Origin of the sequence: Streptomyces sp. NPDC005302, assembly GCF_040607345.1 — a bacterium.
Taxonomy (GTDB): Bacteria; Actinomycetota; Actinomycetes; order Streptomycetales; family Streptomycetaceae; genus Streptomyces.
In genome coordinates this window covers 114,902-172,026 of the sequence record NZ_JBEXGN010000015.1, presented here as the reverse complement: position 1 = coordinate 172,026, position 57,125 = coordinate 114,902, and the positions used below count along the sequence as shown (strand labels likewise).

Annotated in this window: 51 protein-coding genes, 1 pseudogene and 1 riboswitch (1 of these 53 cut by a window edge); of the genes and pseudogenes, 22 read left to right on the top strand and 30 right to left on the bottom strand. The window is 70.5% G+C overall.

The genetic code is table 11. The features are described 5' to 3' along the window. Positions 1-104 precede the first annotated feature (104 nt). The 6 genes and pseudogenes from ABZT74_RS22795 (at position 105) to ABZT74_RS22770 (ending at position 5,630) form a co-directional block, all read left to right on the top strand. Positions 105-758: a hypothetical protein gene (locus tag ABZT74_RS22795; protein WP_356437581.1), complete on the top strand. Its 654-nt coding sequence runs from the start codon at positions 105-107 to the stop codon at positions 756-758. Beyond that, positions 758-1,834, top strand: coding sequence for a hypothetical protein (locus ABZT74_RS22790; RefSeq protein WP_356437578.1), 1,077 nt, complete (start codon positions 758-760; stop codon positions 1,832-1,834). The genes ABZT74_RS22795 and ABZT74_RS22790 overlap by 1 nt, the downstream gene beginning before the upstream one ends. Positions 1,835-1,892: 58 nt before the next feature. Further along, positions 1,893-2,666, top strand: coding sequence for a hypothetical protein (locus ABZT74_RS22785; protein WP_356437574.1), 774 nt, complete (start codon positions 1,893-1,895; stop codon positions 2,664-2,666). Positions 2,667-2,835: 169 nt separating this feature from the next. Next, a pseudogene (locus ABZT74_RS22780) lies at positions 2,836-3,071 on the top strand (hypothetical protein). A gap of 247 nt (positions 3,072-3,318) precedes the next feature. Then, positions 3,319-5,211 carry a DUF2075 domain-containing protein gene (locus tag ABZT74_RS22775; protein WP_356437571.1) on the top strand — a complete coding sequence of 631 codons (1,893 nt, stop codon included), beginning with the start codon at positions 3,319-3,321 and terminating at the stop codon, positions 5,209-5,211. 254 nt (positions 5,212-5,465) lie between these two features. Continuing rightward, positions 5,466-5,630 (top strand): hypothetical protein, encoded by a 165-nt coding sequence (locus ABZT74_RS22770; protein ID WP_356437568.1) that lies wholly within the window; start codon positions 5,466-5,468, stop codon positions 5,628-5,630. A gap of 201 nt (positions 5,631-5,831) precedes the next feature. Here ABZT74_RS22770 and ABZT74_RS22765 read toward each other — a convergent pair whose 3' ends face one another. Then, positions 5,832-7,160 carry a class I SAM-dependent RNA methyltransferase gene (locus ABZT74_RS22765; protein WP_356164825.1) on the bottom strand — a complete coding sequence of 443 codons (1,329 nt, stop codon included), beginning with the start codon at positions 7,158-7,160 and terminating at the stop codon, positions 5,832-5,834. 233 nt (positions 7,161-7,393) lie between these two features. Then, on the bottom strand, positions 7,394-9,442 hold the full coding sequence (locus tag ABZT74_RS22760; protein ID WP_355871255.1) for an APC family permease: 2,049 nt from the start codon (positions 9,440-9,442) through the stop codon (positions 7,394-7,396). Between the two features lie 424 nt (positions 9,443-9,866). Here ABZT74_RS22760 and ABZT74_RS22755 point away from each other — a divergent pair, with 424 nt between their 5' ends. After that, on the top strand, positions 9,867-10,538 hold the full coding sequence (locus tag ABZT74_RS22755; protein WP_355871257.1) for a TrkA family potassium uptake protein: 672 nt from the start codon (positions 9,867-9,869) through the stop codon (positions 10,536-10,538). Continuing rightward, a complete protein-coding gene (locus ABZT74_RS22750; protein ID WP_355871260.1) occupies positions 10,538-11,215 on the top strand; it encodes a TrkA family potassium uptake protein in 678 nt (225 codons plus the stop codon). Before ABZT74_RS22755 ends, ABZT74_RS22750 begins: the two co-directional genes overlap by 1 nt. 113 nt (positions 11,216-11,328) lie before the next feature. Here the strand turns inward: ABZT74_RS22750 and ABZT74_RS22745 are convergent, their stop codons facing one another. From ABZT74_RS22745 to ABZT74_RS22705, 9 genes are all read right to left on the bottom strand, one after another. Next, positions 11,329-12,087 carry a DUF3159 domain-containing protein gene (locus ABZT74_RS22745; protein WP_356164822.1) on the bottom strand — a complete coding sequence of 253 codons (759 nt, stop codon included), beginning with the start codon at positions 12,085-12,087 and terminating at the stop codon, positions 11,329-11,331. Between the two features lie 3 nt (positions 12,088-12,090). Continuing rightward, on the bottom strand, positions 12,091-12,489 hold the full coding sequence (locus ABZT74_RS22740; protein WP_355871266.1) for an OB-fold nucleic acid binding domain-containing protein: 399 nt from the start codon (positions 12,487-12,489) through the stop codon (positions 12,091-12,093). Between the two features lie 189 nt (positions 12,490-12,678). Further along, positions 12,679-13,362, bottom strand: a complete 684-nt coding sequence (locus ABZT74_RS22735; protein ID WP_356164819.1) for a response regulator — start codon at positions 13,360-13,362, stop codon at positions 12,679-12,681. Continuing rightward, positions 13,359-15,902, bottom strand: a complete 2,544-nt coding sequence (locus ABZT74_RS22730; protein WP_356437565.1) for an ATP-binding protein — start codon at positions 15,900-15,902, stop codon at positions 13,359-13,361. The genes ABZT74_RS22735 and ABZT74_RS22730 overlap by 4 nt, the downstream gene beginning before the upstream one ends. Before the next feature lie 273 nt (positions 15,903-16,175). Beyond that, positions 16,176-16,886 (bottom strand): ABC transporter ATP-binding protein, encoded by a 711-nt coding sequence (locus ABZT74_RS22725; protein ID WP_355871273.1) that lies wholly within the window; start codon positions 16,884-16,886, stop codon positions 16,176-16,178. 95 nt (positions 16,887-16,981) lie between these two features. After that, complete coding sequence (locus ABZT74_RS22720) at positions 16,982-18,202, bottom strand: alginate lyase family protein (protein WP_356437562.1); 1,221 nt, start codon at positions 18,200-18,202, stop codon at positions 16,982-16,984. 247 nt (positions 18,203-18,449) lie between these two features. Continuing rightward, entirely contained in the window at positions 18,450-19,214 is a 765-nt protein-coding gene (locus ABZT74_RS22715; RefSeq protein ID WP_355871279.1) for a DUF3710 domain-containing protein, read from the bottom strand. A gap of 1 nt (position 19,215) precedes the next feature. Beyond that, on the bottom strand, positions 19,216-19,740 hold the full coding sequence (gene dut / locus ABZT74_RS22710; protein WP_356437559.1) for a dUTP diphosphatase: 525 nt from the start codon (positions 19,738-19,740) through the stop codon (positions 19,216-19,218). Further along, positions 19,737-20,321: a PaaI family thioesterase gene (locus ABZT74_RS22705; protein ID WP_356437556.1), complete on the bottom strand. Its 585-nt coding sequence runs from the start codon at positions 20,319-20,321 to the stop codon at positions 19,737-19,739. Before ABZT74_RS22705 ends, dut begins: the two co-directional genes overlap by 4 nt. 58 nt (positions 20,322-20,379) lie before the next feature. Between ABZT74_RS22705 and ABZT74_RS22700 the strand changes: the two genes are divergently transcribed. Next, a complete protein-coding gene (locus ABZT74_RS22700; protein ID WP_356164807.1) occupies positions 20,380-20,871 on the top strand; it encodes a DUF3093 domain-containing protein in 492 nt (163 codons plus the stop codon). Positions 20,872-20,928: 57 nt separating this feature from the next. Here the strand turns inward: ABZT74_RS22700 and ABZT74_RS22695 are convergent, their stop codons facing one another. The 4 genes from ABZT74_RS22695 to ABZT74_RS22680 form a co-directional block, all read right to left on the bottom strand. Then, the gene (locus ABZT74_RS22695) at positions 20,929-21,834 is read right to left on the bottom strand and encodes a hypothetical protein (protein ID WP_356437553.1); all 906 of its coding nucleotides are present in this window, start codon (positions 21,832-21,834) and stop codon (positions 20,929-20,931) included. Positions 21,835-21,847: 13 nt separating this feature from the next. After that, positions 21,848-22,144 (bottom strand): DUF4193 domain-containing protein, encoded by a 297-nt coding sequence (locus tag ABZT74_RS22690; protein WP_003997302.1) that lies wholly within the window; start codon positions 22,142-22,144, stop codon positions 21,848-21,850. Between the two features lie 392 nt (positions 22,145-22,536). Then, complete coding sequence (locus tag ABZT74_RS22685; RefSeq protein ID WP_356164801.1) at positions 22,537-23,766, bottom strand: HAMP domain-containing sensor histidine kinase; 1,230 nt, start codon at positions 23,764-23,766, stop codon at positions 22,537-22,539. Between the two features lie 6 nt (positions 23,767-23,772). Next, complete coding sequence (locus ABZT74_RS22680; protein ID WP_164375176.1) at positions 23,773-24,426, bottom strand: response regulator transcription factor; 654 nt, start codon at positions 24,424-24,426, stop codon at positions 23,773-23,775. A gap of 417 nt (positions 24,427-24,843) precedes the next feature. Between ABZT74_RS22680 and ABZT74_RS22675 the strand changes: the two genes are divergently transcribed. Then, positions 24,844-25,023: a hypothetical protein gene (locus ABZT74_RS22675; protein ID WP_081219847.1), complete on the top strand. Its 180-nt coding sequence runs from the start codon at positions 24,844-24,846 to the stop codon at positions 25,021-25,023. A 155-nt stretch (positions 25,024-25,178) separates the two neighbouring features. Here ABZT74_RS22675 and ABZT74_RS22670 read toward each other — a convergent pair whose 3' ends face one another. Then, a complete protein-coding gene (locus ABZT74_RS22670) occupies positions 25,179-25,994 on the bottom strand; it encodes an inositol monophosphatase family protein (RefSeq protein ID WP_356437551.1) in 816 nt (271 codons plus the stop codon). A gap of 8 nt (positions 25,995-26,002) precedes the next feature. Then, the gene (locus ABZT74_RS22665) at positions 26,003-27,130 is read right to left on the bottom strand and encodes a ferrochelatase (protein WP_356437548.1); all 1,128 of its coding nucleotides are present in this window, start codon (positions 27,128-27,130) and stop codon (positions 26,003-26,005) included. Between the two features lie 280 nt (positions 27,131-27,410). Here ABZT74_RS22665 and ABZT74_RS22660 point away from each other — a divergent pair, with 280 nt between their 5' ends. Together ABZT74_RS22660 and ABZT74_RS22655 are read left to right on the top strand one after the other, a co-directional pair. Next, a complete protein-coding gene (locus ABZT74_RS22660) occupies positions 27,411-28,649 on the top strand; it encodes an MFS transporter (RefSeq protein WP_356164792.1) in 1,239 nt (412 codons plus the stop codon). Next, on the top strand, positions 28,609-29,928 hold the full coding sequence (locus tag ABZT74_RS22655) for a D-arabinono-1,4-lactone oxidase (RefSeq protein ID WP_356437545.1): 1,320 nt from the start codon (positions 28,609-28,611) through the stop codon (positions 29,926-29,928). Before ABZT74_RS22660 ends, ABZT74_RS22655 begins: the two co-directional genes overlap by 41 nt. Here the strand turns inward: ABZT74_RS22655 and ABZT74_RS22650 are convergent. Beyond that, entirely contained in the window at positions 29,852-30,655 is an 804-nt protein-coding gene (locus ABZT74_RS22650) for a hypothetical protein (RefSeq protein WP_356437542.1), read from the bottom strand. The genes ABZT74_RS22655 and ABZT74_RS22650 overlap by 77 nt on opposite strands. A 472-nt stretch (positions 30,656-31,127) precedes the next feature. Here ABZT74_RS22650 and sepH point away from each other — a divergent pair, with 472 nt between their 5' ends. Then, entirely contained in the window at positions 31,128-32,180 is a 1,053-nt protein-coding gene (gene sepH, locus ABZT74_RS22645) for a septation protein SepH (RefSeq protein ID WP_355871314.1), read from the top strand. Between the two features lie 141 nt (positions 32,181-32,321). Here the strand turns inward: sepH and ABZT74_RS22640 are convergent, their stop codons facing one another. After that, positions 32,322-33,149 carry a sulfurtransferase gene (locus ABZT74_RS22640; RefSeq protein ID WP_356164784.1) on the bottom strand — a complete coding sequence of 276 codons (828 nt, stop codon included), beginning with the start codon at positions 33,147-33,149 and terminating at the stop codon, positions 32,322-32,324. 324 nt (positions 33,150-33,473) lie between these two features. On the opposite strand from ABZT74_RS22640, the gene ABZT74_RS22635 reads away from it, so the two are divergent. After that, positions 33,474-34,277: a VOC family protein gene (locus ABZT74_RS22635; RefSeq protein ID WP_356164781.1), complete on the top strand. Its 804-nt coding sequence runs from the start codon at positions 33,474-33,476 to the stop codon at positions 34,275-34,277. Between the two features lie 71 nt (positions 34,278-34,348). Here ABZT74_RS22635 and ABZT74_RS22630 read toward each other — a convergent pair whose 3' ends face one another. The 4 genes from ABZT74_RS22630 to ABZT74_RS22615 all read right to left on the bottom strand — a co-directional run bounded on the left by ABZT74_RS22630 (position 34,349) and on the right by ABZT74_RS22615 (position 39,829). Then, entirely contained in the window at positions 34,349-34,996 is a 648-nt protein-coding gene (locus ABZT74_RS22630) for a thymidine kinase (RefSeq protein ID WP_356164778.1), read from the bottom strand. 61 nt (positions 34,997-35,057) lie between these two features. Next, a complete protein-coding gene (locus ABZT74_RS22625; RefSeq protein WP_356164775.1) occupies positions 35,058-36,245 on the bottom strand; it encodes a nucleotide pyrophosphatase/phosphodiesterase family protein in 1,188 nt (395 codons plus the stop codon). After that, the gene (locus ABZT74_RS22620; RefSeq protein ID WP_355871329.1) at positions 36,245-36,832 is read right to left on the bottom strand and encodes a DUF5998 family protein; all 588 of its coding nucleotides are present in this window, start codon (positions 36,830-36,832) and stop codon (positions 36,245-36,247) included. Before ABZT74_RS22620 ends, ABZT74_RS22625 begins: the two co-directional genes overlap by 1 nt. A 159-nt stretch (positions 36,833-36,991) precedes the next feature. Continuing rightward, the gene (locus ABZT74_RS22615; RefSeq protein WP_356437539.1) at positions 36,992-39,829 is read right to left on the bottom strand and encodes a GNAT family N-acetyltransferase; all 2,838 of its coding nucleotides are present in this window, start codon (positions 39,827-39,829) and stop codon (positions 36,992-36,994) included. 177 nt (positions 39,830-40,006) lie between these two features. Here ABZT74_RS22615 and ABZT74_RS22610 point away from each other — a divergent pair, with 177 nt between their 5' ends. Next, positions 40,007-40,288, top strand: a complete 282-nt coding sequence (locus ABZT74_RS22610; protein ID WP_081219834.1) for an HPr family phosphocarrier protein — start codon at positions 40,007-40,009, stop codon at positions 40,286-40,288. Positions 40,289-40,509: 221 nt separating this feature from the next. Here ABZT74_RS22610 and ABZT74_RS22605 read toward each other — a convergent pair whose 3' ends face one another. From ABZT74_RS22605 to ABZT74_RS22590, 4 genes are all read right to left on the bottom strand, one after another. Next, positions 40,510-41,205 carry a GntR family transcriptional regulator gene (locus tag ABZT74_RS22605; protein ID WP_355871338.1) on the bottom strand — a complete coding sequence of 232 codons (696 nt, stop codon included), beginning with the start codon at positions 41,203-41,205 and terminating at the stop codon, positions 40,510-40,512. 196 nt (positions 41,206-41,401) lie between these two features. Continuing rightward, positions 41,402-42,166, bottom strand: a complete 765-nt coding sequence (locus tag ABZT74_RS22600) for a M23 family metallopeptidase (protein ID WP_355871341.1) — start codon at positions 42,164-42,166, stop codon at positions 41,402-41,404. Between the two features lie 12 nt (positions 42,167-42,178). After that, positions 42,179-42,340, bottom strand: a riboswitch (cyclic di-AMP (ydaO/yuaA leader). 213 nt (positions 42,341-42,553) lie between these two features. Then, positions 42,554-43,942, bottom strand: coding sequence for a pitrilysin family protein (locus ABZT74_RS22595; RefSeq protein ID WP_355871344.1), 1,389 nt, complete (start codon positions 43,940-43,942; stop codon positions 42,554-42,556). Then, positions 43,939-45,285, bottom strand: a complete 1,347-nt coding sequence (locus tag ABZT74_RS22590; RefSeq protein WP_164375288.1) for a pitrilysin family protein — start codon at positions 45,283-45,285, stop codon at positions 43,939-43,941. The genes ABZT74_RS22595 and ABZT74_RS22590 overlap by 4 nt, the downstream gene beginning before the upstream one ends. A gap of 355 nt (positions 45,286-45,640) precedes the next feature. Here ABZT74_RS22590 and ABZT74_RS22585 point away from each other — a divergent pair, with 355 nt between their 5' ends. Continuing rightward, a complete protein-coding gene (locus tag ABZT74_RS22585; protein ID WP_355871347.1) occupies positions 45,641-48,100 on the top strand; it encodes a DNA topoisomerase IV subunit A in 2,460 nt (819 codons plus the stop codon). Between the two features lie 4 nt (positions 48,101-48,104). Here ABZT74_RS22585 and ABZT74_RS22580 read toward each other — a convergent pair whose 3' ends face one another. After that, positions 48,105-49,178: a GTP-binding protein gene (locus ABZT74_RS22580; RefSeq protein WP_356437536.1), complete on the bottom strand. Its 1,074-nt coding sequence runs from the start codon at positions 49,176-49,178 to the stop codon at positions 48,105-48,107. A 323-nt stretch (positions 49,179-49,501) separates the two neighbouring features. Here ABZT74_RS22580 and ABZT74_RS22575 point away from each other — a divergent pair, with 323 nt between their 5' ends. Next, entirely contained in the window at positions 49,502-50,002 is a 501-nt protein-coding gene (locus ABZT74_RS22575) for a DUF6082 family protein (RefSeq protein WP_356437534.1), read from the top strand. A 307-nt stretch (positions 50,003-50,309) separates the two neighbouring features. Next, the gene (locus tag ABZT74_RS22570) at positions 50,310-50,546 is read left to right on the top strand and encodes a hypothetical protein (RefSeq protein WP_356437531.1); all 237 of its coding nucleotides are present in this window, start codon (positions 50,310-50,312) and stop codon (positions 50,544-50,546) included. Positions 50,547-50,777: 231 nt separating this feature from the next. On the opposite strand, the gene ABZT74_RS22565 is transcribed toward ABZT74_RS22570, so the two are convergent. Further along, positions 50,778-51,944 (bottom strand): citrate synthase/methylcitrate synthase, encoded by a 1,167-nt coding sequence (locus ABZT74_RS22565; RefSeq protein WP_356437528.1) that lies wholly within the window; start codon positions 51,942-51,944, stop codon positions 50,778-50,780. A 97-nt stretch (positions 51,945-52,041) separates the two neighbouring features. Here ABZT74_RS22565 and ABZT74_RS22560 point away from each other — a divergent pair, with 97 nt between their 5' ends. From ABZT74_RS22560 to ABZT74_RS22545, 4 genes are all read left to right on the top strand, one after another. Continuing rightward, positions 52,042-53,328 (top strand): citrate synthase, encoded by a 1,287-nt coding sequence (locus tag ABZT74_RS22560; protein WP_356437525.1) that lies wholly within the window; start codon positions 52,042-52,044, stop codon positions 53,326-53,328. Positions 53,329-53,460: 132 nt separating this feature from the next. Continuing rightward, positions 53,461-54,405 carry a sucrase ferredoxin gene (locus tag ABZT74_RS22555; RefSeq protein ID WP_356437522.1) on the top strand — a complete coding sequence of 315 codons (945 nt, stop codon included), beginning with the start codon at positions 53,461-53,463 and terminating at the stop codon, positions 54,403-54,405. Positions 54,406-54,581: 176 nt separating this feature from the next. Further along, a complete protein-coding gene (locus ABZT74_RS22550; protein WP_356437518.1) occupies positions 54,582-56,300 on the top strand; it encodes a sensor histidine kinase in 1,719 nt (572 codons plus the stop codon). Next, positions 56,297-56,977: a response regulator gene (locus ABZT74_RS22545; protein WP_356437516.1), complete on the top strand. Its 681-nt coding sequence runs from the start codon at positions 56,297-56,299 to the stop codon at positions 56,975-56,977. The genes ABZT74_RS22550 and ABZT74_RS22545 overlap by 4 nt, the downstream gene beginning before the upstream one ends. Positions 56,978-57,013: 36 nt before the next feature. On the opposite strand, the gene ABZT74_RS22540 is transcribed toward ABZT74_RS22545, so the two are convergent. Beyond that, a protein-coding gene (locus ABZT74_RS22540; RefSeq protein WP_356437513.1) for an ABC transporter substrate-binding protein crosses the window boundary here: on the bottom strand, positions 57,014-57,125 show its 3' portion. The gene runs 950 nt beyond the window's last position; the window shows 112 of its 1,062 coding nt (coding positions 951-1,062); its start codon lies off the right edge, out of view — the gene reads right to left on this strand; its stop codon occupies positions 57,014-57,016.

Genomic DNA, 57,125 nt, shown 5'->3' with positions numbered 1-57,125 from the left:
AGCAGCAATTGCCCCGTCTTGACGTGATCCCAACTGGTGTCACCCCGTGTCCCACGGATAGCGTTGGTTCGCTTGAGCAACCCCCACCTCACCAGGAGTCCCGAGTGAACCGCCCCGCCCGGCTCGTCGTAGCCGCGCTCACCGTATCCACGGCCCTGCTGTTGACCGCCTGCGGCTCGGGAGGGGGCGACGACTCGTCCTCGGACAAGATCAAGGGGGCGGAGACCGGCGGCAGGACACCGTCAGCGAGCGCTTCTGCTCCGACATCCCCGTCGGACGGGGTCAAGCGGCCCGAGATCACACTCTCCAAGGAGTTCCAGGCGAACTTCGATGGCTGGACGAACAGCGATCCCAAGCTCCAGGCGATCCTGAACGACGGCAGGGAGGAGCTGAGGTCGAAGTACGCGGCGATCATCCAAGCGAACCCGGACTCGGACGCGGTGGCGTTCTACAACTCGGGGACTTCCCTGACGTCCGCCCGTAAGTGGGTCAAGAGCTTCACGGACACCGACGACGGCCTGATCGGCAAGGTCACGGTCTACCGCCCTCAGGTCCACATCAACGACAGCGGTTCGGGCGTGCTCTTCTACTGCGTCGACGAACGCAAGGCGTCCACGAAGAACCGCAAGACCGGCAAGGTCACGACCACCCCCGACAAGCCCGAGTCCGTGCTGCAGTACCGCGCGAGGCTGGACAAGACCTCACAGGGCGTCTGGAAGAACGTGTCCCTGACGACGGTCGCCGGCGGCTGCGGCTGATGCGGTCCGCACCGAGGGCGTGCAGCCTTGTGGTCACCTCCGTCGCCGCCCTGCTCCTCGCCTCGCCGGCCGCGTTCGCCATCGGAGACAAGAAGGGCCAGGCACCACCCCCTCCAGGCCCTTCCGGCGGTTCGTCCGGCAGCACGCTGAACGCCAAGGCCACCGCCACCGGCATCAAGGTCACGCAGCTCAGCGGCGGTACCTCAGGTACATCACCCAAGGTTCTCGCCCCCGTGGACCCCAACTGGAAGCCGCCGGCGTGCTGGTACGAACCGGTGGCCACGCCACAGGCGCTCAAGGCCGCGGTGGACCGGCTCAAGAAGAACCCCAACTCGAATCTGGTACCCGTCACCCCCACCCTCAGCTGGGGCGAGGACCTGATGGTGGACCACTATGAGAAGGGCAAGGCCGAGAACGGCATCGGGGACGGTTACGAGAACTACAACCTCGGCAAGAACGGCATGTTCTGGCGTGGGGTGATCAACCAGGACAGGGCGAACGACCCCGAGTCGTACGACTGCGAGGACACCCTGTTCTGGCAGAACGCCAGAACGCTCCCCGCCGACAAGCACGCCCCCACCCCTGACGTCCTCGCCGCCTACGCCTACAACAAGATCAAGGTTCCGGAGACCGAGGTCGAGGCGAAGCCGGACACCAAGTCCACCGTGAACTTGCCGACTTGGGTGTGGCTGGGCAAGGGCACCTTCAAGCCGGTCAAGGTCCGCGCCGAGCTGGCGGCCGCGGGAGTGTGGGCGGAAACGACCGCGAAGCCCGTCGCCCTCCACCTGAACCCGGGCACGGACGACGCCGATACCTACCCTGCCTCCGGTGACTGCGCGATCGACGACGACGGCTCCATCGGCACCCCTTACACCAAGGGCGACGCCGGCAGGACCCCACCGTGCGGGATCACCTACCTGCGTGCCACCGACGGCAAGCCGTACCGGCTGAGCGCGTCCATCACCTGGCAGATCTCCTGGCAGGGCAGCGGCGGCACGGGAGGGAACCTGCCGAACGGCACGTTCGAGACCACTCAGGACATGGATGTCCAGGAGATCCAGTCCATCAACCGCTGATATCGGACGTTCTGCGGCGGCGGGCGAAGACACACATCAGCACAGGAACGGGGGAGCAGTGAGCGACCTGTCGGTCGACTGGATCGTGCACGCCGTACTCACCATCCTGCTGATCCGGAAGCTGGGCGCCAAGGAGTCCAGCACGTACGCGGCACTGTTCATCGTGGCCGTCTCGCTGATGTCCGTCTACGTCGCCGCCATGGCTCGCGACGATCTCACGCTGCGGCAGCGCGGGGAGAAGACGACAGCCACGGTCGTGAAGCAGTGGCGCGACCCCGCCGAGGGGCGCAGGAACCGCGACTACAACTACGCACTGGAGCATCAGGACGGTACGAAGGTGCCGGGGCCGGTCATGAAGACCTCGTCCGACCTCCACGACATCGGCCAGAAGGTGACGGTGTTCGAGGACCCCCAGGGCGAGCTACGTCCTCGGACGCCGGGCCAGGCGGATGCGACGGGCGAAGCACTCGGATCGGGTGCGTTCGCGCTCGCCGCACTCGGCGCCGTCGGCTGGATGACGTGGCGTGGGTCGGACGCCGCGAGGCGGCGAACGAAGGGAAAGCCGGGGAGCGGCATGCGCACGATGTACAGGGCCGTCTCCGGCGACCACGCCACGCAGGAAGAGCAGGAGGAGAAGCTCCGCGAGGCCCTGCGCACGTACTCCGCCGACCGCCGCGGCTACATCAAGGTGCAGCCCGAGGAGTATCCCGACCTGCCGCAGCAGCGAGCAGCCCGGATCGCCTGGGAGATGGGCCTGCGTGCGGAGGCGATGAACAACCGGGGCTCGTGGCGCTTCAAGGAGACCGTGATCGAGGAAGTCCCGCACGACTGAGCGGGGAGACGCGGGTACCGACGCCACTCCGGCCCCCTTTCACGGGTCGGCACATCCGTACCCAGGACTACCGTGCGGACGAGGCCCGCTATGTGCTCCTCCACCTCGGGGTCTGCTCTACGCCTGTCGCCCTGCTGCTGGCGGACGTGATCTGCGGTGGAGTCGGTTCATGACGCCGGTTCCGGGCCTGGAACCGGTCCCGGAGGTGGGCGCCGCCGTCCACGACACCCGGCAGGATTATCACGGGCTGGTCTTGGGCCACGAAGGACCATACCTACAGGTCCGCCCCTCTGCGGTGGCCGCGAATGGGACGCCGAACGGGACCGCCTCCGGGTCCTGAGCCAGGCCGAGTTGCTACGCGCCCTCGTCGCCGAGGCGAACGCCCACAGCAGAGAGCCGAGATAGCCGCACCGCACTCTGCCACCGCAACCACCGGCCCGAATCCCCGAGGCGGGCCCCCGATCCCGCAGCCCGCCCCGGCCGGCTCCGCATCAATCCCCCTCCCCTTGATCAACCCGCTCACCTAGGATGGCGAGAACCATCTCAGCGGCCCGACGGGCTTCCTGATCCGCCTCGCGTGAGCGCGCGGCGGACGCCGAAGGACATGCCCCCACCCGCACGAGTCTTCTTCGTGCTGCCTGGGGGCATTGCCTTGCTGTTCCGTGAGTCCGCGGCGTCCGTGGCCACCCGCATCATCGAAGGGTCGCTGGCACTGCATCTGACCGAGAACTTCCGTCATCAGCACGGCCGGAGGGCCGGACAGGCGGAGGTACGATCCTGGGAACGCAGCCTCCCGGCTCTCGTCAACGCACTCATGGACGCCGGACTCGGCGACGTCGAGGTACTCATCGAGTACAGCCTGCCCCTCACCAGCAAGCGAGCCGACGCCGTACTCGCGGGCGTGCATCCGACCACGGGCGAACCGTCCTACGTCGTGGTCGAATTGAAGCAGTGGAGTTCGGCGTACCCGGAGGAGGACGAGCCGCTCCTCTGCCGCATCGACGCGTACGCGCATCCCGTGCTCAACCCGATCGAGCAGGTCCGCGGCTACTGCGAGTACCTGCTGTCGTTCAACGGCGCGCTGGAGCGGATGCCGAAGTCCCTGGCCGGAGTGGCGTTCCTGCACAACGCGACCGAGTTCGGGATTGCGGGGCTGCGGGGTGTAAAGGAGGACCAGCACGGGCGGATGTACACCGGCCAACAGCGCGGTGCCTTCATGGACTTCCTGCGCTCGCGGCTCGCCGCGAAGCCCGGCGCGGAGGCGGCGGACGCACTGCTCAGCGGCAGGATCCGGCCGTCGAAACAGCTGATGGCCGTCGCGGCGGCCGAGATCCGTGACCGTGAGCAGTTCGTCCTCCTCGCTGAGCAGCGGGTCGCGTACGAGCAGGTGATGTCCGCCGTCCGCAAGGCGAAGCGGTCCAACCACAAGCAGGTCGTCGTGGTGACCGGCGGTCCCGGCTCCGGCAAGAGTGTCGTGGCCCTGTCGCTTCTCGGCGAGCTGTACCGGCGTGGGGTGACCGCACTGCACGCGACCGGCTCCGCCTCGTTCACCAAGACCATGCGCAAGGTCGCGGGGGCGCGCATGCCCGCCGTGCGGAAGCTGTTCCTGTACTTCAACAGCTTCATGGACGCCGAGCCGAACGACCTCGACGTGCTCATCTGCGACGAGGCCCATCGGCTGCGCAAGACCTCTGCCAACCGCTATACAAAGGCGGAACTACGCACCGGCCGTCCGCAGGTGGCTGAACTGATCGACGCGGCCCGGGTGCCGGTGTTCCTGCTCGACCAGCACCAGGTGGTGCGGCCCGGCGAGATGGGGACCAAGGAGGAGATCAAGCGAGCCGCCGCCGAACAGGGCCTCGACTGCACGGTCGTGGAGCTGGACGGCCAGTTCCGGTGCGGCGGGAGCGACGCGTACGAGAAGTGGGTCGTCGACCTCCTCGGGCTGGAGGGCGGAACACCCGGCGTGTGGGAGCCGGACGGCAAGCTGGAGCTGCGGACGGCCGAGAGCCCTCAAGAGCTGGAGGACTTCCTCGTCGCCCGCCGCGAGGAGGACTACGAAGCGCGTATGACGGCCGGCTACTGCTGGAAGTGGACCACTAAGTTCACCCCGGACATGACGGCGCTTCCCACCGACATCGTCATTGGTCACTGGGCGCGACCCTGGAACGTCAGCGGCGACCGGTCCCTCCTCGGGGCACCGCCCGCACCCTTGTGGGCCACGGATCCGGCTGGGTTCGGACAGGTCGGCTGCGTCTACACCGCGCAGGGCTTCGAGTACGACTGGTCGGGCGTGATCATCGGACCCGACCTTGTGTGGCGGACCGACCGATGGGTCGTCGACCGGGCGGCGTCCAAGGACCCGATCTTCACCAAGGCGACGCCGGACAGCGAGATCGACCGGCTGATCCGCAACACCTACAAGGTGCTGCTGACCCGGGGCATGGTCGGCACGATCATCTACTCGACGGACCCGGAGACGCGCGACAAGCTGCGCTCGCTGGTACAGCCGACATCCGGGGTGGAAGTGCCCGTCCTCGTGTAGTCGGGTGATCGTTCATGGTTCAGCAGCCGCTCGTGCCCCACCACATGCTCGGGGCGAAGGTCCTGGAGCAGCGGATCCTCGGCGGGGACGTGAGCCACGTCAAAAAGCTGCACCCCGAGGCGCCGACACCGCAGGTGTACCGCCCGGACTCTGTTCGAAGACATCCGGGCAACACTGTCTCGGACGGGCGACCGGGCTGTCATCGGCGGCCTCACCTCAGCGGATGGCGGCGGCACGCCGGATGAAAAGGACGAGTGGGGCGAGGCCTTCGACTGGACGCCTCAACTGCTCGACTCCAGGACGGGAGCACGCACCTGCTGCGCCGCTTCGCGAAGAACGCCGGCGAGGACGAGCACGGATTCACTTCGCTCGACGCCGGCCTGTCCGTGATCGCCGAGCACCCCAAGGCGCTCGGCTAGAAAGGACTGATCCTGTTCATGGACGAGCTCCATCGCCCGTCAGCGGGTGAAACGCTCGCTGCCTCGTGGGCGGCCGGCGCGGTTCCCGCCGAGCGGCCCCGGCGCACTTCCTGAACACGTCACCTCAGGCACGAGCGCGCGGGAAGGAGCGAGGGGCACGAGGCCCCACGTCCTACCCGCGCCGCCCCTTGCAGAAGCAACTCACGCGTCCTTCTTCACCGGCTCCAGAATCGCCACGCACTCCACGTGGTGCGTCATCGGAAACAGGTCGAACGCGCGCAGCGTGCGCACCTTGTAGCCGCCGTCGCGGAAGTACGCGATGTCCCGGGCCAGTGCCGCCGGGTCGCAGGCGACGTAGGCGATCTTCCGGGCGCCGAGCGACGCCAGGTGCTCCACCGTCTTCTTGCCCGCGCCCGCGCGGGGCGGGTCCAGGACGATGAGGTCGACCTCGGTGATGCCGGTGCGCGGGAGGTCCGCCTCGACCTTGCCCTGTTCGATGCGGACGCGGTCGAAGCCGGCGAGGTTGTGGCGGGCGTCCTCCACGGCGCGCTTGCCCGACTCCATGCCGAGGACCGCGCCCTGGTCGCCGATGCGGTCGGCGAGGGCGCCGGCGAAGAGGCCGACGCCGCAGTACAGGTCGAGGGCCATGTCGCCCTTGCGGGGCAGCAGACCCTGCATGACGGCCTTGACGAGGGTGTCGGCGGCCATCGGGTGCACCTGCCAGAAGCCGCCGCTGCCGACCCGGTAGGTACGGCCGTCGGCCCGCTCGCGGACGAACGCGCGGCCGTGGACGCGGTGAATGCCGCCGTCCTGCTCGGCGACCCGCATCACGGAGACCGGCTTGTCGAGTTCGACGAGCGGCAGCCGGGCGCCCGGCTGCGGTTCCAGGATCACCATGCGGTCCTGGGATCCGGTCGCGGCGATCGCGTCGACGGACACCATGCCGGCCCAGTCACGGTCCTCGATGCCGAGCTCGGTGACGCCCTCGGCGGCGATCAGGCAGCGCTCGACGGGCTCGACCTCGTGCGAGCGGTGGCGGCGCAGACCGGCGTTGCCGTCCGCGTCGACCGCGTACTGCATGCGCGTGCGCCAGGCAGGGACCTCGCCGGCGGGAAGCTTGTCGCCCTCGGCGGGCATCACGGTGCCGTCCCAGCCGGCCTCCTCGGGCGTGAGGCCCGCGAGACGCTGCAGCTGCTCGGCGATGACCTCGCCCTTCAGGCGGCGCTGCGCACCCGGCTTGGCGTGCTGCCAGTCGCAGCCGCCGCAACGGCCGGGGCCGGCGTACGGGCAGGGTGCCTCGACACGGTCCTTGGACGCGTCGATGATCCGTACCGCGTCGGCGCGCAGGAACCGCGCGCCCTCCTCGCCCTCGGTGACGCGTGCCACGACGCGCTCACCGGGCAGTGTGTGCCGGACGAAGAGGACCTGGCCCTCGTCCGTGCGGGCGATGCAGTGACCGCCGTGCGCGACGGGCCCGATCTCGACCTCGTACTCCTCCCCCACCAGCGACTTCTTCGGTTCTGCCTGCATGGTGGGGTGACTCCAGATGCGATGGGGGGTACGGCCGGACAACAGCCGACCAGTCTACGTGCTTCCGGCGCCCGCCGATCGCACCCGTCGGCCGGCCCGCCATCGCAACCCTGACAGGCCAACCCGACAGGCCATCCCGTCAGGGCCACCGCGACAGGCCATCCCCTCAGGCCATCCCGTCAGGCCGACCCCGGCAGCTCGCACCCGCCAGGGTCCTCACCCGTCCTCCGCCGTCACTTCTTGGCGGTCGGCTCCTTGGGGCGCTCGTGCGCGGGGCCCCGCCGCACCGCACCCGGCGCGTTCCAGTCCTGGCGCCTGCGGGCGCGCAGCTTCGCGGCCTCGGAGGACTCCAGCTGGTAGGGCACCGAGGTGACCATGACGCCGGGTGTGAACAGCAGGCGGCCCTTGAGACGCAGGGCGCTCTGGTTGTGCAGCAGGTGCTCGTACCAGTGGCCGACCACGTACTCGGGGATGATCACGGAGACGGCGTCGCGCGGCGACTCCTTGCGCAGGCCCTTGACGTACTCGATGACGGGCCGGGTGATCTCGCGGTAGGGCGAGTCGAGGACCTTCAGGGGCACGTCGATGCCGCGCCGCTCCCATTCGTCGCGCAGGTTCTTGGTCTCGGCCGGGTCGACGTTGACGCTGAGCGCTTCGAGGGTGTCGGAGCGCAGCAGCTTGGCGTAGGCGAGGGCCCGCAGCGCGGGGCGGTGGATCTTGGAGACCAGGACGACGGAGTGGACGCGTGAGGGGCGGACGCTGTCGTCGGACGGTCCGTCGGGGGCGGCGAGCTCCTCGGAGACCCGGTCGTAGTGCTTACGGATCGCGGACATCGTCACGTAGAAGATCACCATGCCGAGCAGGGCGACCCAGGCGCCGTGCGTGAACTTGGTGACGAGGACGACGACCAGGACGAGGCCGGTGAAGAAGGCGCCGAAGGCGTTGATGGCCCTGGAGCGGACCATGTGGCGCCGCTTGGCCTGGTCGGTCTCGGTGGCCAGGTGGCGGTTCCAGTGGCGGACCATGCCGGTCTGGCTGAGCGTGAAGGAGACGAACACGCCGACGATGTAGAGCTGGATCAGCCGGGTCGAGTCGGACCCGTAGATGATCACGAGCATGCTCGCGGCGCCGGCCAGCAGCACGATGCCGTTCGAGAAGGCGAGGCGGTCGCCGCGGGTGTGCAGCTGACGCGGCAGGTAGCGGTCCTGGGCGAGGATCGAGCCGAGCAGCGGGAAGCCGTTGTATGCGGTGTTCGCGGCCAGGAAGAGGACGAGGGCGGTGGCGGCGGCCAGCACGATGAACAGGAAGCTGCCCTTGCCGAACACGGCTTCGCCGACCTGGGAGATCACCGGGTTCTGGACGTAGTCGGCGCCGACCGCCATGCCGTTGTGGATCAGGTCGGTGGCGGGGTTCTCGGCCATGCGCACCTTGGTCACCATGGCGAGGGCGATGATGCCGCAGAACATGGTGACGGCGAGCAGGCCCATCGCCGCGAGCGTGGTCGCGGCGTTCTTCGACTTCGGCTTGCGGAAGGCCGGGACGCCGTTGGAGATCGCCTCGACGCCGGTGAGGGCGGCACAGCCGGAGGAGAAGGCGCGCAGCAGCAGGAAGACGAGGGCGAAGCCCGCGAGCCCCTGGTGCTCGGCCTTGATGTGGTAATCGGCGGTGGGCGCCCGCATGGTGTCGCCGAGGACGAGGCCGCGGAAGGCACCCCACGCGATCATGATGAAGACGCCGGCGACGAAGACGTAGGTCGGGATCGCGAAGAGCTTTCCGGACTCCTTGACCCCGCGCAGGTTCATCAGCGTGAGCAGGATGATGACGGCGACCGCGCAGGGGACCTTGTGCTCCACCACGAAGGGGACCGCCGAGCCGAGGTTCTCGATGCCGGAGGCGATGGAGACGGCGACGGTGAGGATGTAGTCGACGAGCAGGGCGCTGGCGACCGTGAGGCCGGCCCGCGGTCCGAGGTTGGTGTTGGCCACCTCGTAGTCGCCGCCGCCGCTCGGGTACGCGTGCACGTTCTGGCGGTAGGAGGCGACCACCGTGAACATCAGCACGACGACCGCGAGCGCGATCCAGGGGCTGAAGTGGTAGGCCGACACGCCCGCGATGGAAAGGACCAGCAGCACTTCTCCGGGCGCGTACGCCACGGAGGAGAGCGGGTCGGATGCGAAGACGGGCAGGGCGATGCGCTTCGGCAGGAGCGTTTCGCCCAGCCGGTCGCTGCGCAGGGCCCGCCCGATCAGAATCCGTTTGGGCACGTCGGTCAGTTTGGACACAACAGGGAATCGTAAGGGCTCGAACTGGCAGCCGCCCACCCGCCGTCCCTGTTCGTCTCACCATCTGCTCTCCGGGTGAAATCGGGGGCCGCTCCGGCTGCGGATTCCGTGGTCCCGGAGCCTCGCGTGTCTATATGACAAAACCCCCCACTCTGACCGCCTTGGAGAACCCATGCACCTGAGCCCGGAGCTCATCGGCGCCGCTGTCGGTCTGGTCGGCCTCGGAATCCTGACCCTCGCGAGTGTTCGCAGCATCACACGGCGCTGAGACCGGCCGTCCGCCGCGCTCTCCCGGCCGCCGCGCGAAAAAGCGCAGGCGACGCTGCACAGGGGTGCCGCCGGGTGACCGCGCGTGTGTAGCTTGGGCGGCGGTCTGAGACCCTGTTTGCCCGAGCCGTAACCATTGACATCCGGAAGGACGGTCGTGCACATCGTCATCATGGGCTGCGGAAGAGTTGGTTCCGCTCTTGCCCAGAACCTGGAGCAGCAGGGGCACACGGTCGCCGTGATCGACCAGGACCCCACCGCCTTCCGTCGGCTGGGCTCCGGGTTCGGCGGCCGTCGTGTCACCGGAGTCGGTTTCGACCAGGACACCCTGCGCGAAGCGGGCATCGAGGAGGCGGGCGCGTTCGCCGCCGTCTCCAGCGGTGACAACTCGAACATCATCGCCGCCCGCGTGGCCCGCGAGATGTTCGGCATCGAGAACGTCGCGGCACGCATCTACGACCCGCGCCGCGCCGAGGTCTACCAGCGCCTCGGCATTCCGACCGTCGCCACCGTCCGCTGGACGGCCGACCAGATGCTCCGCAGGCTGCTGCCCTCGGGCGCCGAGCCGCTGTGGCGCGACCCCACCGGCGGTGTGCAGCTCGCCGAGGTGCACACCTCCCCCACCTGGGTGGGCCACAAGATCAGCCGGCTCCAGGAGGAGACGGGCGTCCGCGTCGCGTTCCTCACCCGGCTGGGCGAGGCGGTCCTGCCGACCTCGCAGACGGTCCTGCAGGAGGGCGACCTGGTGCACGTGATGATGCGCACCGACGAGGTGGACAAGGTCGAGGCGGCGTTCGCCAAGGGCCCTGAGGAAGAGGCGGGTCACTGATGAGGGTCGCCATTGCCGGTGCCGGTGCCGTGGGCCGCTCGATCGCGGGCGAACTGCTGGAGAACGGCCACGAGATCCTGCTGATCGACAAGGCTCCGACCGCCATCTCGGTCGAGCGCGTCCCGCAGGCGGAGTGGCTGCTCGCCGACGCCTGCGAGATCACCTCCCTGGACGAGGCCGCGCTCCAGCGCTGCAACGTGGTCATCGCGGCCACGGGTGACGACAAGGTCAACCTCGTCGTCTCCCTGCTCGCGAAGACGGAGTACGGCGTGCCCCGGGTCGTCGCCCGGGTGAACAACCCCAAGAACGAGTGGCTGTTCAACGAGTCGTGGGGCGTGGACGTCGCCGTCTCCACCCCGCGTCTGATGTCGGCCCTCGTCGAGGAGGCCGTCAGCGTCGGCGACCTGGTGCGGCTGCTCCGCTTCAGCCACGGCGACGCCAACCTCGTCGAGCTGACCCTGCCGCCGGAGTCCGCCCTGGCCGGCACGACCGTCGGCGACGTCGAGTGGCCCGAGGACACCTCCCTGGTGACCATCATCCGCGGCACCCGCGTCCTGACGCCCTCCCGGGAGGACTCCCTGGAGGCCGGCGACGAACTCCTCTTCGTGGCCGCCCAGGCCCGCGAGGAGCAGCTGGAGGACCTGCTGTCGGTGCGCCGCGAGGACGCGTCGAGCTAGCGGCCGCCCGCTCTACGACGATGGGGCGCCCGGAGATTCTCCGGGCGCCCCATCGTCGTAGAGGTCGAGCGTCGTCGTAGAGGTACGAGCGTCGTCGTCCGCTCGGGGAGTGGCTAGGCCTCGCGGCGGTGCCGGGCCGGGGCGGCACTCTCGCCGCGCTCCTCGGCGAGGGCGGCCTTGCGCTCCTTCTCGGCCTTCTCCTCCGCCTCCATCTCCGCGAACACGTCGATGGGCGGCGGCGCCTTGGCGAGGAAGACCCAGGTCAGCCAGACGGCGAGCAGGAACGGCGGGATCTTCAGGGCGATGAGCACCCAGCCGAACTGCGTGGTGTCGCCCCACCAGTAGAGCGGGAAGAGCACCGCGCACTTGGCGAGCAGGATCAGGCCCCAGGCCCAACTGGCCTTCGCGTACGCCTTCTTGCGGCCGGGGTTGCGGGTGCGCCAGGAGAGGTTCTCCTTGAAGACCGGGCCGAGGATCAGGCCGATCAGCGGGACGCCCGCGAGGGTCGTGACGATGTAGGCGACGGCGAGTCCGAGCGTGTAGAGCATGCCCGGCAGGTAGAAGTCCTTGGCGTTGCCGGTCATCATCGCGAAGACCACGCCGAAGGCGACACCGAAGACGCCGCTGAAGGCGTGCTTCACGGTGTCGCGCCGCACCAGGCGGACCACGACGAGCAGCAGGGACACGGCGAGGGCGGCGATGGCCGACCAGTGCAGGTCCTTGTTGATCGTGAAGATGGTGACGAAGAGCAGGCCGGGCACCACCGTCTCGACCATGCCGCGCACGCCGCCGAAGGCCTCGAAGAGTGCGGCCTCCGTCACCGCCCTGGAATCGTGCTGGGGGTCTTCGGTCGGCTTGTCGAGCGACGTCACCGGCTACTCCCGTCCGAGCGGTCTGAGTTCGTACTTCGGATTGAACAGCACCCTACGGCCCCGGCTCATCGAGATGCGGCCGGATGCGATGAGCTTGCGCCCGGGCTCGATGCCGACGATGGAGCGGCGGCCGAGCCAGACCACGTCCAGGGCGGCCGAGCCGTCGAACAGCTCCGCCTCCAGGGCCGGGACGCCTGCCCGCGGCCGCAGAGTGACCGTGCGCAAGGTACCAGTAACCGTGACGATCTGCCGGTCCTGGCAGTCGCCGATACGGGTGCAGCCCGTGGTCGCGGTGTCCTCCCGCAGCTCCTCGGACTCCAGGTCCTCCTGGGTCGAGGAGAGCCGGTCCATCATGCGCCGGAACCGGCCCGCCGGCTTTTCGGAACGAGGAACAGCACTCATACCGAAAGCGTACCGGTGAGCGTTGACACCTTCGTACCCACGGTTCCCGGGACCGAAGCGGGGGCGGCGGGGATCGCGGGGCCGGCCGACGGCGTCACGCTCCGTACATGCGCACGCGTCATCGCCCGCACCGGTGTTCCCCCGCCCCTCTCACGGGACAGCGCGCCATGCCTCGAACAGCGACGCGGGTCACCGCTCGAACCGGTAGCCCATCCCGGGCTCGGTCATGAAGTGCTTGGGGTGCGAGGGGTCGGTCTCCAGCTTGCGGCGCAGCTGGGCCATGTAGACCCTCAGGTAGTTCGTCTCCGTCCCGTACGACGGCCCCCACACCTCCTGGAGCAGCTGTTTCTGGCTGACGAGCCGGCCCGTGTTGCGGACCAGGACCTCCAGCAGGTGCCACTCGGTGGGGGTGAGGCGGACGTCCCGCCCGTCTCGGTGCACCTTCTTCGCGGCCAGGTCGACGGTGAAGCCCGCGGTCTCCACGATCACGTCGTCCTCGCCGCCCCCGGTCGGCTCGGCGCGGCGGACGGCGGCGCGCAGCCGGGCGAGCAGTTCGTCCATGCCGAAGGGCTTGGTGACGTAGTCGTCGGCGCCCGCGTCGAGCGCCTCGACCTTCTCGTCGGAGGAGTGCCGGGCGGACAGCACCAGGATCGGCACCCTGGTCCAGCCGCGCAGCCCCCTGATCACCTCGACGCCGTCCATGTCGGGCAGGCCGAGGTCGAGGACGATGACGTCGGGGTGCCGGGCGGCCGCGAGCTGCAGCGCGGTGGCTCCGTCGGGGGCCGCGTCGACCTCGTACTTGCGTGCCTTCAGGTTGATCACGAGGGCTCGGGTGATCTGCGGCTCGTCGTCGACCACGAGGACCCGGGTCATGAGACCTGCCTTTCTGCGACTGCTGACGGGGCGGCCACGGCGGGCCCGCGGTCCACGGCCCGCAGCGTGAGCACCATGGTGAGTCCGCCGCCGGGGGTGTCCTCGGCGTTGAGGGTGCCGCCCATCGCCTCGGCGAAGCCGCGGGCGACGGCGAGGCCGAGGCCCACTCCGTTGCCGCGCGGGGCGTCTCCGTAACGCTGGAAGGGCGCGAAGATGCGGTCCTTCGCCTCGTCCGGGACGCCGGGGCCGCGGTCGACCACGCGGACCTCGACCCGCTTGGCGATGGCGCTCGCGGCGACCAGGACCCGCTGGTCGAGGGGGCTGTACTTGACGGCGTTCTCGACGAGGTTGGCGACGGCGCGCTCCAGGAGTCCGGCGTCGACGGCGACCATCGGCAGGCTCTCCGGGATCTCCAGGTCCACGCTGTCCTCGGGAACACCGCCGAGGGCCATGGGGACCACCTCGTCGAGGTCGATCTCGCGGATCAGCGGGGCGACGGTGCCGGTCTGGAGCCGGGACATGTCCAGCAGGTTGCCCACGAGGTGGTCGAGGCGGTCGGCGCCGTCCTCGATGCCTTCCAGGAGTTCCGCCTGGTCCTCCTCGGACCAGGCGACGTCGTCGGAGCGCAGGGACGACACCGATGCCTTGATCCCGGCGAGCGGGGTGCGCAGGTCGTGGCTGACGGCGGCCAGCAGGGCGGTGCGGATGCGGTTGCCCTCGGCCAGTTCCTTGGCCTGGTCGGCCTCGTGCTGAAGGCGCTGGCGGTCGAGCACGACCGCGGCCTGGGCGGCGAAGGCCGCCAGTACCCGGCGGTCGGAGGCGGGCAGCACCCGCCCGGACAGGGCGAGCGCCATGTGGTCACCGACGGGCATGTCGACATCGGCGTCCTCCGGACGGGCCGAGGGGTCCGGTCCGACGCTGCCGGCGCAGGTCCACGGTTCGACGTCGTTCACCCGCTCCAGCAGCGCGACGGACTCCATCGCGAAGGTCTCGCGGACCCGCTCCAACAGGGCCTCCAGGCTGGTCTCGCCGCGCAGCACGCTGCCCGCGAGGAAGGAGAGGATCTCCGATTCGGCGCGCAGTCGCGCCGCCTGGTGGGTGCGGCGGGCCGCGAGGTCCACCACCGAGGCGACGGAGACGGCGACGCCCACGAAGATCACGATGGCGACGATGTTCTTCGGGTCGGCGATCGTCAGCCGATGCAAGGGGGGTGTGTAGAAGTAGTTCAGGAGCAGGGATCCGAAGGCGGCCGAGGCGAGCGCCGGGAGCAGTCCGCCGAGCAGGGCGGCCGCGACCGTGACGGCCAGGAAGAGCAGCATGTCGTTGGCGAGGCCGAGGTCGATGGTGTTCAGCAGCACCGCCAGCACCACCGGGCCGCCCACCCCGATCAGCCAGCCCCAGATGATGCGGGAGCGCCCGAGCCGGGCCCCGCGCGCCACGGGCAGACCACGGCCCTTGGCGACCTCTTCGTGAGTGACGATGTGCACGTCGAGGTCGGGTCCCGACTCGCGGGCGACGGTGACACCGACGCCCGGACCGAAGACGTACTGCCAGGTCTTGCGGCGCGACGAGCCGAGGACGATCTGCGTGGCGTTGACCCCACGGGCGAAGTCCAGCAGGGAAGCCGGTATGTCGTCGCCCACCACGTGGTGGAAGGTGCCGCCGAGATCCTCGACCAGGGTGCGCTGGAGAGCCAGCTCCTTCGGCGAGGCGGCGGTCAGTCCGTCGCTGCGCGCGATGTAGACAGCCATCACCTCGCCTCCGGCGCCCTTCTCGGCGAGCCGCGCGGCCCGCCGGATCAGCGTGCGTCCCTCGGGGCCGCCGGTCAGTCCGACGACGATCCGCTCCCGCGAGCCCCAGATCTTGGACACCCGGTGCTCGCTGCGGTACTCGGTCAGGTACTCGTCGACCCGGTCGGCGACCCAGAGCAGCGCCAGCTCGCGCAGGGCCGTGAGGTTGCCCGGGCGGAAGTAGTTGGACAGCGCGGCGTCGACCTTGTCCGACTTGTAGATGTTGCCGTGGGCCATACGGCGACGGAGCGCGGGCGGCGACATGTCGACCAGTTCGATCTGGTCGGCCCGCCGGACCACCTCGTCGGGCACGGTCTCGCGCTGCCGCACTCCCGTTATCGACTCGACGACATCGCCGAGTGACTCCAGGTGCTGGATGTTGACGGTGGAGACGACGTCGATGCCGGCGGCGAGCAGTTCCTCCACGTCCTGCCATCGCTTCGCGTGGCGCGAGCCGGGGACGTTCGTGTGGGCCAGTTCGTCCACCAGGGCGACGGCGGGGGCCCGGCGGAGCACCGCGTCGACGTCCATCTCGGCGAAGAGGCCGCCCCGGTACTCCAGCTCCCGGCGCGGGACCTGCTCCAGACCGTGCAGCATCACCTCGGTGCGGGGCCGGTGGTGGTGCTCGACGAATGCCACGACACAGTCGGTCCCGCGCTCGACGCGGCGGTGCGCCTCGGAGAGCATCGCGTACGTCTTGCCGACGCCCGGTGCCGCACCGAGGTAGATCCGAAGCTTGCCGCGTCCCATGAGTCCTATTGTCTTCCTGTCACCGCCGTGTACGCAGCGTCGACCTTACGGCCAAGAATTCCGGCAAAGGGGACGAGAGGCCGGTCGGAGGACGTCCTTGACGCAACCCTGATGCCGGCACCGCCCCGCGAGGTGTGCCGCGCTCCGACTGCCGTGACACACGCGCCGTCCGCCAACGGCGTGACGCGGCCCACCAGGCACGACCTGTGCGCCACCCGACTGTGGCACCGCCCGCGCCGGAGAAAGGACGCGACCCTTGGCGGACAGAGCCTCCTAGTGCTCGATCAGCTCGCCGTCGCTCAGCTCCAGCACCCGGTCGGCGAGGTCCAGCAGGGTCGCGTCGTGGGTGGCGACCAGGGCGGTCACCTGCTGGCTGTGGACGACGGCGCGCATCAGCTCCATCACGGCGTGGCCGGTCTCCGCGTCCAGCTGGCCGGTGGGCTCGTCGGCTATGAGCAGGGCCGGCTCGTTGGCCAGGGCGCGGGCGATGGCCACCCGCTGCTGCTGGCCGCCGGACAGCTCCCCCGGGCGCTGGGCCGCGTGGTCGGCGAGGCCGACGAGGGAGAGCAGCAGCTCGACGCGCTCCTCACGCTCGCGGGTCGCGGCCCGGCGCAGTCGCAGCGGAACCCCGACGTTCTCCGCGGCGGTGAGGATGGGGATGAGGCCGAAGGACTGGAAGACGAAGCCGATGCGGTCGCGGCGCAGGCCGAGCAGACCGCCCTCGTCGAGCGTGGAGAGGTCGAGGCCGTCCACGACGACGCGTCCGCCGTCCGGTGAGTCGAGTCCTCCGACCACGTTGAGCAGGGTGGTCTTGCCCGAGCCGGAGCGGCCCTTCAGGGCGACGAGCTCTCCGCGCGGCACGTCGAAGGAGACGCCGCGCAGCGCGTGCACGGCGGCGGCTCCGGTGCCGTACGTACGGTGGACGTTCTCGACGCGCAGCATGGTGTCGGTGGTGGTGCCCGCACCGGTGATGATCTGGCTCATGTTCCCTCCCCGTGATCCCCCGTGGACCGGGCGCCAGTATCGCGACCCGACGCCCGGTCCCTCAATGGTTCATCGCACGAGACCCCCGTTTCGGTTCACGCGGGATTGTCGCCGTGCGTCAGGGTCTCCCAGGCGACGAACAGGTTGTTGCTGCCGGCCGGGCGGTTCTGCTGGGTGAGCTGCTGGGTGTTGGTCATCGCGATGCCCAGCCGGTTGTGCAGGGCGTTGTAGCCGACCTCGGTGACCGGTCCGAGCCCGAGGTTGAGCGATCCGCCGCACAGCGAGCTCGGGACCGCCGCGCCCAGCTGGTACTTCGCCTGGAAGCCGAGCGCCTGGCGGAGCCGCTCCCCCACGTCGGTGCCGTACAGGTCCTGGCCCTGGATACGGCTGGTCTCGGCGATGTGCGAGATGGCCGAGATGCCGTACCCGGTGTGCGTGAAGTCGCGGCAGGTCTCCTGGGTGAGCCCGGTGACGAAGGTGGACTGCCCCTGCCAGTAGCTGACGATCTTCGCCGTGGTGTCGAGGTTCTGGCTCGGCACCGTCTTGGGCACGGAGCCGTCGGTGGACAGGTACACGTACGCCGCCGTGCGCGTCCGGAACTTCGCCATGGCCTTGTCGTACGACGTCTTGTCCTCCAGGAAGACGGAGATGCCGACGGCGGCCTCCATCATCGACAGCTCCCAGTTCCCGTTGGAGTTGGAGCCGTTGATGATCTCGGGCAGGTAGACGCTGCGCAGCATGGTCGCGAAGCGGCCGGAGTTGGTCCACGTGCCGGTGTACGTGTACTTGATGATCTCGGCGGCCTTGGGCCAGGAGGAGCCGGCCCAGCCGGTCTGCAGGGGAGCGTTGCTGTTGGTGTGGTCCTTGATCACCGCCGACCAGGCGTCCATCAGCTCGATGGCCTTCTTCGCGTACCGCTCGTCGCGGGTGACGTACCAGGCGAGCGCGTCGGTGTACGCGGCGATGGCGTCCTCGCGCTCGTCCGTACACCCGTAGTTGGGGTTGGAGTACGAGCCGCACTCGACGGTGGCGCGCGGTGCGGGGGTGCGGGTGAGCGAGGCGTACTTGCTCGCCATCATCTGGTCGTAGGCGCCCTTCCAGGGCTGCGCGCCGGCCAGCACCTGGGTGCGGGCGAAGTCCAGCTGCCCCTTGGAGACGGTGACTCCGGGGTGGACGAAGGCGGCGGGCGCGGCCTCGGCGCGGTGGGCGCCGGGACCGGACAGGAGCGTTCCCACGAGCGCGGCGGTGGCTGCGGCCGCCATGACGAGGAACGCGGGACGCCGTCTGCGGCGCCGGGGTGTGGGGGTGTCGGACATGCAGAGCCATCCGTTCTTGTATGTGAACGACGCATGGAATGCTGAACATGTGCGCTGGCCGGTGACCATAGGTACGGACCAGGCTTCCGTCAAGGCCTGAAGAAAGACCCGCTGCTCAACTGCCGTTCATGTACGAGAACTTGAAGAGGGCGCTCCGGGAGGGCCCGCACGGCCGGGCCGGCCACGGGAACCCCGGACACAGGAAAGGGCCGCATCCCGGTGGGGATGCGGCCCGCCTGATGACCGGCTAGCGAACCTCGGTGATCTCCGGTCCGCGCTGCAGCTGTCCCATGCCGCCGGAGAAGCGGGAACCGCTCTGCTCCTCCTGCTGGACACCCTCGGGAACCATCTGCGCGTCGTTCGGCAGCTTCAGGACGATCGGGTCACGGGGGGCCATCGGACCCTCACCGCGCACGACGACCGTGTCCCGGAAGATCTGTTCCAGCAGGCCGGCGGCCTGCGGCTGCACCGCGCCCTGCCCGGAGATCACTCCGCGCAGGAACCAGCGGGGGCCGTCCACGCCGACGAAGCGCACGACCTGGAAACCGCCCGTGCCGTCCGGCAGCTGCACGGGCACCTGGGCCCGCAGCTCCCAGCCCAGCGGGCCCTCGACCTCGTCGATGACCCCGCCCTGCTGGGTGATCCCGGAGGCGATCTCCTCGCGCACCTCGCCCCAGATGCCCTCGCGCTTGGGAGCGGCGAAGGCCTGCAGCTGCACGGCGCTGTCCTTCAGGACGACGGTCGCGGCGACGATCGCGTCACCCGCGACCTCGACACGCAGCTCCATGCCGTCCACTCCGGGCACGAAGAGGCCACCCAGGTCCACGCGGCCCTCGGAGGGGTCACGGACCTCGGTGCCGTCCCAGGGTCCATCGGGGCGCGGCTCGGGTTCGAGGCGCACGCGTCGGCGGCCCTCGTTCTCGTCCGTCTCAGCGTCGACGCCGTCGACGACCTGCTCGGCCTCGCCCGCCGCGTCCTCGGCGGCACTGCCCTTCTTGCGACGTCCGAACACGTCACTGTCCTTCCCGGTCGGATACGACCGATGCGTATCGATTCCCACCCGTTGTGCTGTCCACGACGGCATGGCCGCCGGTGGACCCGAAGCCCCCTGCGGCCCGCGCCGAGTCGGTAAGTTCCGCGACCTCCCGGAAGCGAACCTTCTCGACCTGCTGGACGACCAGTTGAGCAATCCGGTCGAAGCGCTCGAACCGCACCGACTCGTGCGGGTCGAGATTCACCACGATCACCTTGATCTCCCCACGGTACCCGGCATCAACCGTCCCCGGGGCATTCACGAGGGCGACGCCGCAGCGGGCGGCGAGGCCGGAGCGCGGGTGCACGAAGGCCGCGTACCCCTCGGGCAGCGCGATGGACACGCCCGTCGGCAGAACGGCCCGTTCGCCGGGCTTGAGCTCGCGGCTCTCGGTGGTCCGGAGATCGGCCCCGGCGTCGCCGGGGAGCGCGTACTCGGGAAGCGGGACGTCCGGATCGACGCGGCGGATCAGCACGTCGAGTTCGGGACGGGGGTCACGGGTCACGGGTTCACCTCGAAGGCGCGGGCTCGCCGGGTCTGGTCCGGGTCGTTCATGGCGGCCCGGATCTCCTCCGGGCGTCCGTTGTCGATGAAGTGGTCGACCTTCACCTCGACGAACAGGGCGTCGGCGCGGACGGCGACGGGACCGTCGGGGCCGCCGATGCGACCGGTGGCGGTGCAGTAGATCTTCCGGCCGGCCACCGCGGTGACCTCGGCCTCCAGGTACAGCACCGTGCCGACGGGGACGGGGCGGACGAAGTCGGTCTCCAGGCGTCCGGTCACGGCGATCGTCCGCAGCAGCCAGTTCAGGGAGCCCAGCGTCTCGTCCAGCGCGGTGGCGAGGACACCACCGTGCGCGAGACCGGGGGCGCCCTGGTGCACGGGCCGCACGGTGAACTCCGCCGTGATGCGGACACCGTCACCCGCGCGGGCCTCCAGATGGAGTCCGTGGGGCTGTCCCCCACCGCACCCGAAACAGTGTTCGTAGTGTGCTCCGAGCGGCTCACCGGGAGCGGGCGCGTCGGGGTGCCGCACCGGCGCGACGGCGTCGGCGGGAGGCGTCAGAGCTGCGGAAGTACCACTCACAGGCGCAGACCTTACCCGCGCGTCCACCAAGTCTTCGCACCGTGCCAAGCTTGGCTTCATGCAGCTCTCCGCATCCCCGTACGAAGAACGCCTCACCGCACCCCGGTCGTGGTGGGTGATCAGCTTCCTGGTCGGGCTCGCGTTGGCCCTCGTCTTCCTCCCGTTCGGCACCCTGCCGATGCTGGGGGCCCTGGTCGGCGGCACCGCCGTGTCGGCGGTCGCGGCCAGCGCGTACGGCTCGATCCGTATCCGGGTGGTCGGCGACGCGCTGATCGCCGGCGACGCGAGGATCCCGGTCGCGGCCCTCGGCGACGCGGAGATCCTGGACCAGGAGGAGGCGCGCGCCTGGCGCACGCACAAGGCCGACACCCGCGCCTTCATGCTCCTGCGCTCGTACATCCCGACGGCCCTGCGGGTCCAGGTCACGGACCCGGCGGACCCGACGCCGTACCTGTACCTGTCGACCCGGGAGCCGGAGCGCCTGATCGCCGCCCTGGAGGCGGCGCGGGCGGCGATCCGGCCGGTCACGCCTCGCGCGCCGCAGGACTGACCGCCAGGGCCTGATCCGGACGGCAGGCCCTGGGTGAACGCTCCCGGCGTCCGCTCGTCAGTGCCCCAGCTCTTTGGGGATCTCGCCGATCCGCAGCGGATCGGCCGGCTCCTCCAGCGGAGGGAGCTCCGGGAGTGCGTCCCACGGGACCTGCATCTTGCGCAGGTCCTTGCGGATGTGGCCCGCCAGACGCTTGGTGTCCCGGCGGTTCATGACCGCTCCGACCGCCGCGCCGACCATGAAGGGCATCAGGTTGGGGAGGTCGCGGACGGTCCGCTTCATGATCTGCTGGCGCAGCTCGCGCTTCATCTGACCGCCGAGCGCGGCGTTGATCGTCACGGGCTTGGTCACGTCGATCCCGCGCTCGCCCGACCAGGAGTTCAGGTACGCGGTGCTGCGCTGCTTGAGGTTGCCGGGCGGCCTCAGGCCGTAGACCTCGTGGAGCTCGGCGATCAGTTTGAGTTCGATCGCGGCGACGCCGGTGATCTCGGCGGCCAGCTCCGTGGGCATGGCGGGCGGCACCGGCAGCATGGCGGCGGCACCGACTCCGGCACCGACGGTGGAGGTCGCGGCGGCGGCGCCCGCCACGAGCTTGTCCGCGAGCTCTTCGGGGCCGAGGCCCGGGAACTGCTTGCGGAGGGTCGCGAGGTCCCGTACGGGAACGCGCGGGGCGAGATCGATGATCCGGTCGGCGAGATACGCCAGGCCCGCCCTGGCCCGGCTGCCGCTCTTCTGGACGCCCTTCCTGACCCCGTCCCAGACGGCCACACGCCGCCTTGCGGCGGGTGCGGGAGTGTCCGGCGAGGCCGTCAGGTCGCCTGTGGCGCCCGCTCGGTCGAGCGAGGCTGATCCCTGTTCGGAAGAGCCCCGCTCGTCGTCACGCACGCCTTCAGGGCCCTGGTGGGGCCCTTCGTCCGCTCCCCTGGGGAAGCGGCGCTTCCAAGGTGGGGTCGAGCCAGTCACGGCCGACCCTGCCTCAGTCGCAGTCGCGGCAGATCGGCTGGCCGTTCTTCTCGCGGGCCAGCTGACTGCGGTGGTGCACCAGGAAGCAGCTCATGCAGGTGAACTCGTCCTGCTGCTTGGGCAGCACCCGGACGGCCAGCTCTTCGTTCGAGAGGTCCGCGCCGGGCAGCTCCAGGCCTTCTGCGGCCTCGAACTCGTCCACATCGACGGACGACGTGGACTTGTCGTTCCGGCGAGCCTTCAGTTCTTCAAGGCTGTCCGAGTCGACGTCGTCGTCGGTCTTGCGTGGGGTGTCGTAATCCGTTGCCATGTCAGCTCTCCCCCTCTGGGTGTCTGTGTGTCTCGACGCACGTAACGCGTGAGAGGCCGGACTTGTGCCCGACCTGAGGCGGAGATTTTGCCTCACATCAAGGTCTGTTACTCAATCGACACCCAACCGGACTCCCCATGAGTGATCGGCTTGGATGGCGATGCGGACCGTACACGGTCCCAAGGCCGCACATCAAAGGCGTCCCACCGTGTACTTCCCGTGATCAGGACCCCCGAAAACCCGGATTTTCCCGGCTTTCCGACAGCTTGCATGATCACGGAGAGTGGATGGACACGAATTCGCCCTTGTGATCGATCACACACGGGCCGCCCGGGTGGGCGACCAGAAAATTCCGCGCAAAGCGAACATCAACGCGTGTCGGCGACATGGTCTCAGACAGGAAGGGTGACGCGCATCACGAGGCCACCCCCTTCTCGGGGCTGAGCGACGATGTGACCGCCGTGCGCGCGGGCCACCGACCGGGCGATCGACAGGCCGAGACCCACGCCCTTGTCACTGCCGGTGCGCTCGGTGCGCAGCCGCCGGAAAGGCTCGAAAAGATTGTCGACCTCGTACGCGGGAACGACCGGTCCCGTGTTCGACACGATCAGGACCGCCTGGCCGTGCTCCGCCTCGGTGGTGACCTCGACCCAGCCGTCCTCCGGAACGTTGTACCGCACGGCGTTCTGGACGAGGTTCAGGGCGATCCGCTCCAGGAGGACGCCGTTGCCCTGGACGATCACCGGATGCCTCTCCCCGCGGAGCTTCACGCCCTTGGCGACCGCCTCGGCGTGCACCTGGTCGACGGCCTGCGTGGCGACCTCGGCGAGGTCCACGGGCTTGCGCTCGACGATCTGGTTGTCGCTGCGGGCGAGCAGCAGCAGGCCCTCGACGAGTTGCTCACTGCGTTCGTTCGTGGCGAGCAGCGTCTTGCCCAGTTGTTGGAGTTCCACGGGTGCGCCCGGATCGGACAGATGCACCTCCAGGAGGGTGCGGTTGATCGCGAGCGGGGTGCGCAGTTCGTGCGAGGCGTTGCCGACGAACCGCTGCTGGGCGGTGAACGCGCGTTGCAGCCGTTCCAGCATGTCGTCGAAGGTGTCCGCCAGTTCCTTCAACTCGTCGTCCGGACCGTCCAGTTCGATGCGCCGGGACAGGTCCGAACCGGCCACCGCGCGCGCGGTGCGCGTGATGCGCCCGAGGGGCGACAGGACCCGGCCCGCCATGGCGTAGCCGAACGCGAAGGCGATGACGGCGAGGCCGAGGAGCGCCAGCAGGGAGCGGCTGAGCAGGTTGTCCAGCGCGTGTTGGCGCTGTTCGTTGACGCAGTCGTTCATCGCGCTGTTGAACACGTCGGGCGAGGCCTTGTCGGGCAGGTTGCACATGGTGCTCGTGACCTTGCCCTCGGTGATCTTGAACGGCAGCTCACTGCCGACGTTCAGCGCCTGCGCCGCGAGGAGGTAGATGATCGACAGCAGCAGGATGCCGGCGATGAGGAACATGCCGCCGTAGAGCAGCGTGAGCCGTATGCGGATGGTCGGGCGCAGCCAGGGGAAGGGCGGCTCGGGCCGGGGGTCCCAGGTGGGCTTGGGAGGTGCCGTGGGCGGCGCGGGAGTGGTGGCCACGGCGGATCAGATCCGGTAGCCGGAGCCGGGCACGGTGACGATCACCGCGGGCTCGCCGAGCTTGCGGCGCAGCGTCATGACGGTCACGCGGACGACGTTGGTGAAGGGGTCCGTGTTCTCGTCCCAGGCCTTCTCCAGGAGCTGCTCGGCGGAGACGACGGCTCCCTCGCTGCGCAGCAGCACCTCCAGGACGGCGAACTCCTTGGGCGCGAGCTGGACCTCCTTGCCGTCCCGGAAGACCTCGCGGCGGTTCGGGTCGAGCTTGATCCCGGCACGTTCCAGGACGGGGGGCAGCGGCACGCTCGTACGGCGGCCGAGGGCACGCACGCGTGCCGTCAACTCGCTGAAGGCGAAGGGCTTGGGGAGGTAGTCGTCTGCGCCGATCTCCAGGCCCTCGACGCGGTCGCTGACGTCTCCGGACGCGGTCAGCATCAGCACGCGGGTGGGCATGCCGAGCTCGACGATGCGCCGGCAGACGTCGTCGCCGTGCACGAGGGGGAGGTCGCGGTCGAGGACGACCACGTCGTAGTCGTTGACCCCGATGCGCTCCAGGGCGGCCGCGCCGTCGTACACGACGTCGACGGCCATGGCCTCCCGGCGCAGTCCGGTGGCCACCGCATCGGCGAGCAGCTGCTCGTCCTCGACGACGAGTACGCGCACGTCGCTTGTCCTTCCTCTGTCCACCGGCGCGGCGCGTCTTCGGGCGCCCCGCGGGCAGGGTCTGTCACGGATGAGAGCTCCATCCTGCCCTTTTCGGCCATAAACCGGCTGTAAGGCGGGTGGGGCGCCGGGAGTCCCGCGCACGGGACCGGGAATGCCGGATTTTCTCGCCGGGTTGAGGTTTCCACGGAAGAGAGCGGGGGGAGGACGGCTTTACACCCCGCGATCACGCTCTGCACGTGGCAAGCCACCTTGTGGTACGTCCAACCGCTTCCGCAGAGCGGGCGTGGGTGTCCGGCACCGTCGCCGCCCAGCCCGGGCAGCGCTGGGCGGCACCCATACAGAGACGTGATCGCCCCTTCTGATCGGCACACCCCCGTGCCACCCGACCCACGACCCAGGACGAGGGGGCGCAGCATGGACGCATTCACCGCAGGACTTCTGCAGCGCATAAGGGCGACCGAGACCGACCTGACGCGTGCTCGCGAAACAGGTGACGACTTCCTCGCCGAGGTCGAGCAGGCCGAGCTGGACGACCTGCACCGCCTCGCCGCCGAGCACGGTGTGGAGGTCGGCGCGGGCGCGACGCGCGTCTGATCCGTACGCACGACAGCGGGGCCCCGGTATCGATCCAGTGCCGGGGTCCCGCTTCGTTTTCCGCCGCCGTCCGGTGCCCGATGCGCCGTCGCCGGGCCCGCAGCGGGCCGCCGTGGGCCCGCCGTCGCGGTCCGTGACAGGTCTGCTCCGGTCCGTCAGTCGCGCCAGGCCCCGAAGTCCTCCAGGAGCCGCTGGAGGGGCTCGAAGACACCCGGGGAGGCCGCCACAGCGAGATCGCCTCCGGGGCGCTCTCCGGGGCGTCCACCGGTCACCGCGCCCGCCTCACGGGCGATCAGGTCCCCCGCCGCGAGGTCCCAGGGATGGAGACCGCGCTCGTAGTAGCCGTCGAGGCGGCCGGCCGCGACGTCGCACAGGTCGACCGCGGCCGAGCCGGAGCGACGGATGTCGCGGACCAGCGGGATGAGCCGCTGGACCACGTCGGCCTGGTGGACCTTGACGTCGGTCACGTAGTTGAAGCCGGTGGCGACGAGGGCCTGGTCGAGGGACGGCGACGGGCGGCAGGTCAGCCGGCGCTCGCCGACCCAGGCACCCGTGGCGCGGGCGCCGCGGCCGCGAACCGCGTGGTACGTCTCGCCGCGCATCGGGGCCGCCACGACACCGACGACGGTCTCGCCGTCCTGTTCGGCCGCGATGGACACCGCCCAGGTCGGCAGTCCGTACAGGTAGTTGACGGTGCCGTCGAGCGGGTCGACGATCCAGCGGATCCCGCTGGTGCCCTCGGTGGCGGAGCCCTCCTCGCCGAGGAAGCCGTCGCGCGGGCGGTGCTCGGCGATCAGGTTGGTGATCAGCTTCTCGGCGGCGATGTCCATCTCGGTGACGACGTCGATCGGGCTGGACTTGGTGGCGGCGACCGTCAGGTCCGCGGGGCGGCCGTCCCGCAGCAGCGCGCCGGCACGGCGGGCCGCCTCGTGCGCGAGCTGGAGCAGTTCGGTCTGCAGGGGCGCGGTCACGGGGCTCCTCATGCGTAGGGGCTGTCGGCGCCCGCGGCGGCGGGCTTGGGCGTGCGGGCAGGACAGCAGCCCACCGGACACAGGTCGTGGCTCGCGCCCAGAGCGCCCAGGGCACACGGTGTCACCCTGCGGCCGCTCTCGGCCGCGGCGCGCTCCAGGACCAGGTCACGAACCGCGGCGGCGAACCGGGGGTCGGCTCCCACGGTGGCCGAGCGGCTCACCGGCAGACCCAACTCGGCTGCCTTGGCGCGCGCCTCGGTGTCCAGGTCGTACAGGACCTCCATGTGGTCCGAGACGAACCCGATCGGCACCATCACGGCGGCCGGGACACCGGCTCCGTGCAGCTCCTCCAGGTGGTCGCAGATGTCCGGCTCCAGCCACGGGATGTGCGGGGCTCCGGAACGGGACTGGTAGACGAGCCGCCAGGGGTGGTCGACGCCGGTTCTCTCGCGCACCTTCTCCACGATCAGCCGCGCCACGTCCAGGTGCTGGCGGACGTACGCGCCACCTTCGCCGTGGCCCTCGACCGGACCCGAGGTGTCCGCCGCGGCGGTGGGGATGGAGTGCGTACTGAACGCCAGGTGCGCACCGGCGCGGACCTCCTCGGGCAGCTCGGCCAGCGACCGCAGGACGCCCTCGGTCATCGGCTCCACGAACCCGGGGTGGTTGAAGTAGTGGCGCAGCTTGTCGATCCTCGGAAGCTCGAGACCCTCGCTCTCCAGGACGGCGAGCGCCCCGGCGAGGTCCTCGCGGTACTGCCGGCAGCCCGAGTACGAGGCGTAGGCGCTGGTGGCCAGGACCAGGATCCGGCGCCGTCCGTCGGCGACCATCTCGCGCAGCGTGTCGGTCAGGTACGGCGCCCAGTTCCGGTTGCCCCAGTACACCGGCAGGTCGAGTCCGTGGTCGGCGAAGTCCTTGCGCAGCACGTCGAGCAGGGCGCGGTTCTGGTCGTTGATGGGGCTGATCCCGTCGAACAGGAAGTAGTGCTGCCCCACCTCCTTGAGCCGCTCCTTGGGGATACCCCTGCCCCGCGTCACGTTCTCCAGGAACGGGACCACGTCGTCCGGGCCTTCGGGACCGCCGAACGAGAGCAGCAACAGGGCGTCGTAGGGGGTGGCATCGAGCACGTCTGGCATGCCTCCGATCCTGCCACCCGGCACGGGCATGGGAGAAACGGCGGGGTGGCGAACGAGGGGCGACGCCCCGCCGTCCACGCCGCGGGCTGGTCGGACGGCCCTGTTCCGGCGGCGGACTCGGGTCTGTTCGGGGGGCGCGTGGGGCGTGCGGACGAGGGCGTTACGGGCGTGCGCTTTAGGGTGCCCTAACCCGTAAGCTGTATCAGCCAGCTTCACGCCTTACCGAAGTTCGGGCCGCCCGTCGTGACCGGGGGGCCGAGCCGAGCCGACGGAGACCCCCGTGCCCAGCCCGTACCGCGCCCTGTTCGCCGCCCCCGGCTCCAAGGGCTTCTCCGCAGCGGGCTTCCTCGGCCGGATGCCGCTGTCCATGATGGGCATCGGCGTCGTCACGATGATCTCCCAGATCACCGGGCGGTACGGGCTCGCCGGCGCGCTCTCCGCCACCATGGCGCTGGCCGCCGCCGCGCTCGGACCGCAGGTCTCCAGGATGGTCGACCGGCACGGGCAGCGGCGGGTGCTGCGCCCCGTCACGCTGGTCGCGCTCGCCGCCGCGGCGGGACTACTGCTCGCCGCGCACTTCGAGTGGCCGGACTGGGTGCTGTTCGCGTGCGCCGCCGGCATCGGCTGCGTCCCGAGCATCGGCGCGATGGTCCGGGCCCGCTGGGCGGCCCTCTACGCGGGCACCCCTCAGCTGCACACCGCGTACTCCCTGGAGTCCGTGGTGGACGAGATCTGCTTCATCTTCGGACCGATCATCTCCATCGGTCTGTCCACGGTGTGGTTCCCGGAGGCCGGCCCGCTGCTCGCCGCCTGCTTCCTCGCGGCCGGTGTCTTCTGGCTGACCTCGCAGCGCGCGACCGAGCCCGCTCCGCATCCGCGCGAGCAGCACGCCGGCGGTTCCGCGCTCCGCTCGGCCGGACTCCAGGTGCTGGTGGCCACGTTCGTGGCGACCGGGGCGATCTTCGGAGCCGTCGACGTGGTCACCGTGGCCTTCGCCGAGGAACAGGGGCACAAGGCCGGGGCGAGCATCGTCCTGGCGATCTACGCGGCGGGCTCGTGCTTCGCTGGGGCCGTCTTCGGACTCCTGCACTTCAAGGGGGCACCGGAACGCAGGTGGCTGCTGGGCATATGCGCGATGGCCGTGAGTATGATCCCCCTCCTACTGGTCGGAAACTTGCCGTTCCTGGCCGTGGCGCTGTTCGTTGCGGGCCTCTCCATCGCTCCCACGATGATCACGACGATGTCCCTCATCGAACAGCACGTACCTCGCGCGAAACTGACCGAAGGCATGACCTGGGTGAGCACGGGACTCGCGGTCGGGGTCGCGCTCGGTTCCTCCGTGGCCGGCTGGGTGATCGACGCCTCCGGTGCGAAGGCCGGGTACTGGGTTCCGGCGGTGTCCGGAGCCGTCGCGGTCGCGGTGGGTTTCCTCGGGTATCGCCGGCTCAGCAGGCCGGTTCCGCAGCGGGGAGGGTCTCATGAGCACCACAGTGAGCGGGAAGAGCGGCACGTGGCGTAACTGGGCGGGAAACGTCACCGCCCGTCCCGTACGGGAGGTCACCCCTGCCTCGGTCGACGAACTCACCGCCGCCGTGCGCCGGGCGGCCGAGGACGGCCTGACGGTGAAGGCCGTCGGCACCGGGCACTCCTTCACGGCCGCCGCCGCCACGGACGGCGTGTTGATCCGCCCTCAACTGTTGACGGGCATTCGCGGGATCGACCGTGAGGCCATGACGGTCACGGTCGAGGCGGGCACTCCGCTCAAGAGGCTCAACCTGGCCCTCGCGCGCGAGGGACTGTCGCTCACGAACATGGGCGACATCATGGAGCAGACGGTCTCGGGCGCGGCCAGCACCGGAACACACGGCACCGGACGGGACTCGGCCTCGATCGCCGCGCAGATCAAGGGCCTTGAGCTGGTGACGGCGGACGGTTCGGTGCTGACCTGCTCCGCGAAGGAGAACCCGGAGGTCTTCGCCGCGGCCCGAATAGGCATCGGCGCCCTGGGCATCGTCACGGCGATCACCTTCTCCGTGGAGCCCGTCTTCCTGCTCTCCGCCCGCGAGGAGCCGATGACCTTCGACAGGGTCACCGCCGACTTCGACGAACTGTTCACCGAGAACGAGCACTTCGAGTTCTACTGGTTCCCGCACACGGGCAACTGCAACACCAAGCGCAACAACCGCAGTGCCGGCCCCGAGAAGCCGGTGGGGGCGGTGAGCGGCTGGATCGAGGACGAGTTCCTCTCCAACGGCCTGTTCCACGCGGTCAACCTGCTCGGCCGCGCCGCACCCGCCACGATCCCGTCGATCGCCAGGCTCTCCAGCCGCGCGCTCTCCGCGCGGACCTACACCGACATCCCGTACAAGGTGTTCACCTCACCGCGCCGCGTGCGGTTCGTGGAGATGGAGTACGCCGTCCCGCGCGAGGCGCTCGTCGAGACGCTGCGCGAGCTGAAGGCGATGGTCGAGCGCTCCGCCCTGCGGGTCAGCTTCCCGGTCGAGGTCCGCACCGCGCCCTCCGACGACATCACCCTCTCCACGGCGTCCGGCCGGGACAGCGCGTACATCGCCGTCCACATGTTCCGGGGCACCCCGTACCAGGCGTACTTCACCGCCGCCGAGCAGATCTTCACCGCCCACGAGGGGCGGCCGCACTGGGGCAAGGTGCACACGCGGGACGCGGAGTACTTCTCCGGGGTCTATCCGCGCTTCGGCGAGTTCACGGCGCTCCGGGATCGGCTCGACCCGGATCGGCGCTTTGCGAATGACTACTTGCGGAGGGTGCTGGGGTCGTAGCGGTCGTGCTCGGGTCCGGAGTCGGGGTGCCGTCCCCGGTCGCCGGGTCCGAGGACGCGCCGTCGTCGGGCGCCGGCCGCGACGTCGTGGCGTCGCCGCTTCCCGGCTCGCGCGAAGCGCTCCCGTCACCGCCGGTGGACGGGGCCGGGTCCTCGGGAGACCGCGGGGTCGACGAAGACGAGGGGTCCGGCGACGGCGTCGTACCGGAGCCGGAACCGCCCGAACCGGAGCCGTGCCCCTTGAAGGCGTCTCCGACGGTCGTGCTCGTGCCGTCCCCGCTGAAGCTCTGGCCCGAGACCAGTTCGTACGTGGTGATCCCGGTCATCGTGACGCCGAAGACGAGAGCGGTGGCGACCAGCGGCCGCTTCCAGCTTCTGACCCGGGCCCGGTAGACGGTGCCCTCGGTGAACTCCCCCGATGCGCCGACCGGCGCCGCCGCGGACACCTGCTGCGGCCGCGGCCTCCGCTTCGGCTGCACCTCGCGTATCTGCTCCCCGGTGCGCTTGAAAAAGTGCTGGAAGAGCGTTCCCCCGCTGGTGGCGACGACACTGACCAGACCCGCGCCCAGGATCGTCCCGTAGACGCCGAAGTAGGACGCGAGTTTCGCCGCGACCACCGCGGCGACCGCGCTCCCCGCCACCTGAGGGACGCTCAGGTCCAGCCTTTTCTTCCTCGGTTCCGTGTCGGCACCCGGCTCCTCGCCGCCGACACCCGGCTTCTCACGCATTCCCGGACCTTGCCTGCCTTTCCCGTACTTGATCGACTGATCGCACGAGAAAGGGACGTACAGGCGAAACGATTAGTTCCGTTTCTGTCGATTCCGTGAAGTGCGCCACGTTCCCCGGCCCCGGATTCGCCGCCAGGGGTGGCCAACTACCACCCCCCGCCCGAAGTTGGGCGGCGCGGCGATCCACGCGCGTGGCCCGAATGGAGTACTGTTGCGAGCCCTGGGTCCGGACTCCCGCCAGGGTGTCCGGGGCCTTGCAGGACCGCCGGGAGGGGGCTCGTTGCACAGGGTGATGGAGTTCGTCACTTAGCGTTGCGAATAGGTAACCGTGCCATAACGGCAGCCTCGGGCCCGTGCCCGACACGCCGGGCAACTCGGCAAGGTTGTGGCAGGCTGCACCCGGGCAGGCCACACTCGACTAGCGGAAGCAGCGACGCACGTGACGTCGGCAGGCACCACCCGGGAGGTCCCCATGCCCGAACTGCGTGTCGTGGCCGTCTCTAACGACGGCACACGGCTGGTGCTGAAGGCTGCGGACAGCACGGAGTACACGCTTCCGATTGACGAGCGTCTGCGCGCCGCGGTCCGCGGCGACCGTCCGCGCCTCGGCCAGATCGAGATCGAGGTGGAGAGCCATCTCCGCCCCCGAGACATTCAGGCGCGTATACGTGCCGGCGCCTCCGCGGAGGAGGTCGCCCAGCTCGCCGGAATCCCCGTCGACCGCGTCCGCCGCTTCGAGGGTCCTGTACTGGCCGAGCGTGCCTTTATGGCCGAGCGGGCCAGGAAGACTCCCGTGCGCCGCCCCGGCGAGAACGTCGGACCCCAGCTCGGTGAGGCCGTTCAGGAACGGCTGACGATCCGGGGTGCCGAGAAGGACACCGTCCAGTGGGACTCGTGGCGCCGCGACGACGGCACCTGGGAAGTCATGCTGGTGTACCGGGTCGCGGGCGAACCGCACGCGGCGAGCTGGACGTACGACCCGCCCCGGCGGCTCGTCCAGGCCGTCGACGACGAGGCGCGCTCGCTGATCGGCGAGTCCGACGACCTCGCGGCGCCCGAGCCGAGCTTCCCGTTCGTGCCGCGGATCGCCCGGCTCCCCCGCGACCGTCCGCTGGACCGCGCGCTCGACCGGCAGATGGAGCGGCCGAGCCTGCCCCCGGCGCCTCCGGAGCCGGTCGAGGAGGCCGGCGACCGGGACTCGCTCACCAGCCTCCTGGAAGCGGTGCCCAGCTTCCGCGGCGACATGGTGGTGCCCGAGCGCCCGGCGAGCACCGAGCGGCCCGCCGTCGAGGAGCCCGACACCGAGCCCGAGGAGGAGGAGCCCCCGGCTCCCGCCGCTTCGGCCGGCGCCGGTTCCGCCTACGCGGATGTCCTCATGCCTCGCTCCGTCGGCAGCCACCGCGACCGGCTCGTCGGCTCGACCGACCGCCAGGCCGAGGCCGACGGCGTCCGTCCGGGCCGTAGAGCGGCCGTCCCGAGCTGGGACGAGATCGTCTTCGGCACGCGGCGGAAGAAGCAGGACTAGCAGGTGTACGAGGACGGGGCCCGCACCGGATCGGTGCGGGCCCCGTCCTCGTACCCGAGTGCCAGCCGAGCCCGGACCTCACCGCGGGCCGGGGTCCGCCGGGCCACGCCGTTACCGGCCCGGGTTCGCGGAGTCCCGCCGTTACCGCGGGTCGGGGCCCACGGCGACCGGGCGGCTGTCGTCCTGGGACCACTCCGACCACGAACCCACGTACAGCGCTGCGGGGATGCCGGCCACGGCGAGCGCCAGGACCTGGTGGGCGCCGGAGACACCGGACCCGCAGTAGACGCCGACCTCGGCCGTGGGCGTCGCGCCGAGCGACGTGAAACGGTCGGCGAGTTCGGCAGCGGACCGGAAGCGGCCGTCCTCCTCCACGTTCTCCGCGGTCGGAGCGGAGACGGCGCCGGGGATGTGCCCGCCGACCCGGTCGATCGGCTCGACCTCGCCGCGGTACCGCTCACCCGCGCGAGCGTCCAGCAGCAGGCCGGACCGGGCGAGCGCGGCAGCTGCGTCCGCGTCGAGCAACGGCCGCGCTCCGGGCGCCGGTACGAACGTCCCGGGCGCCGGCGCGGGGACCTCCGAGGACAGCGGCCCGGTCCAGGCCGCGAACCCGCCGTCAAGCACGCGTACCGACGGATGACCCGAATAGCCCAGCAGCCACCAGGCGCGCGCGGCGGCCCAGCCCTGCCCCCCGTCGTACACGACCACGTCGCGGTTCCCGGAGACACCGGCGGCCCGCATGGCCGCGCCGAAGACCTCCGGGTCGGGCAGCGGATGACGGCCCCCGGCACCGGCCGGACCAGCGAGTTCGGAATCCAGGTCGACGAAGACCGCACCCGGGATGTGCGCCTCCTCGTACGCGGAGCGCAGGTTGGGGCCGCCCAGCTGCCAGCGGACGTCGAGGAGGACCGGAGGGTTCGGTCCCGCGAGGTCGCTCGCGAGTTCGGATGCGGTGATGGTGGCGTTCATGGCCACCATCCTCGCGCACGGGGTGGCCGTGTTGTCCAGGTCCGGCTACTCTGCTCCGCCGGGCAGGTCCGGTCACCGCGTGTGCGGGATCGGGCACATGCTGTACAACCGATGGACACCACGCGGCAATCGCTCCGAAACGGCGGGGCAACGGCAGTCCGGGCATCCTCCGGCCGTGCGCCGCCGAACGGCGGCGCGGCCAGGACGCGCGGCACGACCGGTGGTGCGAACATCGGGCACGGGGTGTGCACGTACGCGACTCAGTACGCGTGTTCGTAGGCGGAAGGTGACCGGCCACCGCAAGGGGCCGAGAAGAGAGTGACGATGACCGAGGCACGGGGGTCAGCCGGCCTGAACGGCACCACGCACGCTCGGCACGCGCCCGGCGCACCCTGCTGGGTGAGCCTGATGGTGCACGAGATGGCCGCGACCCAGGAGTTCTACGGAGAGTTGTTCGGCTGGGAGTTCCAGCCGGGACCGCAGCAGCTCGGCCCCTACGCGCGGGCCATGCTCGACGGCCACGAGGTGGCCGGCATCGGCCAGTTGCCGCCGGACCGGCACCTGCCCATCGCCTGGACGCCGTACTTCGCGTCGGAGGACGCGGACCGGACCGCCGCGACGGTACGGCAGAGCGGCGGCACCGTGGGCGTGGGCCCGCTCGACGCCGCCGAGGCCGGACGCCTCGCGATCGCCTCCGACCCGTCCGGCGCCGTCTTCGGCATCTGGCAGGTGGCCGACCACCTCGGCACGGCGATCACCGGCGTGACGGGCACCCCTGCGTGGAACGAGCTCGTGACGCGGGACAGTGAGAGCGTCGTCAAGTTCTACCAGGGGGTCTTCGGCTACGAGCTGGAGCCGACCGTCTCCGCCGACTTCGACTACGTGACGCTGCATCTCGACGGCACCCCGGTGGCCGGCATCCACGGTGTCGGCAACGCGCTGCCGCGCGACCGCGGCCCGCACTGGCTGACGTACTTCGAGGCGGCCGACGTCGACGACACCGTCCGCCGTGTCGGGGAACTCGGCGGACACCTTCTGCAGGCCGCCCACGACTCCCCGCACGGACGGGTGGCGACGGTGGCGGACCCCGAAGGGGCGATGTTCTCGCTGATCCATGCCGTCACCTGATGATCAATGCCGTCATGTGTCGTCATGTGATCCATGCCGTCATGTGATCCAGGCGGGTGGCGTCGTGCCGGTCAGACCGGGGCGATCGGGAGGACGTCCGGGGACAGCGCGCTCGCGTGAGCCGTGGCGGCCGTCATACGGCGGCGGTGGTGCCGACGGCACAGGACCTCGTAGCCGATGTTCTCCGGCTGGTTGACGTCACCGACGACGACCTGGGCGCCCTCGACGACCATCGCGCCGCCTATGGTGCGGGCGTTGTGCGTGGCGCGGGCTCCGCACCAGCACAGGGCCTCGACCTGGAGGACCTCGACCCGGTCGGCGAGTTCGACGAGACGCTGGGAGCCGGGGAAGAGCTTGGAGCGGAAGTCCGTGGTGATGCCGAAGGCGAACACGTCGATGTCGAGGTCGTCCACCACCCGCGCGAGTTGGTCGATCTGTCCCGGCGCCAGGAACTGCGCCTCGTCCGCGATCACGTAGTCCGCCCGGCCGCCCTGGGAGAGGTGGACGACGACGTAGGCGTACAGGTCCTGGTCGTCCGCCACCTCGACGGCGTCGGTGACGAGCCCGAGACGCGAGGAGAGCTTGCCCTCGCCCGCGCGGTCGTCGCGCGTGAAGATCATGCCCTGCAGGCCCCGTGCCGAGCGGTTGTGCTCGATCTGGAGAGCCAGCGTGGACTTCCCGCAGTCCATCGTTCCGGAGAAGAACACCAGCTCGGGCATGGGGAGTCGAGCACCTTTCGGCAGCGGGGCAGGGGGATGTGAACGGCGACCGGGGCGGACGTCAGGAACGGACCTGGAGGAGCGGGACCAGTTGCTCGGCGGGGCTCATCGAGCCGTGATTGCCGACCATCGCCGACTCCTTGGGCTCCCGCTCGGACGCGATGATCAGGACGTCGTCCCGGGCGGCGGCGATGACGTCGCCCAGCCGGGCGTAGACCCGCTCGTCGACGTGCGGACCGAACCAGCCCGCCGCGATCGCCTCGTCCCGGGACGCGATCCAGAACTGCTCGCCCAGGACCTCGCGCCAGCAGGTCAGCACGTCCGCCTGGGCGCCCGGGACCGCGTAGACGTGACGGGCACGGCCCTCGCCGCCCAGCAGGGCCACGCCGGCGCGCAGCTCCCAGTCCTCGTCGAAGTCGATGCGGTGCTGCTCGTCGAACGGGATGTCGATCATGCCGTGGTCGGCGGTGACGTACAGCGCCGAGCGCGGCGGGAGCTGCTCCGCGAGACGCTGGACGAGCCGGTCGACGTACATCAGCTGGCCGCGCCAGGGGTCGGAGTCGATGCCGAAACGGTGGCCCTTGCCGTCGACCTCGGCGTAGTACGTGTAGACCAAGGAGCGGTCGCCCGCGGCCAGTTGCTCGGCGGCGAGGTCCATGCGCTCCTCGCCGGACAGCCGCCCGTGGAACGTGCCGCCGCTCAGCGCGATCTTCGTCAGCGGCGTGTTCTGGAAGGTGGGCGAGGAGACCTGGGCGGTGTGCACGCCCGCCGCGTCGGCCAGCTGGAAGATCGTGGGGTGGGGCTGCCACGCGCGCGGGTCGGTCCACGGATTCCAGCGGAGCTGGTTCATCAGCTGGCCGGTCGCGGGGTTGCGCGCGGTGTAGCCGGGCAGGCCGTGCGCGCCCGGGGGCAGGCCGGTGCCGACGGAGGCGAGGGAGGTCGCCGTGGTGGCCGGGTAGCCCGCCGTGATCGGACGCCCCGTGCCACCGCGCGAGGAGGCGAGGAGCGAGGTCATGAAGGGGGCCTCGTCCGGGTGGGCCCGGAGCTGCTCCCAGCCGAGACCGTCGATCAGGAAGACGCAGTTCCGGTCGGCCGGGGCCAGCTCGGGTATGGCGGCGGTCATGCCGGGCACGGACATGCCGGCGGCGAGCGTGGGCAGCACGTCGGCCAGTGAACCGGTGCCGTATTCGGGGACGGGCGCGGAGTCGACGGCGAGCGGTTCCGGATGGTCCCAGGTGGGCAGGGCCATCAGCGGGTGACGTCCGCGGTCGCTTCGGAGAGGGACTGCGCGAAGGCGAGGGCCTGCTGCACGGTCTCCGGGCCGTCCCCCGCCTCGCTGACGCGCAGGCTCAGGTCGTCGGCCGTCGAGTTGCCCGTGTAGCCGTGGTCCGCCTCGCAGTTGGGGTCGCCGCAGGCGGCGGGCTCCAGGTCGATACGGCTGACGGCGCCCCAGCCGATGGTCAGGACGACCTCGCGGGGCAGCGTGCCCGGGGTGTACGACTCGGGGTTCGCGACGACGCGGCTGACGACGACGGACGAGATCCGGCCGATCTTCACGGACTCCGTCGACGTCGTGGCGTACGGGGTGGGAGACGTGGTGTCCGCGTTCTGCTCGTCGGTGTGGCTGACGATGAAGCGGTTGCCGGTGAGGACGAGCACGGTGACGTGGCGCCGCACCTCGTTGGCGTCGAACGTCGTCTCCTGATGGACCAGGTACGACCGGATGGTCTCGCCGCCGATCGCGGCCTCCACCGCCTCGGCCACGAGGGCCGGGTAGTAGCCGCTGCGCTCGATCGCCGCTCGCAGCCCCTGGGTCGTCGTACTGGTCTTGGCCATGACGTCCATCCTACGGGGGCCCACTGACTGCGAGGCACCGCTCGCGCCGGTCGGTCATGGACGGATCACCGCGGATCCGGCGAGGGGACCTGGGCGACCGGGCCCGTACGGGTAGGGCGCCGCCCGGCCGGGTGAGCGCCCGCCGGGCGGCCTCCCGGGTCAGACGACGGGGAGGGTACGGGGCCCCAGGTCGTCCCGGATCGGGGCGCGGGCGAGCCGGACGGTGGCGCCCAGGACGCTCACGCCGGTCGGGGCGACCACCACCGGCTCCAGGGAGACCGCCACGACCTCCGGATGGTCGTCGACCAGCCGGGACACGCGCAGCATGAGCTGTTCGAGGGAGGCCGTGTCCACCGGCGCCGAGCCACGCCAGCCGAACAGGAGCGGTGCCGTCCGGATCGACCGGACCAGCGAGGTCGCGTCCCGGGCGGTGACCGGGATCAGCCGGTGCGCCGTGTCCCCGAGCAGCTCGGAGGCGGCTCCGGCGAGCCCGAAGGAGAGCACCGCCCCGGCCGCCGGGTCGATCACCGCGCGGACCACCGTGTCGACGCCGCGCGGGGCCATCCCCTGCACGACGGGGCGGAGCACGGTGGGCGTCCCGAACAGCTCGGTCAACTCCGCGTACGCGCGGCGCAGTTGTTCCTCGTCCGCCAGGTCCAGCCGGACGCCGCCCAGGTCGGCCCGGTGTCGTAGGTGCGGGGCGGTGGTCTTGAGGGCCACCGGGTAGCCGATGACGCGTGCCGCGGCCGCGGCGTCGTCCGGGGTGGGGGCGGGCAGCGCGCGGTGCACGTCGATGCCGTACCGCCCGAGCAGCGCGCAGGTGTCCTCGCCGCCGAGGGTCAGTCCCTCCCCGCGCGTGAGGAGGCCGTCGATCAGCTCGGCCGCCCCCTTCTCGTCGATGTCCTCGTACTCGGGGACCTTGCCGGGTTCACCGGCGTCGAGCCGCCACTGGGCGTACTTGACGGCCTCGGCGAGGGCGCGGACGGCGCGCTCGGCGGCGGGGTAGGCGGGGATGAGCCGGGAGTCCGGAGACGGGTCGGCGCTCACCTCGGCGGCCGGTGCCCCGTCCGCGGGGTGGAAGCGCTGCGCCGCGCCGGAGGTGGCGCCGGTCGCCGCCCCGGCGGCCTGGGGAGCGGTGCTGGCGGCGGCGGAGAGCGCCTCGGCCAGCCCGCCGAGCTCGACGTGCACGACGAGGACGGGCTTGGCGGGGGCCGCCGCGGCGGACGAACGGAGCGCCTCGGCGAGTGCGGCGTCCGCGGTGGAGGTCTCCCCCACCGCCGGGATGGCCGTCACGACCACGGCGTCACAGCCGTCGTCGGCGAGGGCCTCCGACAGGGCCCGGTGGAAGTCGGCCGCCGAGGCGGCCGTGGTCAGGTCCTTCGGCGGCAGCGGCCGGAGCCCCTCGGCGAGGCAGGCGTCGTACGTCAGCAGGCCCAGCGACTCCGAGTTCCCGACGATCGCCACGCGGGGCCCTCTGGGCAGCGGCTGGCGGGCCAGCAGCAGCCCGGCGTCGACGAGTTCGGTGATCGTGTCCACGCGGATCACCCCGGCCTGGCGCAGCAGGGCGGAGACGGTGGCGTGCGGGAGCCGCGTGGCGCGTACTGCGTGTCCCTGGGGGGCCGCTCCGCCGTGCCGCGCTCCCTGGACCACGACCAGTGGCTTCGCCGCGGCGGTCCGGCGCGCGAGGCGGGTGAACTTGCGCGGGTTGCCGATGGATTCGAGATACATCAGGGCGACGTCGGTGTCCGGGTCGTCGAACCAGTACTGAAGGACGTCGTTGCCGGACACGTCCGCCCGGTTGCCGGAGGAGATGAAGGTCGACACGCCGGTCACTCCGGTCACGCCGCCGCCCCGCCGGTGCAGCCGGGAGAGCAGGGCGATGCCGATGGCCCCGGACTGCGCGAAGAGGCCGATCCGACCGGGGCGTGGCATCTCCGGGGCGAGCGAGGCGTTCAGCCGCACGTCCGGGGCGGTGTTGATGACGCCGAAGGCGTTCGGCCCGATGATGCGCATCCCGTACGTGCGCGCGTGCCGGACGAGTTCGCGCTGGCGCTCGCGCCCCTCCGCGCCGCTCTCGGCGTAACCCGCGGAGACCACCACGAGCCCCTGCACCCCGTGTTCCCCGCACTCCGTGACGGCCTCGAGGACCTGCTCGGCGGGGACGGCGACGACCGCGAGGTCGACGGGTTCCTCGATGTCACGGATGGAGCGGTGAGCGGGGACACCGTCGAGCTCCTTCTCCTCCAGGGCCCTGTTCACCGCGTACAGGCGGCCGGTGAAGCCGGCCCCGCGGAGGTTGTCGAGGACGCTGCGGCCGACCCCTCCGGGGGTGCGCCCCGCCCCGATGACGGCGACCGAGCCGGGTGCCAGGAGCCGCTTCACGGACCTGGCCTCGGCGCGCTGCTCCCGGGCGCGCTGCACGGCGAGCGAGCGGTCGGTGGGTTCGAGGTCGAACTCCAGGCGTACGACGCCGTCCTCGAAGGAGCGCTTCTGCGTGTACCCGGCGTCCGTGAACACCTTGATCATCTTGTTGTTCGCGGGCAGTACCTCGGCGGCGAAGCGGCGGATGCCGCGCTCGCGGGCCACGGCGGCGACGTGTTCGAGCAGGGCCGAGGCGACACCGCGGCCCTGATGGGCGTCCTGCACGAGGAAGGCGACCTCCGCCTCGTCGGCCGGAGCGGACGCGGGCAGACCCCGGGCGTCGATCCGGTCGTAGCGCACCGTCGCGATGAACTCGCCCCCCACCGTCGCCGCGAGACCCACCCGGTCGACGAAGTCGTGGTGCGTGAAACGGTGGACGTCCTTGGCGGACAGGCGGGGGTAGGGCGCGAAGAAGCGGTAGTACTTCGACTCGTCCGACACCTGCTCGTAGAAGCTGACCAGGCGCTCCGCGTCGTCGACCGTGATGGGTCTGACGCGGGCGGTGCCGCCGTCGCGCAGCACCACGTCGGCCTCCCAGTGCGCGGGGTACTCGTGCCGGTCCGACGGGGTCTGCATGCGCCCCAGACTACGGCTCGCGTACGACATGGGCGCGGGGCAGTCTGTGGGGTACGAAGGTGGCACCGGGGCCGCGGTGGGACGCTGCTCGTGGGCGGGAGGCAGGGCCGCCCGGGCACGCTTCACGATATGGGACACTGGTCTAGACAACCCTGAACAGCTGAAGGGCAGCATCACATGGCTGAGCGCCGCGTCAACGTCGGCTGGGCTGAGGGCCTTCACGCCCGCCCCGCTTCCATCTTCGTCCGGGCCACCACGGCATCCGGCGTCCCCGTGACGATCGCCAAGGCCGACGGCAACCCCGTCAACGCGGCCTCCATGCTGGCGGTCCTCGGTCTGGGCGCCCAGGGTGGCGAGGAGATCGTCCTCGCGTCGGACGCCGAGGGTGCGGACGCCGCCCTCGACCGTCTGGCGAAGCTGGTCGCCGAGGGGCTCGACGAGCTCCCCGAGACCGTCTGAGCCCGCGAGACACTCGGACAGCACACGGCTGAGCCGCGCCACCCCTCGCCGGGGGCGCGGCTCAGCCGTTTCCGTACGCCGTCCCGGAATTCACGGCGACCTGTCCGGATCACATCCCGCGCGAACGAAAAGAACGCCTGCCCGAAATTCGGGGCACGCGAATAAAACGGCAGCAGAAATAGCGTCCCGCCGAATAGCCCTCTTTGTATACGGCGCCCGTGTTAATGACGCTGGCCCGTCATGTTTACGGGATGTTGCGAAGTTCTCACACGGTCCGGCCGGGTGCCGCCGGCGGGAAATCGCAGCCGGTGCGCCGCCGTCGCGCGCTCCGCGTGCAGAGCGGTGATCGCGCGGGCCCGCTCTCCGTCCCCGCGGGCCACCGCGTCCACGATGCCGCCGTGCTCCGCCCAGGACTCCGCGGGATTGGCCGGCGCCTCGACCACGTACATCCAGGCGATCTTGTGCCGCAGCTGGGACAGCGTCGACGTCAGCGCGGGGCTGCCCGAGGCCTGGGCGAGCGTCTCGTGGAACCAGCCGCCCAGCGAGCGCAGATCCTCGCTGTTGCCCCGCCTGGAGCGCTCCTGCCCCAGCCTGACCAGCCCGCGGAGCACCTTGAGATGGGCCTCCGTACGGCGCTGCGCGGCGCGCGCGGCACCCAGCGGCTCCAGCAGCGTGCGCATCTCCAGGAGATCCGCGCCCTCCTGCTCGCTGGGCTCGGCGACACAGGCGCCCGCGTGCCGCCGGGTGACCACGAAGCCCTCGGCCTCCAGAGTGCGCAGCGCCTCGCGCACGGGGACGCGCGAGACGCCGTAGCGCCGCGCGAGCAGTTCCTCGGTGAGCCGGCCGCCACGCTCGTAGACGCCGGCGACGATGTCGTCGCGGATCGCCGTGCATACCGAATGCGCCGGAATACGCATGACCGGACCTCCGCTTAATCCCCGCGAAACGCCATCGATTGACGCTTGTTCAGTGACTCTATTGCAGGAAGCGTTAATTTCCGATGGGGGGCCTGAATCCATGGATATTTTTTGGACAGACGGCCTCCGGAAACGACGATGCCCCGACTCGGTGAGCCGGGGCATCGAAAACGGCGGAGAAGCCGCGAAGCGGTCGTCAGACGTTCACGCCGTGCGAGCGGAGGTACGCGACCGGGTCCATGTCGGAGCCGTACTCCGCGGTGGTGCGCGCCTCGAAGTGGAGGTGCGGGCCCGTGGTGTTGCCGGTCGAGCCGGAGAGCGCGATCTGCTGGCCGGGGGTGACCGTCTGGCCCACGGAGACACCGATGGACGACAGGTGCCCGTACATGGTGTACGTGCCGTCGTGCATCTTGATCACTACTTGATTGCCGTAGGCGCCGCCCCAGCCGGCGGTGACGACGGTACCGGCGCCGACGGAGTGCACCGAGGTGCCGGACGCCGCGTGGAAGTCGACGCCGGTGTGGCTGCCGGACGACCAGAGGCTGCCGCCGGTCTTGTAGCCGGTGGAGACGTACGAGCCGGCTATCGGGATGACGAAGGTGTTGAGCCGCTTGCGCTCGGCGGCGCGGGCGGCGCGCTCCTTGGTCTCGCGGGCCTTGGCCGCCTGCTCGGCGGCCTTCTTGCGCGCGGCCTGTTCGGCCTTCTCCCGCGCGGCGGCCACGTCGGCGGCGTGCTGCTGGGCGTCGGCCTGCTCGTCGATCTGCTCGGCGACGGAGTCGCCGATGGTGATGGCCTGGGTCAGCCCGGTCTGCTCGGCGGCCGGTTCGGCGGCGAACGCGGGTGCCGCGAGGGTTCCGAGGACACCGGTGGTGGTGAGGGCCGCGACGCCGACGACGTTCTTCGTGGTGCGCTGCACGCGGCTCGGACGACGATGCTTCCCGGTGCCACAGGTGAACGCCATGTAAGGGCTGATCCTTTCCTTCCTTCTCGCCTACCGGGTTAGCTGACGGGTTCGGAGCAGGAAGGTCTCCTACGGACCCCCTCCGGGGGAGGGCGTCCGATTCACCCCAGGGACTACGTGTGGGTCCCCGGCTCCCCTGGCTCGCGCCATGCGGGGACTCGGCGATGACTGTCCGGTGCCGCGGACGCGGCGCAGTGCCTGACGAACAGCCGCACTGACGCTAAACGCGACATCTTTCGAACAACAAACGGATCACGGTTTTTGTAGCGCATCCCACAGCGCAGAAGGCAACCTCCGTACCAATACGGACATCTTGGGGGCGATGTCCGCGTAAAAGAGGGCCCTGGTGACTCTTCAGTCACCAGGGCCCATCTCGGTCACACGGCCCTACTCGGCCGTGACCACGCTGACTTCACCGATGCCGAGGGCCCTGACCGGCTCCTCGATCTGTGCGGCGTCGCCCACCAGGACGGTCACCAGACGGTCCGTCGGGAATGCGCTGACGGCGGCCGCGGTGGCCTCCACCGTGCCGGTGGCGGCCAGTTGCTGATAGAGCGTCGACTGGTAGTCGTCCGGCAGGTACTGCTCGACCTGGTCGGCGAGCGTGCCCGCGACGGCCGCGGCGGTCTCGAACTTGAGGGGCGCCACGCCCACCAGGTTCTGCACGGCGATGTCGCGCTCCGCGTCGGTCAGGCCCTCGGCCGCGAGCGTGCGGAGCACCTTCCACAGGTCGTCGAGCGCCGGGCCGGTGTTCGGGGTGTCCACCGAGCCGCTGATGGCGAGCATCGCGGCGCCGGTGCCGTCCGGCGCGGAACGCAGGACCTGGCCGAACGCCCGCACCCCGTACGTGTAGCCCTTCTCCTCGCGCAGGACACGGTCCAGACGCGAGGTGAGGGTGCCGCCGAGGCAGTAGGTGCCGAGCACCTGGGCCGCCCACACACGGTCGTGCCGGTCGGCGCCGACCCGCCCGATCAGCAGCTGCGTCTGGACGGCGCCGGGGCGGTCCACGATGATCACGCGGCCCGTGTCGTCGGCGTGCACCGGCGGTACCGGGCGCGGCTCGGCGGTCGAGCCGGTCCAGGAACCGAGGGTGTCACCGAGCAGCGCGTCCACGTCCACGTCGGTGAGGTCGCCGACCACCACGGCGGTGGCCGTCGCGGGACGAACGTACTTCTCGTAGAAGGACCGTACGGCCGCGGAGTCGATCTTCTGGACGGTCTCCTCGGTGCCCTGGCGGGGTCGCGACATGCGCGCCGTCGCCGGGAACAGCTGCCGGGAGAGCTCCTTGGCCGCGCGGCGGGCCGGGTTGGCCGTCTCGTGCGGGATCTCGTCGAGCCGGTTGCGCACCAGGCGCTCGATCTCGCTGTCCGCGAAGGCCGGTGCGCGCAGGGCGTCGGCGAGCAGGCCGAGGCCCTTGGGCAGACGCGAGACGGGCACTTCGAGGGACAGCCGGACACCGGGGTGGTCGGCGTGTGCGTCGAGCGTGGCACCGCAGCGCTCCAGCTCGGCGGCGAAGTCCTCGGCCGAGTGCTTGTCGGTGCCCTCGGAGAAGGCGCGCGCCATGATCGTGGCGAGGCCGTCCAGGCCCGCGGGCTCGGCCTCCAGCGGCGCGGCGAGGATCACCTCGACGGCGACGACCTGCTGGCCGGGACGGTGGCAGCGCAGGACGGTCAGGCCGTTGTCCAGGGTGCCGCGCTCGGGGGCGGGGAACGCCCACGGCTTCGGCTGTCCCGCCTGCGGCTGCGGATGGAAGTCCATGGTGGCGAGCTCGGTCACTTCGCCGCCTCCTCGTCGGTGTCGTCAGCGGCGTCGGTGGCTTCGGGGGCGGTGGGCTCGTAGACGAGCACGGCGCGGTTGTCGGGCCGCAGGCGGGCCTTGGCGACCTCCTGGACCTCCTCTGCGGTGACCTCCAGGACGCGCTGTACGGCGGTCAGAGCGAGCTGCGGGTCACCGAACAGGACGGCGTACCGGCACAGTTCGTCCGCCCGGCCCGCGACCGTACCGAGGCGGTCCAGCCACTCGCGCTCCAACTGGGCCTGCGCGCGCTCCATCTCCTCGGCCGTGGGACCCTCCTCGGCGAACCGGGCGAGCTCCTCGTCGACGGCGGCCTCGATGACCGGGACCTCGACGTCACCGGACGTCTTCACGTCCAGCCACCCCAGGGAGGGCGCTCCGGCGAGCCGCAGCAGGCCGAAGCCGGCGGCGACGGCGGTGCGGTCACGGCGTACGAGCCGGTTGTAGAGCCGGGAGGACTCGCCGCCGCCGAGGACGGTGAGGGCCAGGTCGGCCGCGTCGCACGCGCGCGTGCCGTCCTCCGGGAGGCGGTAGGCCGCCATCAGGGCGCGCGCCGGGACCTCTTCCTCGACGACCTCGCGCAGTTGCTCCCCGATGGTCTCGGGCAGCGAGCCGTCACGCGGGGCGGGCTTGCCGTCGTGCCCGAGGACGGAGCCGAAGTACTTCTCGACCCAGGCGAGCGTCTGCTCCGGGTCGATGTCGCCGACGACCGACAGAACCGCGTTGTTGGGCGCGTAGTACGTGCGGAAGAACGCGCGGGCGTCCTCCAGGGTCGCCGCGTCCAGGTCCGCCATCGACCCGATCGGGGTGTGGTGGTACGGATGACCCTCGGGGTACGCGAGCGAGGTCAGCTTCTCGAACGCGGTGCCGTAGGGAACGTTGTCGTAGCGCTGGCGGCGCTCGTTCTTCACGACGTCGCGCTGGTTCTCCATGGACTCGTCGTCCAGCGCGGCGAGCAGCGAGCCCATGCGGTCCGCCTCCAGCCAGAGCGCGAGCTCCAGCTGATGGGTGGGCATGGTCTCGAAGTAGTTGGTGCGCTCGAAACTCGTCGTGCCGTTGAGCGAGCCGCCGGCGCCCTGGACGAGTTCGAAGTGCCCGTTGCCGTGGACCTGCTTGGAGCCCTGGAACATCAGGTGCTCGAAGAGGTGGGCGAGCCCGGTCCGGCCCTTGACCTCGTGGCGCGAGCCGACGTCGTACCAGAGGCACACCGCCGCGACCGGGGTCAGATGGTCCTCGGAGAGCACCACACGCAGGCCGTTGGCCAGCCGGTGCTCGGTCGCTGTCAGGCCGCCGGAGCCTGCCTCAGCTGTGGCCGTGTGACCCATGGGCATGTACGTCCCTTCGCTCGCGGAACTGCGTCATTCCTGTCGGTCCTGCCACTGTATGCAAGCGCGCGGACGCCTGGCGAAGTTCCCGCACCTCGTACGCCGAGAGCGAGAACCGCGAGCGCCCCCCGCACGCCCCCGAGAAACATCCGGACACCGGAGCGGACGGGTGCGGCAGAGGTCCGGCAGGCGGCACGAACGCGCCCCCTGGAACGGTCGTCACGGGGGCCTCGGGGCGCTCCGGAAGGCCGCTACGGACGGGTCGCGGTCGGCGTTGTCAGCGGGGCGGTCCACAATGGTCCGCGTCAGAACCCGCTCATGCCCCGGCAGAGACTGTGAAGGAGCCGCAGCAGCGATGGCCCGCCGCAGCACGAAGACCCCGCCGCCCGACGACTCGTACGAGGAGAAGATCCTCGACATCGACGTCGTGGACGAGATGCAGGGCTCCTTCCTCGAATACGCGTACTCGGTCATCTACTCGCGCGCCCTGCCGGACGCCCGCGACGGCCTCAAGCCGGTACACCGTCGCATCGTGTACCAGATGAACGAGATGGGCCTGCGCCCCGACCGCGGCTACGTGAAGTGTGCCCGCGTCGTCGGCGAGGTCATGGGTAAGCTCCACCCGCACGGAGACGCGTCGATCTACGACGCCCTGGTGCGACTCGCGCAGCCCTTCTCGATGCGCCTGCCGCTGGTCGACGGCCACGGCAACTTCGGTTCGCTCGGCAACGACGACCCGCCGGCCGCGATGCGGTACACCGAAGCCCGGATGGCCGACGCGACGTCCCTGATGACCGAGTCCATCGACGAGGACACGGTCGACTTCACCCCGAACTACGACGGCCAGGAGAAGGAACCGGTGGCCCTTCCGGCCGCCTTCCCCAACCTGCTGGTCAACGGCTCGTCGGGGATCGCCGTCGGTATGGCCACCAACATGCCGCCGCACAACCTCAGCGAGGTCATCGCGGCCGCCCGGCACCTCATCCGGTACCCGGGTGCCGACCTCGAGACCCTGATGAAGCACGTCCCGGGCCCCGACCTGCCCACCGGCGGCCGGATCGTCGGCCTCTCCGGGATCAGGGACGCGTACGAGACGGGACGCGGCACCTTCAAGATCCGCGCCACGGTCTCGGTGGAGGACGTCACGGCCCGCCGCAAGGGCCTCGTCGTCACCGAACTGCCCTTCACCGTCGGCCCGGAGAAGGTGATCGCCAAGATCAAGGACCTGGTCGGCGCGAAGAAGCTCCAGGGCATCGCCGACGTGAAGGACCTCACCGACCGTGCGCACGGTCTGCGTCTGGTCATCGAGATCAAGAACGGCTTCGTGCCGGAGGCGGTCCTCGAGCAGCTCTACAAGCTGACGCCGATGGAGGAGTCCTTCGGTATCAACAACGTGGCCCTGGTGGACGGCCAGCCGCTCACCCTCGGCCTCAAGGAGCTGCTGGAGGTCTACCTGGACCACCGGTTCACCGTCGTACGCCGCCGCAGCGAGTTCCGGCGCGGCAAGAAGCGCGACCGCCTGCACCTGGTGCAGGGCCTCCTCGTCGCCCTCCTCGACATCGACGAGGTCATCCGCCTCATCCGCTCCAGCGACAACTCGGCTCAGGCCAAGGAGCGCCTGATCGAGCACTTCTCCCTCTCCGAGATCCAGACGCAGTACATCCTGGACACGCCGCTGCGCCGCCTCACCCGGTTCGACCGCATCGAGCTGGAGTCGGAGCGCGACCGCCTGATGGGCGAGATCGACGAGCTGACCGGGATCCTGGAGTCGGACACCGAGCTGCGCAAGATGGTCTCGGGCGAACTGGCCGCGGTGGCAAAGAAGTTCGGCACCGACCGGCGCACGGTGCTCCTGGAGTCCGCCGGTTCGCCGGCCCCGACCGTCTCGCTCCAGGTCGCCGACGACCCCTGCCGGGTGCTGCTGTCCTCGACGGGCCTGCTGGCCCGCACGGCGACCGGCGACCCCTTCGAGCAGGACCCGGACGGCAAGCGCACCAAGCACGACGTGATCGTCTCGGTGGCGCCGGCGACGGCACGCGGCGAGATCGGCGTCGTCACGTCCCTGGGCCGCCTCCTGCGCCTGAACGTGATCGACCTCCCACGGCTGCCGGAGACGGCGTCGGCGCCCAACCTCTCCGGAGGCGCTCCGGTCTCGGAGTTCCTGTCGACCCTGGAGCCGAACGAGACGGTGATCTGCCTGACCACGCTCGACGAGTCGTCGCCCGGCCTGGCGATCGGCACGGAGCAGGGTGTCGTCAAGCGTGTGGTGCCCGACTACCCCTCGAACAAGGAGGAGTTGGAGGTCATCACCCTCAAGGACGGGGACCGGATCGTCGGCGCCGTCGAGCTGCGCACCGGCGAGGAGGACCTGGTCTTCATCGCGGACGACGCCCAGTTGCTGCGCTACCAGGCCTCACAGGTCCGCCCGCAGGGGCGTGCCGCGGGCGGCATGGCGGGCATCAAGCTGACCGACGGCGCGAAGGTGATCTCCTTCACGGCCGTCGACCCGGCGGTGGACGCGGTGGTGTTCACGGTCGCCGGCTCGCGAGGGACGCTGGACGACTCCGTCCAGACCACGGCCAAGCTGACCCCGCTGGACCAGTACCCGCGCAAGGGACGCGCGACAGGTGGCGTGCGCTGCCAGCGTTTCCTGAAGGGCGAGGACTGCCTGTCCGTGGCCTGGGCGGGCCCGACCCCGGGACGCGCGGCGCAGAAGAACGGCACACCCGTCGACCTGCCGGAGATCGACCCGCGCCGTGACGGCTCGGGCATCTCCCTGGGGCGGACGGTGTCGGTGGTGGCGGGCTCGGTGTAGCCGGTCAGCCCTCGGAGTCCGGCTCCCGCACGTAGCGCAGGACGCCCCACATGCTGTGTTCGTCGGCGTGTGGGGCGTCTTCCTTGCACGCCTCCAGCTCCTTGGTGAGAGCCGTCGTGTCGATGCCGGACCCGATGAGAACGAGCTGGGTCAGCCGCAGGTCCGCGGCGGCCCAGGGCTCGGGAGAGAACCGCAGGAACCGCCCGACGGCGTGCACGGCGTACCGGTTGCGGGTTTCCTGCACGCCGAAGTCCACGTACCCCTTGATCCGGTAGAGCCCCTCGGGCCTGCTGTCGAGGAAGGCCATCAGCCGCCGGGGGTCCATCGGCACGTCGGAGGTGAAGGCGAGGGACGTGTAGGCGGTGTGCAGATGACCCGCGTGCGGGCCCTCCCGGCGCCCCTCCCCCACCTGCCCGCCGTCGTCCTCCCGGTCGTGGAGGTCGTCGAAGGACAACTGGCCGATACGCTCCTCGCTCGGCCTGCAGTCGAAGAGGAACTCGGGGTCCACGCGGCCGTAGGTGGCCGCGACGACCGCCGCCGGGTCGGTCAGGTCACGGACGACACGCAGCACCCGCTCCCCGTCCTCGGCCCGGTCGGTCTTGTTCACGACGACGAGATCGGCGAGGGCGAGGTGCCGGTCGATCTCGGGATGCTTCTCGCGCGTACCGTCGAACTCGGCTGCGTCGACGACCTCGACGAGTCCTCCGTAGACGATCCCCGGATGCTCGCTGGCCAGCACCATGCGGACGAGTTCCTGCGGCTCCGCGAGCCCGCTCGCCTCGATGACGATGACGTCGATCCGGGCGGAGGGTTGAGCGAGCCGATCAAGATATTGATCAAGTTCGCTGACGTCGACGGCGCAGCACAGACACCCGTTGCCGAGCGAGACGGTGGAGTCGCCGAGTGCTCCGGCCACCGCCATCGCGTCGATCTCGATCGCCCCGAAGTCGTTGACGACGGCTCCGATACGGCTGCCGCCACTGTGGTGCAGGAGGTGGTTGAGCAGCGTGGTCTTGCCGGAGCCCAGGAAGCCTGCGAGGACGATGACCGGGATCTGCCGCGGGCTCGACTGACTCAACGTGCGCCTCTCTGAGACCTGCGCGCGCACCGGCTCACGGGACCGGCGCTCGCGCGGGGAACGAATACCGACCCAGCATACGAGCGGGAGGAGACGCCCCTGTCTGAACGATTGTCCGCGGCGCTCGCGGGGCACACGTTGGGCATGGCGCCTGGAAACGCGACCCGCACGTCCCTCCGTGCGCCTCCTCTCCGCCTCCCTGCCGATCAGAGCCGCTCGGCGAAACTGGGGGGCGGCAAGCGCGCCGCCCACCGCTCGCCGGTCCGCTCCCTGTCGCCCCACAACCGACGACCGGCGGACGGTCGCCTGATTCGGGGGTTGACATGGCCACACAGAGTTCCGCGATTCGGAGGTTCGGCTCGGCCGCCCGGGCCGGGATCGGCGTCGCGGCCCACGCCGTGAGGGAACGCGGCTCGCGGCACCGCAGGCGAGCCGTGCTCACCGAGCAGCACCGCCTCCATTTCGACCTGTTGTGCAAGGCCATGGACGATCCCGCCCTCGCCGCCGTCCTCAACACGTACGAGACCGAGATCGGACCCGAGAAGCAACGCCAGTACCTCTTCGCGAACGCGCTCTACATCAACGCCCTGTACTTCCACCGGATCGGGGCGCTGAATCGAGCGGAGCTTCGCGGTCACTTCCGCATCATCTGCCAGAACCCGATCTTCAGGGAGTACTGGGCGGCTACCGAGCACCACCGCAAGAGCCTGCCCGATGCTTCCGACGAGGCCCGGCTGGGCCAGCTGATGGACACCCTGATCCAGGATCAGGCGGATGCCGATGCCGACGAATGGTGGGTGATCGGAGAGCCGGATGACGAGTAACCCTGCTGACCGGCGCGGGTCACACACTCCGGTCAACTCGCCGCCCGCGACGTTCACCCGGCCGGTTGATGTTTCACGTTTCACGCACCAGAAGCAACAGAAATCAACTAGGTTACCGCTGCCCAGATCTTTGAGCACTCCGGACGAACACCCCTGCGCTCGGAGACGTATGCCTCCGACGAACACCCCCGCTCGGAGACGCTTACCCCCGACGTACATCTCCGCTCGGAGTTCGTCGCGCTCCGAGGAACCTTCGCTCGGCCGACACCTCAGACAGTCGTTCCCGAACTAAGGTTGGTACCACCCCGTGAGAATCGTGCGACGTGTCGGGGCCAGTCCACGCGAGCGCGGAAGCGCTTCTGGCCAGTCCTGCCCCGACATCTTCGAGCTCGCCGACGGTAGTTTCGCTGTCATTGGACGCGAGGCTACGCAGGAACTCGACCCCGAGCTCCCCTCAGACGCCGCACGAGCCGATTACGAGCGGATCGTGATCATTACCCGCGAAACCCTGCTGCGCGCCAAAAAAGACATCCCGGACGCCTGACTTCGCAGCAGAGTTCGCCCGCGGGGCGGCGGAGGCCCCAGTCCCACGGCAGTCGACACGCAGCAACCGCCGCTTTGCACCCGCTTCACCAGATGGACCTCTTCGCCGACATCCGGCGAAACAGAGGCCCGGCATCCTCAAGAGGCCGGGCCTTTCACATGCGCCCATCGCGGCCCGGGCCTCCGAATCCGAAGCCCGCCAGAACCCTCGCACGAAGTAGGGCCGAAGGCCTCAGGCCGGCATAGGCACCGCCACCGGCGGAACAGGCCCCACATAACGCGCCGCCGGGCGGATGATCTTCGAGTCCTCCGCCTGTTCCAGGATGTTCGCGCTCCAGCCGACGACGCGGGCGGCCGCGAACGTGGGAGTGAACATCTCCCGGGGCAGCCCGCAGAGTTCCATGACCACACCGGCGTAGAACTCCACGTTGGTGTGCAGTTCGCGGCCCGGCTTCAGTTCGGCGAGGATCCCCTCGACGCGGTGCTCCACTTCGACGGCGAAGTCGACGAGCGGGCCGCCGAACTCCTCCGCGATACCTCGGAGCATCCGCGAACGCGGGTCCTCCGTGCGGTAGACGGGATGCCCGAACCCCATGATGCGGTCGCCGGCGAGGACACGCTCACGGATCCAGCCGTCGATGCGGTCGGGGGCCCCGATCGCGTCGAGCGTGTCCAGCGCACGACTGGGAGCACCCCCGTGCAGCGGCCCGGACAGCGCTCCGACCGCACCTACGAGGCAGGCCGCCACGTCCGCGCCCGTCGACGCGATCACTCGAGCCGTGAACGTTGATGCATTGAATCCGTGATCAATGGTTGAGATCAGGTATTGCTCAACCGCACGGGCCCGGTGCACATCCGGCTCCGAACCCGTGAGCATGTACAGGTAGTTGGCCGCGTAGCCCAGGTCCTCGCGTGGTTCCACCGGCTCCAGTCCCTGCCCGATCCGGTACAGCGCGGTGAGCAGGGTCGGCACGGCGGCCGCCGCCGCGAGGCCGTCGTCCCGACGCCGCTCCGCGTCGATGTCGTAGACCGGGCGGAACCCGAGCGAGGCGCCGAGCAGCGACAACGCGGTACGCAGTCCCGCGAGCGGCCCGGAGAGGCCGGTCGCCGCGGCAATGGCCGGCAGTGCGCCGCGCACGTCCTCCGGCAGCCCGCGCAGCGCCGCGGTCCGCTCCATGAAGCCGGCACGCTGCGTCGCGTCGGGCAGTTCACCGTGTGCCAGCAGGTGCCAGACATCCTCGAAGCCGCGGGTCTGCGCGAGTTCGACGGCCGAGTACTGGCGGTAGTGGTAGAAGCCCTCCAGCCCTCTGACGTCACCCAGTTCGGTGTCGGTGACGACGACGCCCGCGAGCCCTCGCGGCACGTCGACAGAGGTGGACTCGGTGCGGTTGATCGGCATGTTTCCTCCCTGGACTTGATTCGACTGTCCATGCTTGACTCTATTGCTGTCAATATTGATCCAATCAATATACGGATCCACGGATACGGTGGCGCCCATGAGGGATCGAGAAGCGGCAACGCCAGGGCACGAGGGCCGACGACTCAGCACCAAGGAGACGGCCGAGCTGCTCGGCGTGAAGCCGGAAACCGTCTACGCCTACGTGAGCCGGGGACAACTGGGCAGCCGGCGCGAGCCGGGAGGGCGCGGGAGCACCTTCGACGCCAAGGAGGTGGAGGCGCTCGGTCGGCGCAACAGGCGTGAAGGCAGCGGCAGTTCGGGAAGTTCAGGCGAGCTGTCCGTTCGTACGCGCATCACTCTGATCGACAAGGACCGGTACTACTTCCGTGGCGTCGACGCGACGGAGCTGGCGGCACACCACTCCTACGAGGAGATCGCCGAATGGCTCTGGACCGGCGAGCTGCGCCCGGGTGTCACGTTCACGGCCCCGGAAGCGTCGGTGACCGCCGCTCGGCACAGCGTCGACGCGTTGCCCGAGCACAGCGGTCCGACCGACCGCCTGCGCGTCGCCGCGATCGCCGCGGCGGCTGCCGACCCGCTCCGCTTCGACCTCTCGGAGAACGCCGTACTCGGCACCGGCCGAACCCTCATCCCCACCCTCGTCGCCGCACTGCCCCCCGTCCGGCGTGACCACCGCGACGAGGGCCCGCTGGCACGTCGGCTGTGGGCGAGGCTCACCGGGCGAGCGCCCGACGACCCGTCACTGCGCGTCCTGGACACGGCACTCGGGCTGCTCGTGGACCACGACCTGGCCGCGTCGACCCTGGCGGTCCGGGTCGCGGCGTCGGCCCGCGCGCACCCCTACGCGGCCGTGTCCGCGGGACTGGGGGTCCTCGAAGGGCCGCTGCACGGAGCGGCCAGTGGCCTCGCGCACCGACTGCTCCTCGACGTGCTGGACCACGGGACCGCGGCCCCCGTGGTCGCGGACGAACTGCGCGCCGGGCGCCGCGTCCCCGGACTGGGTCACCGGCTCTACACGGGCGAGGATCCCCGCGCGCGTGCCTTGTTCGCCCTCCTGGAGGACGTACCCGGCGCGGCGCCCGCCGTGGCGGCGGCGCACGACGTCGTGGCCACCACCGCCCGGCACGCACCCCTGCACGCCAATGTCGACCTCGCGCTGGCCGCCTTCACCGTCTCGTCCGGCATGCCGGCCTCCGCCGGAGAGACGATCTTCGCCGTCGCCCGGACGGCGGGCTGGATCGCGCACACCCTGGAGGAGTATGCGGAGCGCCCGCTGAGGATGCGCCCGAGCGGGCACTACGTGGGCGAACGTCCACCGCAGCCCCTTCCCAGCAGCCGCCAGGGCCCCACCCGCAGCACTTGAGGCAGGCACCGCCGGGGCCCTGGCCCGGCGTCCGCCCTGCCCTCACCCGACGATCACGCCACCGCCCGGGGATCGCCGCACGAGCAGGCCACGGGAAGCCACTCCGCCTGAAGTCAGGTTAGGCTCACCTCTGTGAGTACGTGCACCAGCGCGTCGCGGCATCTCGACGAGCCCATGGCGGGGACCGCGGCCACCGCGAGGACATGGCTGCTGATCGAGCAGCCCGGGCCCTGGGGCGCCAAGGCGCTCACTTCGAGCCACCTGGACCCCACGCTCGGCCGGGCCCTCGAGGCCGCCACTCAGGGCACGGGCGTGCGGATCGCGCTCATCCGCCGCCCCGGGCGCCACGCGGACTGCGGCACACCCGCCGAACGGCACATCTACGCGGCCCACACCGCGCCGGGAAACCCATGGCTGCACGGCGCCATGGCCCGCGATCCCGAGTTGCTTCTCGGCCTCGACTTCGCCGCGCTCGGGCAGGGCGACCCGCAGTCCTTCGACGAGACCCTGCGCGCGCGACCCCACACGGAGGAACCGCTCGCCCTCGTCTGCACCAACGGAAAGCGCGACCGCTGCTGTGCCCTGCTCGGCCGGCCCCTCGCGGCGGAACTGGCCGCCTCCGGGGTGAACGGCACTTGGGAGGTCACCCATCTGGGCGGTCATCGCTTCTCCCCCACCGTGCTCGTGCTGCCGAACGGATACGCGTACGGCCGTACCGAAGCCCATGCCGTCAAGGAGATCCTCCAGGGCGTCCGGGAGGGCCGGGTCGTCACCGAGGGCTGTCGTGGGAACTCCGCCTGGGAGCGGCCCGGCCAAGCGGCCGAGCTGGCCGTACGGACCGAGACGGGTGAGCACGCCGCCGGCGCTCTGACCGTGGTCCGCACCGACGGAACCGCTCCGCGCTGGGAGGTCACCGTGGCCCACGCCGACGGTCGACTGTGGAGGGTTGTCGTCGCCCAGGGCACCTCGCTGCCGGCCCGCCCGGAGAGCTGCGGCTCGGCACTGGGTTCCCCCGCTCGGATGGACGTGGTGGCAGTGCGGCAGCTGGAGGAGACAGTCGTCGGCGTGGCCTGCTGATCGCCCGAACCCACGCCCGTCAATCATTGATCAGCTGACGAGCACCAGCAGTCCGTCACTCGTTGATCAATCCCGTCTCTCGTTGATCTCCGAGCGGGCGCCGGTTCCGTGTTGATCAAGAGATCCATGCCACAACCCCTTCGGTGGGCCGCGCCTGCCCCCGTACGGTCATATCCATGAGCCCCACTCCCCCCGCACGACGACTGCGACTCGGTATGCCGCGGCGGGTGTTCTCGCAGGTCCTGCTGATGCAGATCGCGATCGCGGCGGGAGTCGCCGTTCTCGCCACCGGACTGTTCCTGGCCCCGCTCAGCGCCCAGCTCGACGACCAGGCCATGCAGCGCGCCCTCGCGATCGCGCAGACGACAGCTGTGCAGCCGCAGATCGCCGAGGACCTTCTGAGGACGAACCCTTCGACGACCGGGCCCGTACAGGCCGAGGCCGAGCGGATACGGAAGGCAAGCGACGCCGAGTACGTCGTCGTGATGGACACGCAGGGCATCCGGTGGTCGCACACCGACCCGAAGGAGATCGGCGGGAAGGTCTCGACGGACCCGCGAAAGGCCCTGGAGGGCCGCGACGTCATGGAGATCGACACCGGAACACTGGGCCGCTCCGCGCGCGGCAAGGTCCCGTTGCGCGACGCCGACGACAAGATCATCGGCGCGGTTTCGGTCGGTATCCGGTACGACAGCGTCCGGGCGCGGTTGATCGACGCGATCCCGGGGCTCTTCGCATACGCGGGTGGAGCCCTGGCCGTCGGCGCGCTGGCCGCGTATCTGATCTCCCGCAGGGTCCAGCGGCAGACCCGTGATCTGGCGTTCTCCGACATCTCGGCGCTGCTGGCGGAGCGCGAGGCGATGCTGCACGGCATCCGGGAGGGCGTGGTCGCGCTGGACCGAAGCGGCCGCGTGCGCCTCCTGAACGACGAGGCGCAGCGTCTGCTGGGGGTCGGGGCCGAGGCCATCGGGCAGTCACTGGACGACGCGCTCGGGGCCGGCCGTACGACCGACGTACTCGCCGGGCGGGTGACCGGCACCGATCTGCTCACCGTCCGCGGCCAGCGCGTGCTGGTCGCCAACCGGATGCCCACCGACGACGGCGGTGCGGTCGCCACGTTGCGCGACCGTACCGAGCTGGAGCAGCTGGGCCGCGAACTGGACTCCACCCACGGCCTCATCGACGCCCTGCGGGCGCAGGATCACGAGCACGCCAACCGCATGCACACGCTTCTGGGGCTGCTCGAACTGGAGATGTACGACGACGCCGTGGAGTTCGTCGGAGAGGTCGTCGGCGACCACCGGGTCACCGCGGAACAGGTCACCGAGAAGATCCATGATCCGTTGCTCGCCGCCCTTCTGGTGGGCAAGGCGACGGTGGCTGCCGAGCGCGGCGTGGCGTTGTGGATCTCGGACCGGACGATGCTGCCGGACCGGCTGGTCGACCCGCGCGGGCTGGTCACCGTCGTGGGGAACCTCGTCGACAACGCGCTGGACGCCGTGGCGGGCACGCCCCACGCACGCGTGGAGGTCGAGCTGCGGTCGGTGGAACGCACCGCCGTGCTGCGGGTCCAGGACACCGGACCCGGCATCCCCGCGGAGCGACGGGAGTTGATCTTCACCGACGGTTGGAGCACGAAGAAGCCCCCGGCCCACGGCAAGCGCGGAATCGGTCTCTCCCTGGTGCGCCGGCTCGCCGAGCGGCAGGGCGGCAGCGCGGAGGTGGCCGACGCGGAGGGCGGGGGTGCCGAGTTCACCGTCGTCCTGCCCGAGGCGCTCGCGGAGGCGCCGGCGGAGACGCTCGAGGACGTGGCGGCGAACGTCCATCCCGCGCGCGCGGCAGTCGAGAGCGCAGGAGAGGCGCGGGAAACCGGCGCCGAGGAGGAGTCGCGATGATCGAGGTCCTGGTCGTGGACGACGACAGACGGGTCGCCCGGGTGAATGCCGCCTATGTGGCGAAGGTGCCGGGTTTCCACGTCGCCGGAGAGGCGCACAGCGCCGCTGAGGCACTGGGACTGGTGGAGGAGCTGCCCCATCTGGACCTGGTCCTCATGGACCACTACCTCCCCGACGAGACCGGACTCGCGGTCGTTCGAGAAATGCGCCGGCGCGGCCATCAGACCGACGTGATCATGGTGACCGCGGCCCGTGACATCTCCACCGTCCAGGCGGCCATGCGCCAGGGGGCGCTCCAGTACCTGGTCAAGCCGTTCGCCTTCGCCGGACTGCGCACCAAGCTGGAGGCGTACGCGGAGCTGAGGCGGACTCTGGACGGTGGCGGCGAGGCCGAACAGGCCCAGGTGGACCGGATCTTCGGCACCCTCTCGGCGAGCGCCGAGCCGGCTCTACCCAAGGGGCACTCTCCCCCGACGGCCGGGCTGGTGCGGCGCGCCCTGATCGACGCCGAGGGCCCGCTGTCGGCGCAGGAGGTCGCCGAGGAGACCGGACTGAGCCGGCAGACCGCCCAGCGCTATCTGAAGCTGCTGGAGCGCACCGGGAGGGCCAACCTGACGCTCAAGTACGGCGATGCGGGCCGCCCGGAGCATCGCTATGTCTGGGCGACCCGCGTCTGAGACTACGGCGGTGTCGGGCGGCGTGCGCCCGCGGGATCAGTTGGCGGCCTTGTCCACGAACTCCGTCGTGTACGTCTTGCTCAGGTCCACATCGGTGTTCTGGATGTTGGGGTTGAACGCCTTGAGGACCTTCTCGACGGTCTCGGGA

Coding starts and splice junctions, on each gene's coding strand:
- ABZT74_RS22790 (WP_356437578.1), top strand. CDS start 758: ATGCGGTCCGCACCGAGGGCGTGCAGCCTTGTGGTCACCTCCGTCGCC.
- ABZT74_RS22765 (WP_356164825.1), bottom strand. CDS start 7,160: ATGCAGGCAGAACCGAAGAAGTCGCTGGTGGGGGAGGAGTACGAGGTC.
- ABZT74_RS22750 (WP_355871260.1), top strand. CDS start 10,538: ATGAGGGTCGCCATTGCCGGTGCCGGTGCCGTGGGCCGCTCGATCGCG.
- ABZT74_RS22740 (WP_355871266.1), bottom strand. CDS start 12,489: ATGAGTGCTGTTCCTCGTTCCGAAAAGCCGGCGGGCCGGTTCCGGCGC.
- ABZT74_RS22735 (WP_356164819.1), bottom strand. CDS start 13,362: ATGACCCGGGTCCTCGTGGTCGACGACGAGCCGCAGATCACCCGAGCC.
- ABZT74_RS22730 (WP_356437565.1), bottom strand. CDS start 15,902: ATGGGACGCGGCAAGCTTCGGATCTACCTCGGTGCGGCACCGGGCGTC.
- ABZT74_RS22725 (WP_355871273.1), bottom strand. CDS start 16,886: ATGAGCCAGATCATCACCGGTGCGGGCACCACCACCGACACCATGCTG.
- ABZT74_RS22720 (WP_356437562.1), bottom strand. CDS start 18,202: ATGTCCGACACCCCCACACCCCGGCGCCGCAGACGGCGTCCCGCGTTC.
- ABZT74_RS22700 (WP_356164807.1), top strand. CDS start 20,380: ATGCAGCTCTCCGCATCCCCGTACGAAGAACGCCTCACCGCACCCCGG.
- ABZT74_RS22690 (WP_003997302.1), bottom strand. CDS start 22,144: ATGGCAACGGATTACGACACCCCACGCAAGACCGACGACGACGTCGAC.
- ABZT74_RS22675 (WP_081219847.1), top strand. CDS start 24,844: ATGGACGCATTCACCGCAGGACTTCTGCAGCGCATAAGGGCGACCGAG.
- ABZT74_RS22665 (WP_356437548.1), bottom strand. CDS start 27,130: ATGCCAGACGTGCTCGATGCCACCCCCTACGACGCCCTGTTGCTGCTC.
- ABZT74_RS22655 (WP_356437545.1), top strand. CDS start 28,609: ATGAGCACCACAGTGAGCGGGAAGAGCGGCACGTGGCGTAACTGGGCG.
- ABZT74_RS22650 (WP_356437542.1), bottom strand. CDS start 30,655: ATGCGTGAGAAGCCGGGTGTCGGCGGCGAGGAGCCGGGTGCCGACACG.
- sepH (WP_355871314.1), top strand. CDS start 31,128: ATGCCCGAACTGCGTGTCGTGGCCGTCTCTAACGACGGCACACGGCTG.
- ABZT74_RS22640 (WP_356164784.1), bottom strand. CDS start 33,149: ATGAACGCCACCATCACCGCATCCGAACTCGCGAGCGACCTCGCGGGA.
- ABZT74_RS22635 (WP_356164781.1), top strand. CDS start 33,474: ATGACCGAGGCACGGGGGTCAGCCGGCCTGAACGGCACCACGCACGCT.
- ABZT74_RS22630 (WP_356164778.1), bottom strand. CDS start 34,996: ATGCCCGAGCTGGTGTTCTTCTCCGGAACGATGGACTGCGGGAAGTCC.
- ABZT74_RS22625 (WP_356164775.1), bottom strand. CDS start 36,245: ATGGCCCTGCCCACCTGGGACCATCCGGAACCGCTCGCCGTCGACTCC.
- ABZT74_RS22620 (WP_355871329.1), bottom strand. CDS start 36,832: ATGGCCAAGACCAGTACGACGACCCAGGGGCTGCGAGCGGCGATCGAG.
- ABZT74_RS22615 (WP_356437539.1), bottom strand. CDS start 39,829: ATGCAGACCCCGTCGGACCGGCACGAGTACCCCGCGCACTGGGAGGCC.
- ABZT74_RS22610 (WP_081219834.1), top strand. CDS start 40,007: ATGGCTGAGCGCCGCGTCAACGTCGGCTGGGCTGAGGGCCTTCACGCC.
- ABZT74_RS22605 (WP_355871338.1), bottom strand. CDS start 41,205: ATGCGTATTCCGGCGCATTCGGTATGCACGGCGATCCGCGACGACATC.
- ABZT74_RS22600 (WP_355871341.1), bottom strand. CDS start 42,166: ATGGCGTTCACCTGTGGCACCGGGAAGCATCGTCGTCCGAGCCGCGTG.
- ABZT74_RS22590 (WP_164375288.1), bottom strand. CDS start 45,285: ATGGGTCACACGGCCACAGCTGAGGCAGGCTCCGGCGGCCTGACAGCG.
- ABZT74_RS22585 (WP_355871347.1), top strand. CDS start 45,641: ATGGCCCGCCGCAGCACGAAGACCCCGCCGCCCGACGACTCGTACGAG.
- ABZT74_RS22575 (WP_356437534.1), top strand. CDS start 49,502: ATGGCCACACAGAGTTCCGCGATTCGGAGGTTCGGCTCGGCCGCCCGG.
- ABZT74_RS22565 (WP_356437528.1), bottom strand. CDS start 51,944: ATGCCGATCAACCGCACCGAGTCCACCTCTGTCGACGTGCCGCGAGGG.
- ABZT74_RS22560 (WP_356437525.1), top strand. CDS start 52,042: ATGAGGGATCGAGAAGCGGCAACGCCAGGGCACGAGGGCCGACGACTC.
- ABZT74_RS22550 (WP_356437518.1), top strand. CDS start 54,582: ATGAGCCCCACTCCCCCCGCACGACGACTGCGACTCGGTATGCCGCGG.
- ABZT74_RS22545 (WP_356437516.1), top strand. CDS start 56,297: ATGATCGAGGTCCTGGTCGTGGACGACGACAGACGGGTCGCCCGGGTG.